Below are 57671 nucleotides of genomic sequence, written 5' to 3' on the forward strand. Positions count from 1 at the left end.
GGTTGGGGCGTATCTCAGATGGAAGAACGCCGATCCCAAACCCATCCGATGGCAGTTCGACAATTCCCAGGCCCGCGTGAAACTCAGATCACTATATCCGTCCGTTTAAGGTTTATGGGATACTAGGCCTCGAACCCGCTTCTTGATTTCCCAAGCTGCCAAGGCCCTGCCCGGCGGTCGATGCCCGCCGCCCCCGCGGCGGTAACACGACGACCCATCCGCGAAGGACTGCCCGGGCCTCGAACCCGCTTCATGATCCCCCAAGCCGTCAAGGCCCTGCCCGGCGTCGGCTTGGGGGCGGCGGGCATCGACCGCCGGGCAGGGGAGAGGAGAGGGTTAGTTCGGCGGGTCGCTTCGAGTTCCCGGTAGCCGGACTGCCCGGGCCTCGAACCCGCTTCATGATCTCCCACGCCGTCAAGGCCCTGCCCGGCGGTCGATGCCCGCCGCCCCCGCGGCGGTAACACGACGACCCATCCGCGAAGGACTGCCCGGGCCTCGAACCCGCTTCTTGATTTCCCACGCTGCCAAGGCCCTGCCCGGCGGTCGATGCCCGCCGCCCCGTTCAAGCTTCGGCAGGAAGAATGAGCTCGAACTCGTTCAGATTGCCGCCCGCCGAGTAGGCGAGCTCACCACCGTGGGCGCGGGCCAGCTCGCGGGCGATGTTGAGCCCCAGACCGTGGCCGCGGATGTTTTCACCTACCGCCTGGCCGCGACGGAAGCGCTCGAAGATGGTCTCGCGGTCCTCCTCGGAAATGAGCACTCCGCTGTTGGCGATCGTGACCGTGATGCCATCGCTCCGCCGCTCGGCGACGAGCCGGACGAGGCCGCGGGCCGGCGTGTACTTGGCCGCGTTCTCGATGAGGTTCTGCAGGATGAGCCGGATGCGGCGGGCATCGGCGCGGGTTTCCAGCGCGGGAGAAATGTCGGACTCGATCGTGATCCCGCGACCCTCGGTGAGAACCTCGAGGTCGTCCCGGGCGGCCTCCACGAGGGGGGAAAGGTCGAGAGTTTCCTCCTCCAGGGCGAGCCGTCCGGCATCGGCTTGGGCGAGAAGAAGCAGGTCCTCGATGAGCGCGGTGAGGCGCCTTGTCTGCTGCCGCAGGCTCTCGATTTCCGGCGCCAGCGCCGGGTCGGCATGCACGGCCAGTGTGTCGAGTCCCGCACGAAGCACGGCCACCGGCGTCTTGAGCTGGTGGGAGGCGTCGGCGGAAAAGCGGGTGGCGGCTTCGTAGGACGACTGGAGGCGGTCGAAGGTGAGGTTCAGCACCGAGGTGAGCCGCGCGATCTCGTCGCGCGCCTTCGGCATCGGCAGGCGCTCGCCGAGGTTTTCCGCGGTGATCCGCTCGGCGGCCGCGGTGATGATCGCGACAGGCTGCACGGCCCGGCGGCCGAGCCACCAGCCACCCACGAAGACGACGATGGCGACGAAGGGGACGCTGAGGCCGAAGCCACGCAGCAGGGAGCGCTGGAAATCCTCGATGGTGCCGAGCCGCGTGCCGATGCGGATCAAGTACGGCCCATCCCGTACCGTGACCAGCCGGCAGTGGCGGTTGAAGAGTTCGCGGGTCTCGCTGCCGGGTTCGGTGTCGAGCAGGATGCCGCGGAGATTCGGCGACTGGTAGAGAATCTGGCCTTCGGGGCCCTCGACGATGAGGTAGCGGCCCCGCAGGGAAAGGGGGATGAACTTGGCGCTCAGCGAGCGCCGGGGATCGACGGGTGCTCCGCGGAAATTCCGCAGGTCGCGCACCAGCTCGCGGGCATCGTTTTCCAGGGTCTCATCGAGCTGGCCGATCTGGTGGAGCCGCACGGCGGGGATCACCACGGCGGCTCCGGTGATGAGCGCGAGGATCGTCAGCAGGGCGGCGTAGAGGCCGACCTTCACCTTGAGCGATCCGCGCCTGGTCACGAGCCGGAGGATGTAGCGGAGGCCGGGTGCGATGCCAACCCTTCAGCTCCTCGCCTCCAGCTGATAGCCCACGCCACGCACCGTGGTGATGATGGAGGGCTCACCCTTGCGGTCGATTTTTTTGCGCAGCCGCATGATGAAGATCTCGACGGTGCGGGTGTCATACTCGTGCTCGCGCTCCCAGATGCGCTCGCAGATCTCGTCGCGGGAAAAGGTACGCCCCGGCTCTTGCAGCAGGATGTGCAGCACTTCGAGCTCGCGCGGGGAAAGGTCGATCCGCTCGCCGCCGCGGGTCAGGCGGCGCTTCGGGACATCGAGACAGAGGTCGCCGACCTGGATCACGGTGGATTGCTCGGCGGGTGCGCCGCGGCGGCCGAGCGCCTCGATGCGGGCCAGCAGCTCCTCCAGCGCGAAGGGCTTGGTGAGGTAATCGTCGGCACCGCCCTTGAGTCCGGCCACGCGGTCGCCGATCTCCGAGCGGGCGGTGAGCATGAGCACCCGCGTCGGCAGCCCGGCGGCACGGATCCGGGTGAGCACCTCGAAGCCGTCGAAGCCGGGCAGGTTCACATCGAGGATGACGAGATCGAAATGCCGGCTGCCGGCGGTCTCGACCGCGCCGGGGCCGTCGGCCACGTGCACCACCTGGTGGCCGGCCCGTTGCAGCGCGCGCTGCACGTGGCCGGCCAACTGCGGTTCGTCCTCGACCAGTAGCAGATCCATTCCGACCGGAATCTGACCATGCGAGGGAAAGCCGCCGCAAGGACGGGCTGCGGCAGGCTTGGTAACGGTTTGTTAGGAAACCTGGCTCAGAAGCCGGTGACCAGCCGCATGAAGAGCTTCGTGCCGCTGGCCGGAACACGCACGGTCACGCGGTCGATGCCGGTGCCGAAGGCGTCCTTTTCGACGGAGATGGTGACGTTGCCGACGCCATCGACCGGCGTCGTCCAATCGCCCAGTCCCGCCGAGAGCTCGGCATGCGGGCCGCTGGCCTCGGACACGGCCGTGCGGCGGAAGGTGAAGGTCGTCCAGTCGCCTTCGGTTTCGAAGTCCGGAAGCAAGCCGGCCGCGGCATCCGAGGGGCTGGCGGGGTCACCGCCGAGCACGAACTCGAGCGCGTTGCTCAGCCCGTTGCCGTCGGGGTCGGCGGTGGCCAGGCGGTCGGCTCCGGCGAGTCCCTTTGAATCCAGCCAGAAGGCGAAGCCGGGATCCAGGCTGATGGAATTCGGCGCGGTGCCGGGCACGGTTTCGCCGGGCAGCAGACGGGGATATTCGAGGAAGGTACCCTCGATGACGCGCCGATCGAAGCCGGGGCCGGCCCAGGCCACGGAAAGGTAGTCGCCGCCCACGCCTTCCTTGCCGAGAGCCTCGATGTAGCAGCGCTGCCCGGCGGCCAGCGTGATGGTGGCCGAGGTCTGGCTACTAAAGTTGTCGTAGTTCTCGTAGCCGGTCGCGCTGTCGGCCCAGGCGATGCGGGTCCTGGCCGCCGGGTCGCCGGTGGTGGAAAGCCAGAGCTCGCTGTCATCGTCGGAGGCGATCCAGAACGTGTAGTCACCGTCGCGCGGCGCGATCAGGTATCCATACACGCGCTGGCCGTAGTTCTCGCCCCAGTCCTGCGGCGTCTGGAAGGAGTCGAGAGACTCCACCAGGTCGGGGCTGTCGGGGTAGCCCGCATCGTTGGTCAGGTAGGAGATCTCGTTGCCGCCGATGCCGGTCCAGACCTCGCGGCGCAGGGCCGCCACCTCGGGCGGCGCGCCCGGGTAGGTGAGGAAGCGCCCGTCGAGGATCGTGCGCGCAAAGGACGGGCCCTCCCACGCGACCGACAGGTGGTCGCCGTGGAGGTCGTCCTTTTGCAGCGCCTCGATGTAGTAATCGGCGCCCGCGACAAGCGGCAGGACGCCCGAGGCCTGGCTCGGGAACTTGTCCCACTGCCGGAAATCGGTGAAGTCCGGCGTGCTGGCCAGCAGCAGACGGTGATCGCGTTCCTCGTCCGGGGAAAGCCACAGTTCGCTGCCGTCATCGGCGGCGATCCAGAAACGATAGTTGCCGGTTTCCGGAACCCGCAACAGGGCGGAAACACGCTGCCCGTAGTGGTCCGTGAAGCCGGAGGGCGCTTCGAAGGCGGTCAGGATGCCTCGCGTTTCCGGCACCCCGGACTGGTAGGCGGCGTTGCCGGTGAGGTTGGAAACGGCACCTCCGGCGATGCCGCTCCACGTCTCGCGGCGCAGCGACGGGATGCCGGGGATCGAGTCGAAGTGCTCGAGATACGGGTTTTGTAGTAGTTGTCGGGCGAAGCCGGGGCCCTGCCAGGCCACGGCCACGTAGTCGTTGCCGCCACCCTCCTTGTGCAGGACCTCGAGGTAGTAACGGTCTCCGGCGACCAGGGCCAGCGGCACCGACTTCTGGCCGGGCTGCACGTCCCAGGCTTGCTCGCCGGTGGCGCCGGTTGCTTGCGCGGCGAGCACGCGGTTGGCCGGGTTGTCGCTGGTGGAAATCCACAGCTGGCTCTGGTCATCCGAGGCGATCCAGAAGGTGTAGCGACCCGTTTCCGGAGCGACGAGGTAGCCGGAAATCCGTTGGCCGTAGTTGTCGCCAGCGGCGGTGTTGGCTTTCAGTCCGCTCTGGGCGGGAAGGGTGGTGGTTTCCGAAGGCGCGGCCGGAAACGCCGCCAGCGAGGTGAGGTCGCTGACGTTGTTCCCGGTGACGCCGGTCCAGCGCTCGAGCTTGAGCCGGGTGCGGTCGGCCGGTGCGTCGGGCGTCTCGAGGGATTCGTGGGTGATCAGCTTGCGCGCGAATCCGGGGCCTTGCCAGGCCACCGCCACGTGGTCGCCACCGATGCCATCATGGTGCCGGACTTCGAAATAGTAGCGCTGACCGGCGACCAGCCGGCGGGCGGCGGAACGCTGACTTGTCTGCGTGTCCCAGGCCTCGGGCTCGACGTAGCCCGTCAGGTAGGCGATCTGCACGAGATTGGCCGCAGTGTCATCGGTGGAGAGCGAAAGCGTGCTGTCGTCATCCGAGGCGATCCAGAAGCGGTAGGTCCCGGTGGCCGGCGGGACGAGGTAACCGCTGAGTTTTTGCAGGTAGTCATCGCCCACGTCGCTCGGTGCCTTGGCATCGACGATGGTGCCGCGGAAGTCGGCGGTGGAGGAATCCGGGAAGTTGTTCCAATCGCCGCCGAACCACAGCTCACGCCGCAGGCCGGGCCGGAACTGGTCCGGATAGTCGAGATAGGAGCCGCTGATGACCTGCCGGCCGAAGCCCGGACCCTGCCACGCGACCGCCAGGTGGTCACCGCCGACGCCTTCTTTCTGCAGGGCCTCGATGTAGTAGCGCTGGCCGGCTACGAGGGATATCGTCGAGGACTGCTGGCCGCTCTGGGCGGTCCAGTCGCGGGCGTTGACCGATCCGGTCACCTGGCAGAGCTTGCGGCGGTTGGCGGGGTTGGCATCGGTGGAAAGCCGCAGCTCGCCCCCGTCGTCCGAGGCGATCCAGAAGGTGTAGTCGCCGGTGGCGGGCGGGATCAAAAAGCCGCTCATCCGCTGGCCGTAGTTGTCGCCCCAGCCGCTCGGAGCTTCGAAGGAGGCGGTGTAGCCGGTGACCTGCGGGTTGCCGGGAAAATAGAGGGAGCTGGTGAGGTCGCCGAGCGACTGGCCGCCGGACAGGCCGGTCCAGACCTCACGCTTGAGGGCGGGGCGGGCGATCGTGACGGTGACCGTGGCGCTGTCCGACAGCGGCGTGGGCGAGTTGTCGGTGGCGGTGACCGTGAGCACCCGCGTGCCCGCGGGCAGCGGACCGGTGACCATGCGCAGCTCGCCGGTCAGCTCGTCGATCTCGAAGGCGCCGTCGGTATTTCCATCGGTGATCGAGTAGCGCACCGTGGTGCCGGGGTCGGCCCAGTCCGGGGCATCGAGCGTGGCCAGCGTGACGCCGACATCGCGGTCGAAGATGGTGACGGCGAGGTTGTCGAGCTGCGGAGCTCCATGGTTGTAGAACTCCTGCGTGACGTGCGGCGCGCCGAGCACGGTGCGGTCGAAGTTCGGGCCCTGCCAGGCGACCGAGAGGCTGTCACCGCCGACGCCCTCTTTTTGCAGCGCCTCGATGTAGTAGAACTTGCCCGACTCGAGGGTGATGGTGGCCGACTGCTGGGTGGCGTATTTTCCCCACTCGCGGAAGCCGGTGGCACCGGTGTGGTAGGCGATCCGCTGCTTGTTGGCCGGGTTCGTGTCGGTGGAAAGCCACAACTCACCGAAGTCGTCGGACGCGATCCAGAAGGTGTAATTGCCGGTGTCCGGCGCGCGCAGGTAGCCGGTCAGGCGCTGGCCGTAGTTGTCGGCCGAGTTTTCGGCGGTTTCAAAATGGGTCTCGTAGGTGACGAGGTCCGGATGGTTCGGATAATCGGGGTCGGAGGTCAGGTCGCTGATCGCGTTGCCGCCGATGTTCGACCAGTATTCGCGCTTCACGGCGAGGGGCTCCACTTCGATCGCGATCTGGGCTGCGGTGGCGAGGCCCCCGCTGTCGGTCACAGTGACATCGAGGTGGTAAACCGGCAGGGTGGCGAACGATAGCGCGCCATTGACCCTCAGCTCACCACTGCCGGCATCCAGGGCGAAGGCATTGCCCGTATTGCCGCCGGTGATGGTCCACCCGGAAAGCACCGACCCCGGCTCGTAGTCCGCGGCATCGAGGGTCGCGATGACCGTGCCGGCGGTGGCATTTTCGCGGACGCGGTAGGTGCGGCTGGCGATCCACGGCGCGCGGTTGGCGGGAGTGCCGGGGTATTCGAGGTTTTTGTTCGCGATCAGCTGGCGCGGCTGGGAGGGCGTTTGCCAGGCCGCGCTGGCGTGGTCGCCTCCCCAATTTTCCCGGCTGAGGAACTCGACATAATATCGCTGGCCGGCGACGAGCGGGATGTTGGCGGACGGCTGGCTCCACGAGCCGGCACCGGTGTCCGAGGAGTTGAAGGCCACGCGGACCTTGTTCGCGGGGTTGGCGTCGGTGGAAAGCCACAGCTCGCTGGCATCATCGGCCGAGGTCCAGAAGACATGGTTGCCCGTCTCGTCCGGAACCAGGTAGCCGCTCAGCTTCTGGCCGTAGTTGTCGGCCGGATAGACGGCTTGGAAAGTGGGCGCCCGGCCGGAAATCGTGGGCTGGTTGGGATAGCGCGCGTCACCGGTGAGTCCGCCGATCCCGCTGCCGCCGAGGTTGGTCCACAGCTCGTATTTCAGGCCGTAGGCCGGAGCCACATCAAGGTGCACCGTCTGGTTGGCGGAGGAGCCGTTTTTGGAATAGCGGACGGTGAGGTCGAACGCGGCGCCGGCGGTCAGTGCGGCCGCGTTGGCGACACGGATGAGGCCGGTCGAAGAACTGATGCTGAAGGCCGAGTCGGTGTTGCCGGCGCGGATCGAATAGGAGCTGTTGCCGGGATCCACGATGCCCACGGCGGCACCATTCAGCGAGGTGGGATCGACCTGGAAGGCCCACACGGCGGAGGCGATGCTGCCGGTGATGCGGTATTGGCCGATCGAGCCGTAGTCATCGTAGCCGTTCGAAGCCCAGCTGCCGTTGCCGACGCCATCGACGGTCACGGTGTAGGTGCCGGCCCCGAGCGTGGCGGAAAGATCGGCGGTCAGCCGGTCCGTCGGGCTGGAAGTGGCGATCACCGAGCCGGTGGAGCTGAACAGCTTGGCCTCGATATCGAGGTCCGGCAGGCGGTCGGCGTTTTCGAAATGCAAACTCACCGGGCCCCCGGTGGTGGTGAACGCGTAGCGATCGACATCGTAGCGGTTGATGATCACGCCGGACTGGTCGACCGAGCCGCCGCTGCCGAGGACGAACGGTTTCACGGGAGTGGAAGTATCCTGGCTTTCATCCGCCCGCTCCGGCACGGAGGTGCCGATGATGGCGATGTCGTCCTGGTGCTCGTTGGCGTCGTTGTAGTCGCCCTTGCTCCAGTGGTTGATGGGCTTTCCATACGGCGCGCCCATGATCGGGCCCCAATTACCATGACCGTCGTAGTATCCGGCGCTGCTGGTGCCGTCGTGGCTGAGGCCGAAGGTGTGGCCGGTTTCGTGGGAAATCACCAGCGAGGCGCCGCTGTTCGAGTCGAAGTTCCAGCACACCGGCGAGCCGGACTCGCGGAAGGTGTTGTTGAAGGCCACCCCGCCGGCACCGGCGAAATTGTTCGAGGTGGTGATGCAGTGGATCCGCAGCCCTTCCGGCGCGCGCAGGTAGGCTTGGAGGTCGGTCGTGACGTTGACTTCGAACGGGGCGTAATTTTCGGCCACTTCCTTCCAGATTTCCTCCACCCGCTCCGCGGTGAAACGATAGGCCGGCGCGACGATCCGGGCACCGCCTTCCCACGCGTGGCCTTCGATCACCTCGCCATCGAAGTCGAGATAGATGACACCCTTGGCTCGCGGCAGGCTGCTGAGGATCGGGATCGGTTCCGCCAGCACCCCGACCGAGCGGCCGTCGTTGTAGATGGGGATTTCCTGGGGCTCGGGAGCATCGTTCCGGGTCATCGGCTGCCAGTTCGGGTCCGGCTCGCAGATGACCTCGCCGAGCGGCCGGCGGGCGACGGTGAGCCGGCCGTCATCGGCGCTGCCGTAGACGTAGGCGATGCCCTCGTCACGACGGAGAATGAAGCCCCGGTAGCCCCAGGGCTCGCGGGCGATCTGGTAGATGTCGTCCCGCCCGGCAAGCCGGCCGCCGGCGATCGTGGCACCGTTGCCGACGGTGCGGACGTAGTTGACCCTGGCATCGACCACCGATCCATCCGCGAGGGGCAGCCGGATGATGGCATCCTTTTCCAAGGACCCGATGCGGTCGAAAAGGCCGGCCGCCTCGGTGGCGACGGCGGTGGGATCGGTCACTCCGCGGTCAATCCTGGCGGCAGGGGTGGGTTGCTCGACCGCGGCGGGTTCATGTTCCGCGTGCCGCGCTTGCGGCTGGGGACGCGTGCCAAAGAAGAGGGCGATGGAGCCGCCCCCGAGGGCGACCAGCAAAGGAAGGGTTTTCAATTTCATCCGACAGGTTTTGCGGGAGAGTGCGTCAAGCGCGACCGATTCCCGTGATTGTGGGTAACCGAGGCGTCCTTTCAATGTCAACTGCCGCGGCTCAAATGGAAGGGGAAAACGGGATTCGAATTGCGCAACATTCTGGAAGCCAGAGGCTTGGAGGGGTGCGGAACGAGACGGGAACCGATGCCTTTCGGGTTTAAAAAAATCTGTCAGCGGGTTCGAGAGGGGGGCAAGCGCCGGTCCGAGGGAAGGAATGGAAGGGGGTCGGATCCTTCAGTGGCAGCAGCTCGGCAGCTCTTCGACTTGCTGCGTTTCGCCCGCGGCGGCGGGCGGCTGGTTCCACTTCGGCAGGGTGCCGTGCAAGCGCCAGGCGAGGACCAGCGCGGTGACCAGCGCGAGGCCGCGCTGCAGGCGGGCGAGGCGGACCGGGGTGAGCCGCAGGCGCAGGCGGTGGAAGGAATGCTGGGCCAGCCACAGCAGCGGCACGGTGCCAAGGCCGAAGGCGAGCGCCGCCTCGGCCCCGCGGGCGGCGGAGCCGGAGGCCATCAGGGCGATGAAGACCGCGTAGAGCGGGCCGCAGGGGAGGAAGGGGGTGAGCAGCCCCATGGCCGCCGAGCCACCGATCACGGAGGCCTTGCCGACCTTGAAGCGGGCGCGGGCAACGAGCTGGCTGAGGATCTTCGGCCGCGGGATCTTTTTATCGAGTCCGCTGGCCAGCAGCAGCAGCGCGAGCACCAGCGCCCACGGCAGGATGACGGCCGGAGAATCGAAGAACCAGTGCAGCGGCTCCTTTCCGATCGCCCCGCAGATGGCGCCGATCACCCCGTAGGAAAACAGCCGCGTGCCGTGGTAGAGCGAGGCTGCGGTGAGGCGCTCGGTCTCCGACTTGGCCAGGGTGCCGACCCCGCAGGCGATGGGCCCGCACATGCCGGCGCAGTGAAGCGAGGTGGCCAGGCCGACCGCAAGCGCGCCGAAGGTGGTGGTGGGGTCCATGGTGGAAGGAGCGGGTGGCAAGTAGCGAGTCGCGGCGGAAATGGAGACGGGTCAGTGGTCGGCGGGTGCCGGGGTGGGGGATTCGAGTTCCTGCGGGGCGTGTTTTTTCGCGAGGGTGATCAGCGTGGCCCAGGCACCGATCAGGAGCAGAAAAGCGAGCACCACGAGAATCCAGGGATGTTTGCGGGGCATGGGGAAGTTATGGGTTAGGGATATGGGACCTCTTGCTAGCTGCCACTCGCTTCCTGCTACTTGAGCGAGTCCGGGCTGGGGCCGAGGAAGGTGACGGCCTGGTCGATGACGACATCGCCGGGCTCCGCCGACACGCGGAAGGTAAGGGTGGCGCGGCCTTGATACGAATCGATGGGCGAGATGGCAACGAACTGGCGCGTGATTTCGCCTTGGGCGGGCACCTTGACGGTCTGGTCGCCGCCGCTGAGGAGCATGCCCGCCGGCGGATCGACGAGGGTGACGGTGAAGCGGGCCTCCTGGTTGCGTTTGTTGAGGAAACGGAGCTCGTAGAAGTTCCGCACGCCGACCGCATCGGCCTGGAAGGGCTGGCCGGCCATGGCCACCTTTTTAAAAGCGGCCGTGTAGGGCTTGGCTTTCCGCGAGGCGGTGAAGGCGAAGGCGCCGAGGCCGAGCAGCAGTAACACGGTGTAGGCAATGATCCGCGGGCGGAGGATGCGGCGCTTCTGCCGGGTCAGGCCGTTGAGCGAATCGTAGCGGACGAGGCCGGTCGGGCGGCCGATCTTCGTCATGATGTCATCGCAGGCGTCGATGCAGGCGGCGCAGCCGATGCACTCCATCTGCAGGCCGTTGCGGATGTCGATGCCGGTCGGGCAGACGTTGACGCAGCGTTTGCAGTCGATGCAGTCGCCCTCGGCCTTGCCCTTGGCGCCGCGGGGCTCGCCGCGGGTTTCATCGTAGCCGATGATGACCGTGTCGTCATCGGTCAGCGCGCTCTGGATCCGGCCGTAGGGACACATGATGATGCAGAACTGCTCACGGAAATACCCGAAGCAGAACCACAGCACGAGCGTCAGAAAGGCGATGATGCCGAAGGAGGTGGCGTGAGCCATGGGACCCTGCCCCATGTAGGAGTACAGGCGCTCCAGCGAGACGAAGTAGGACAAAAACACGTGCGCGATGAGGGTGGCGCAGAAGGCGTAGAGCGCATGTTTGGAGACGCGCTTGATCACCTTCGAGGTGGTCCACGGGGCGGCATCGAGTTTTTTCCGAGCCTGCGCGTCGCCCTCGATCCAGCGCTCGATGCGACGGAAGATGTGGTCGAGGAACACGGTGTAGGGGCAGGCCCAGCCGCACCACAGGCGGCCGAGCAGGGCGGTCACGAAAAACAGCGAGAACCCGAGCCCGGTGATGCCGAAGAACATGACCCACAGATCCTGCGGCACGAGCGTGAGGCCGAAGACGTGGAAGCGGCGGTTTTCGACGTCGAAAAACAGGGCGGGCTCCCCGTTGATGCGGATCCACGGCAGGGCCACGTAGAGGACCAGCAGGGCGATGCCGAAAATCCGGCGGGCGACGCTCCATTTCCCATGCACGTCGGCGGGGTGGAGGAAATAGCGGGAGCCGTCGTCGTTGATCGTGGTGACCGAGTCGAGGTTGGGCTTCTTGGGCGAGGTGGTGGCCATGGGCGGGCAAAATATGCCGGCGTGAGAATAAAGACGCTCCGCATCCGGTGCCGGGTGCGGAGCGTATTTTACCACAAAATATGCGGAGCCGGCGCACGCCTTCCCCCGCATGGTCTTCCGTTTCTACGAGGCGTAGATTTTCTCGTAATACTCGGCCGCCATGCGGTCGGAGCCGAAGTAGGGAAGCACGTCATCCATGCTCTTCTTTGCCATCGCCCACCAGTCCGCCGGGGTGTCGTAGTAGAGCGGCAGGATGCGCTCGCGCAGCGCGCGGTGAAGACCGACCATGTCGTGGTGATCGCGGTCCTCGGGGGACAGGTTCGGGTCGGCCGGCGGGACGATGAAGGAGTTCACGCCATCTTTGGCGAATTCGCAGACCCAGCCATCGTAGGTGGAGAGGTTGAGCGAGGCGTTCATGGCGGAGGCCATGCCCGAGGTGCCGGAGGCCTCGCGGGTGACCACCGGGTTGTTCAGCCAGATGTCCGAGCCGAGTTTCAGCGCGCGGGAGAGCTCCAGCTCATAGCCGACGAGAACGGCGGCATTCGGCAGATCCGAGGTGAGGCGGATGAGGTGGTTGAAGGTCTCGATCGCGCCGTAGTCGAAGGGGAACGGCTTGCCGGCCCAGATGATCTGCACCGGGCGGTCCGAATCGCGGATCAGCGCCTGGAACAGCTTGGCGTCGCGCGTGATCAGCTCGGCGCGCTTGTAGCCGGCGAAACGGCGGGCCCAGACGACGGTGAGCACGTCGCGGCTGAACAGTTTGCCGGTCTGGTCGGCGACGATCCGGAACAGGTTGTCCTTCAGCTCGCGCTTGCGGTCGCGCAGGAAGTCGAGGTCGTTGCTTTCCCGCGCCCGCTCGAGCCCGCGGTCCTTCCAGTATTTCGCGTTCTGCGCGTTGGTGACGTGGACGATCGGGCAGATGCCGTCGTGGTGGCCCCACATTTGGCGGGAGACCTCGCCGTGCAGCTTGGACACCCCATTGGCCATGTGGCTGAGGCGCAGGGCGGCCAGCGAGTGGTTGAAGGTATCGTCCCGGAGATCGACCGCATCGCGGACCGTCTGCTCGTCGAGACCGCCGAAGAAGCTGGCGTGGAGCAGGTGCTGGAAGTTGTGCTTCTCGTTGCCCGCCTCCTCCGGCGTGTGGGTGGTGAAAACGAAGCGCTTTTTCACTTCGGCCACATCGCCGCCGTGCTTTTCCAGCACCCGGAAGGCGGCGGAAAGCGCGTGGGCCTCATTGAGGTGCCAGACCTCGGGATCGACTCCCAGTTCTTCGAGCAAGCGGGCACCGCCGGCCCCGAGCACAGTGTACTGGGCGACCCGGCGGCCGGGATCGTTGTCGTAGAGGCGCTGGGTGATCTGCCGGTCGTCGATGTCGTTCTCGTCGAGGTCGGTGGTCAGGAAAAACATCGGCACCGTGCCGAATACTTCCGAAGGCAGGAACTTCGCGCCGACCCATACCGGCTTGCCGTAAATCGGGATCTGGAAGCGGATGCCGGTATCCTGCAGGAAGGCGTACTGCTTCTTGCGGAACTGGACCGCCATTTCCCGGCCTTCGCCGCGGGTCTGGTTGTAGTAGCCGCAGGTCCACACGATGCCGATTCCGCACAGGTTCTGCTTCAGCGCCGCGGCCGAGCGCATGTGCGAGCCGGCCAGGAACCCGAGGCCGCCGGAGTAAATCTTGAATGACTGGTCGATCGCGAACTCGCAGCAGAAGTAGACGGCGCTTTTCGAGTACTTCGGATCGATCTCGTAGGGTGGAGCGTAGGTTTCGGGAAGAAAAGAGGTAGCCATAGTGGTGGGCGTTGGTGGGCGGGGTGCTTCGGCCCCGGGGCCGGTCAGTGATTTCATGGCGCCCGGCGGGGCCCGGCCATAGGGGTGGGCAATCCGGCGCGGCTTGTCGAGTCAGGGAGTCGGCATGCAGTCCCGATGCCGACTCCGTTCGAAATTCCGTCCTAACAAGGTGCCATATCTTGGGTTTGCGATTTTTTTTTGAGTCCCGGCTCGGAAGCCGGAATCGTTGTCAGCACCAAATGATCCAGCGCCCGATCCGGGTTCAACGTGTTTTCTCGTAGCACTACATCTGGTATGCCACGAATTACAGGTCCACAATATGTTTGATCTTAGGGGCATAAAATGCGGAAGTATGCGGCGCTGTGTCTGACACTCTTCGCTACGCCGCCGCCACCGTCGGGACTCTCGAGGTTCCGGATGAAGTCTCCCTCGTCTACACGATCTCCGGCTGTCCGCTGCGCTGTGCCGGCTGCCATTCCGCGGACCTGCGGAACCCCGCCGCCGGCGAAAAAATCGACGTCGAAAAACTTTCCGCCACCCTTCGCCGCTACCGCGGCCTGGCCAGCTGTGTGTGTTTCCTTGGCGGCGAGTGGCAGCCGGAGGCGCTCATCGCGCTGCTCCGGGCCGTCCGCCGCCAGGGTTTGGCCACCTGCCTCTACACCGGGCGCACCTCGATCGACGACCGGATCGCCGTCGAGCTCGACTACCTGAAGCTCGGCCCTTGGATCGCCGCCCTGGGCGGACTCGACAGCCCGACGACCAACCAGCGCTTCCTCGACCTCCGCACCGGCCGCGATTTGACCCACCGGTTCCGCCACTTCGAGGAACGGCGCGAGTCGCTCAGGCCCGCGGCCTGACCTTCTCCAGGCCTCCGGTTTTTTCCCAAACACCCGACACACCTACGTCCATGCAACGCCAACTCGACTTCATCGACCGCTACATCGCCGCCCGAAACTCGGCCGACGGCTCGCTCGTCGATGCCAATGCCAACGTCACCTCCAAGAACGCCGCCGTGCTCGCCGCGGAGATCCACAAGCAGGAAAACATCCGCATCCACCGCGCGCTGATGACCCGCAAGCTCGAGCAGAAGTTCGACCGCGAGACCGCCGCGGCCTACCTGCGCCAGCTCGAGAACCACGAGATTTACACCCACGACGAGACCGCGCCCTTCATGCCCTACTGCGCCAGCGTCAGCCTCTACCCGCTGCTGCGCGAGGGCCTGGTGCCGCTGGGCGGCGAAAGCAAGGCCCCGCAGCATCTGGCCTCCTTTTGCGGCAGCTTCATCAACTACGTCTTCGCCGTCTCCGCCAACCTCGCCGGCGCCTGCGCCACCGTCGAGTTCCTCAACTGCTTCGATCACTTCGCCCGCAAGGACTACGGCGAGAACTACCTCGAAGCGCACGAGTACGCGATCGCCAACCACCTCCAGCACGTCATCTACGCGCTCAACCAGCCCGCCGCCGCCCGCAGCTACCAGAGCGTCTTCTGGAACATCTCGATTTTCGACGAGAACTACTTCGAAGGCATGTTCGGCGACTTCGTTTTCCCGGACGGCGACCGCTCCAGCTGGTCCAGCGTGCAAAAGCTCCAAGCATTCTTCATGCGCTGGTTCAATGCCGAGCGCGAAAAGACGCTCCTCACCTTTCCGGTGGTCACCGCCGCCTTGGTCCACGACCACGAGGAGCCCCGCGACGCCGGCTTCGCCGAAATGCTGGCCGACGAGCTGTCGCGCGGAAACTCCTTCTTCATCTACTCCAGCGACAGCGTGGACTCGCTGTCCTCCTGCTGCCGGCTGCGCAATGCGCTCGACGGCGACAACGACTTCTCCTTCTCGCTCGGTGCTGGCGGCGTGATGACCGGTTCGATGCAGGTCATGACGATCAACTTCAACCGCCTCGTCCAGGACGGGCGCGACCTCGCCGGGCAGGTCGGACTTTTGCACCGCTACCTCGTCGCCCGGCGCGAGATTATCCTTGAGTTCGATGCCGCCGGCCTGCTGCCGATCTACTCCTCGAAGTGCATCACCCCGGAAAAGCAGTACCTCACCATCGGCGTCAACGGCATGGTCGAGGCCGCGGAATTCAGCGGCCTCGATCCTTCGAACAACGAGGCCTACATCCAGTGGGTTTCGGAAAAACTCAAGGTCATCAACCAGCTCAACCGAGCCGCGAGCCAGGAATTTGGCGCCCGTTTCAACACCGAATTCGTCCCCGCCGAGAATCTCGGCGTGAAGTTCGCGCGCTGGGACGAGGAAGCGGGATATGTCGTCCCGCGGCCATGTTATAACTCCTACTTTTATCCCGTGGAAAGGGACGACGTGAACGTGCTCGACAAGCTCATCCTCCACGGCGACCGCGTCACCCAATACCTCGATGGTGGCTCCGCCCTCCACCTCAACCTCGAGAGCTACGCCACCAAGGAGTCCTTCGCCAAACTCATCCGTGCGGCGATTCGGACCGGCTGCAATTACTTCTGCACGAACGTCCGCGTCACCTGCTGCAATGATTGCGGCAAGATCGACAAGCTGACCCGCAACCACTGCTTCGAATGCGGCTCGAAGAACATCGACCACGCCACCCGCATCATCGGCTACCTCAAGCGCGTCTCCAGCTGGTCCAGCGAGCGCCAGGACGAGCATGACCGGAGGGCCTACCACGTCAGCGGGTGATCCGCGTAGAGCCGCGGCCTCGGCCACGGCGCGGCGGACCAGGGGCGGCGGGCATCCATCAGGGGCGGCGGGCATCGACCGCCGAACAGGGTCCCGGCACGGGTCTCGCCGCCCAAGGATACTTCGAGTCCCCCGCAGCCCTCGCTTCCCCCTCCTCCAACCCACTCCCCGAACCGCCAAGCTGCGCCCGCCCCGCCCGGCGGTCGATGCCCGCCGCCCCCGGGCCAGCCCCATCGACGGGCGCTGATCAGGGGCGGCGGGCATTGACCGCCGGACAGGGCCCTGGCACGGGTCTCGCCGCCCAAGGACACTTCGAGCCCCCCGCAGCCCTCGCTTCCCCCTCCACCAACCCACTCCCCGAACCGCCAAGCTGCGCCCGCCCCGCCCGGCGGTCGATGCCCGCCGCCCCCGGGCCCGCCCCGTCGATGGGCACCGATCAGGGGCGGCGGGCATCGACCGCCGGACAGGGCCCTGGCACGGGTCTCGCCCCCAAGGACACTTCGAGTCCCCCGCAGCCCTCGCTTCCCCCTCCACCAACCCACTCCCCGAACCGCCAAGCTGCGGCCGCCCCGCCCGGCGGTCGATGCCCGCCGCCCCACCCGCGATCATGCCGTGTCGCTGGCTGCGGCCGGCTCGTCGATTCGTGAAACGGTCGCGGTCGCCCGGTTCCGCCATCGTTCCACCGGCACCTCGATGTATCTCCAGGAAAGCCAGCACACGCCCCACGAGGCGAGGCCGAACACCCCCATCATCAGCGCGCTGGTCGCGTGTCCCTCGGGGAGTTTCCACAGAAACGGAACCACCCACCCGAGCGCCAATGGCACCAGCGTGTGGAAGAGGTAGAGCGAATAGCTGATCTTCGCAATGTGCCGGGTGACCGGGTGTTCCAGCAGCCAGGCCAGCCAGCGCGGCAGGCCGGAAAGGCTGGCCGCAATCAGACCGCAGAGCGCGATGGTCAGGAAGGTCTGCTTGAAGTAGCGGATGCCCTCGATCGTGTGGCCCGCCTCCTCCAGTGAGTAAAGTACGGCATATATCGTAGCCGCAACCCAGGCCACCGCCTTCAGGCGCTTGTCGTCGGCCGCCATCCCGCGCTGGAGCAGCACGGCGAGCAGGGCGCCGAGGCCGAGGTAGTCGAGGCAGCAGCTCGTGATGGCTCCGGCCTGCGGCAGGTGGGAGAACTCCGTTTGCAGGATGTATCGGGAAAGCGGTGCCAGCAGGGCGGTGACGAGGCAGGCGGGGATCAGCGCCCGCCGCGGCAACATCAGAATGACCAGCGGCCACAGCAGGTAGAACTGGCTCTGGATGGCGAGCGTCCAGTAGTGGGAGGTGCCCGAAGGCCAGGCCGGCAGGCTGGCGATGTGGAAATTGGCGAGCTGGGCGAGATACCAGCCGGGGTTTTCGACGAAGTCAGGCGCGCGGACGATCCAGGCGAAGGCGAAGGCGGCGAAGCAGGGGATCATGATCCGCATCGCCCGGCGGCGGACCATCGTCTGGTAGAGTTTCGGTTTTCCCGCGGCCTTGTCGCGAAGCACCACCCGGGTCACGAAAAAGCCGGTGAGGGTGAGGAAAAAGTAGAGTCCGGTCTCGAAGGGCAGGGGCGTCTCCCACGCGTCGGGGATCCAGTGCAGCCACATCACCCCCAGCACGCCGAAGGCGCGCCAGCCGTCCAGTTGGGTGTTCCGCTTCGTGGCCACGCGCGCGGTTCTAGGGGGCGATTCCGCGCCTGGACAGGGGAAAGGCGGCTGGGGTGCTGATTGTGAAACATCGAAGCCTCGACCCGGGAGCGGGCGGCGACTCCGGCGCAGCCTCTTCGTGACGGGCGCTGTTTCAGAACCCGGGGGGCGGAGTTTCCACGCCCCAATCCTCCCGCGGCTGGGCCCCGAGAGTGAAACGGAGGGTGCCGCCCGCGGCCAGTTCGTCCCAGAAGAGCCAACACCGGTCGAGGGGCTCGCCGTCGAAGCTGGCGGACTGGACGTACACGTTCTCCGCGGAGTGGTTCGCGGTCTCGATCACCAGGGTCTTCTCTTTTCCGAGCTGGACGGTGGCCTTTTCGAAAAGCGGGCTTCCCAGCTCGACGATCGGGCGGCTGTCCGTGAGGCCTTTCACATCGAAGATCCCCAGCGAGGCCATGACGAACCACGCGCCGAGCTGCCCTTGGTCTTCGTCCTGGCCGCGACCGTAGCCGTGGACGGGATCGGTGCCGTAAAAACGGTCGCAGATCCGACGGGTCCACTTCTGGGTAAGCCACGGCTTGCCGGAAAAGTTGAACAGCCAGGAGATGTGCAGGCAGGGTTGGTTGCCGTGGTTGTAGAGCGATTGCACGCCGGCGAAGGCATCGATCGTCTGGCCTCCGCTGAAGTCATCCTTTTCGGAAACCTCGAAGATCCTGTTGAGACGCTGGTTGAATTCGTCCCGCCCGATCGCCTCGATCAGCGCGACGGGCTGATGCGGCACGAAGAACGAATACTGGACGGCATTTCCCTCCTGGAATCCACGCCAAGCCTCTTGCGGGTTGAAGCGATCAATGAAATTACCGTCCGCGGTCTTCGGCTGGATGTAGCGGTTCTCCGGGTTGAAAAGATGGCGCCATCCCTTGGCCAGCCGGCTCAGCTCGTCATGGTCGTCATTTTTTCCGAGATCGAGCGCCATCTGGGCGGCGGCGTGGGCACTGAAGCTATACTCCAGTGTGTGCGAGGAGGCGAAATTCGAGCCCTCGGGATCGGTGCGATCCTCGGGATGGAACGGCACGTATCCCCGCTCCACGAAGGCCTTCACGTCCGCCTTGCCAGCCCCCACGGGTCGATCCTTCCAGCCGAGTTCGTTCTTTCGCACTGCTTCATAGACCGGCTCCATGTCGCCCTCCAGGATGCCCGTCTGGTAAGCACCGGCGATGGCGAGGCCGACCATGTTGGTTCCGACACCGGACGCATAGGCGCTGTTGGCGAAGCCATCTGCGAACCACCCGCGGTCGCGGTAGATCGTCATCTGGGTGTGGACGAAACTGGAATACCATTCGGGATAACTCAGCGCCCACAGTTGTGTGAGATTCCAGTAGCCTCCCCAGATCGCATCGCTGTTGATGAACTGGCGCTTCGGATCGTCCGCGCCTTCCGGGAAATGCCCGGTGCTGCCGTCGAATTTCGGGTAATCGCCGCTTACATCGCACGCGACTCCCCGCCCGAGCAGGGCGTGAAACAGACCGGTATAGAACTTCGTCTTGTTGGAAACGCTTTCATCTTCGATGGCGATGCGCCCGAAGGCCTTCCGCCATTCGTTCTGAGCCGCGGCTTTCGCCTCATCGAAGGAAAGCGAAGCGGCCTCGGCCTGGAGGTTCGCCTTGGCCGCGGCGATGGAGGTGTAGGAGAGGCCGACCTTGATGCCGATCTTTTCGCCCTCCTTCGTCGCATAGTTCAGGGCGAGGCCGGCACCCTTCCCATCAATCGATTTTTTCCCCTCGAAGACGCCCTTATGATTGAAGGCCGTGACGCCCGCCGGTTTCTTGTCGAGCACGCCGTGGAAGTACATCGTCACGCTTCCCTGCGGATCGTAGCGCTCGACATACTTCGGATAGGTGCGGACGAAGCCTTCGAAATGGAGGTCGTCCACCATGCGCACCGATGCCGCGGTGACCTCGCTGCTTTCGCCCTGTTTGTTTCCGATATCCAGAAGGATGTGGGCCGAGTCTGAGGCCGGGAAGGTGTAGCGGTGAAAGCCCACGCGTTTCGTCGCCGTCAGCTCGGCGGTGATCCCGTAGTCATCGAGATGCACCTGATAAAACCCGGCCTGGGAGATCTGCTTTTCGCGCTTGAACCGGGACCGATAGCCGCTGGCCGGGTCACTGAGGTCGCCGGGACTTGTTTGCAGCTCGCCCGTGGTCGGCATGAAACACACGCCGCCGATCTGCCACTCGTGGGAATGCACGAATCCCGCGATGGACTCGTGACGCGCGTCGTAGCCGACCGCTTCCCATCCCGACGGGTTGCCTTCGTGGCCGTTGGTCGAAGGCGCCAGCTTCGCCATCCCGTAAGGCACGGCGGCCGGCGTGTAGAAAAACCAGCGGCTGTGCGCGGTTCCGATCTCGGGATCGACGTAGGCGAGCGGATCGTCGGCACCAGGGCCAGACTGAGCCAGCAGGAGCAGCGACAGACCCAGGAGCGGAGCGCGATGCATGGCCGAAGCCAAAGAAGGAACAAAACAAGCGTCAAGAAAGTTTGTCCGAACATTTGAGCTGGATTCTGAAAGAAGGTGTCGTTCTCGTTTGAAAGAGCGGTAATAAATGTCCGAACATTTGACTTCTCAACCACTCATTTTTGTTTCAGTCGTTTGGTCCATGACCCGATCCAACTACGACAAGTACCCCGAAGTGAAGGTGGGCGGCATGGACGACCAGTGCTGGAGCGGCTGGCCAGAGGTAGTGGAAGTGCTGGCCGACCAAAGCGGCGACGGCGTGATGGTCATTGAGTGCTACGTCGGGGTCGATGTCGGGGAAATCGTGGCGGCGGTCGGCAAGCATCTTCCCGCGGCCACGGTTTTCGAAACGCAGCGGGCTTTCCACCACCCGGAGGAGATCGAGCGGAAGGTGGAGCCCTTCCTCGGTCACGGCGATCCGCTTTTCGGCTCGCTCTCGGCGTTGCGGATGGAGGATTTCCTGTCGCCGGAAAAAACGGCCGTCCTCCGAAAAGAGATCGATGCTGTCAGCGGCGGACCCGCGGTGGTGATCGGCCCCGGAGCGAGCCTCGTGGCGACGGGAGACCTTGTCGTTTACGCCGAGATGCCACGCTGGGAAGCGCAGGGGCGCATGCGCCGCAACGAGATGTCGAACCTCGGTACCAACAACGGCGAACTGAAGTGGAACCTCCAGTACAAGCGCGCGTTCTTCAACGACTGGCCGGTGTGTGATCGCCTCAAGCTCGGCCTGCGGCAGATCGATTTCCTGCTTGATACCTGCGTGCGCGGCGAACCCAAGCTCATCACCCGCGAGGCCGCCGCGAAGGCCTGCGAGACCGCGCTCGCCCGGCCGTTTCGCGTGGTTCCCTTCTTCGATCCCGCACCGTGGGGAGGCCAGTGGATGAAGCGCGTCATGGCCTTGCCCGAGGACGCGCCGAACTACGGCTGGTGCTTTGACTGCGTGCTGGAGGAAAACAGCATCCTGTTCCGCTTTGGCGAAACGGTCGTCGAGCTGCCGTCGATGAACGTCGTGCTTCACGATCCCGTGAGGCTCCTCGGACCCCGCGTCCACTCGCGCTTCGGGCTGAGCTTTCCGATCCGCTTCGACCTGCTCGATACCGTCGGAGGCGGGAATCTGTCGTTCCAGGTCCATCCTTTCACCGACTACGTCCAGCGCCACTTCGGCATCTCCTACACGCAGGATGAATCGTACTATCTGCTCGCGGTGGAGGAGGGCTCGTCGATCTATCTCGGATTGAAGGAAGACGTCGTGCCGGAGGAAATGATCGCCGCTCTCGAAGCCGCGCAGTCGCAGGGCGTGCCATTCGACGACGAGAAATTCGTCTGCCAGTGGCCGGCGAAGACGCACGATCACTATCTCATCCCCGCCGGCACCTGCCATTGCTCCGGAGCCGGCACGCTGGTGCTGGAAATCAGCGCCACGCCGAACATCTTCACGTTCAAGCTCTGGGACTGGGGCCGCCTCGGGCTCGATGGCCAGCCGCGGCCGATCAATGTCGAACGCGGAAAAACCAACATCGCCTGGGAGCGGCGGGAGAAGTGGGTGGGGCGGGAACTGGTCAACGCCGTCACCGAGCTGGGCACCGGCGACGGATGGCGCGAGGAGCGGACGGGACTCCACGAACTCGAGTTCATCGAAACGCGTCGTCACTGGTTCACCGGCCCTGTCGAGCATCACACCGGCGGCGGGGTGAACGTCCTCAATCTCATCGAAGGCCGCGAGGCCGTGGTCGAGGGCCCGACCGGCGCGTTCGAGCCCTTCGTCGTTCATTACGCCGAGACCTTCATCGTGCCGGCCTGCGTGGGACCCTACACCATCCGTCCCTGCGGCGAGTCGGAGGGCTCCACCTGCGCCACGCTCAAGGCCTTCGTCCGCGCGTGACCCTTTCCTGAAAAAACCCATGTCCACTCCCTCATCGCACGGCGCACCCATGAGCCGCCTGTTGCTGACCAGCGCGTTGGCCTCGTCGATCGGCTCGTTCCTGTTCGGCTTCGATACCGCGGTCATCGCGGGCACGACCTCTTCGCTGCGGGAGGTGTTTTCGCTCAGCGAATCCCAGCTCGGCTTCGCGGTTTCGTCCGCGCTCTTCGGGGCCGTGGCCGGCGCGGCAGCGGTGGGAAAACCCTGCGAGCGCTTCGGTCGGGTGAAGACCCTGTTGGTCCTGGCGGTGCTCTATCTTGTGTCGGTGCTCGGCTGCGCCGCGGCGTGGGATCTCAGCTCGCTGATGGTGTTCCGTTTTATCGGCGGTCTGGCGGTTGGCGGATCGTCGGTGGTCTCGCCGATGTACATCACGGAAATCACGCCGCCCGCGCGCCGCGGACTGCTGGTGGCGGTGAGCCAGTTGAACATCGTGGCAGGCATCCTGGCGGCGCTGGTTTCCAATTACCTCATCGCCGGGTGGATCGGGCTCGCGCCCGAAGCCGCGGCGTGGCGCTGGATGTTCGGTGCCGAAGCCTTGCCCGCCGTGCTGTTCCTGCTGACCGTGTTGCCCATCCCCGAAAGCCCGCGCTGGCTGGCGCACCGAGGACGCCACGACGAAGCGCTCGCCACACTCAAACGGCTGGGGCATCCCGATGCCGAGGGCGAAGTCGCCCGCATCCGGGCTTCGTTCGAGGTCGGCAGGACGACTCGCGAATCCCTCTTCCAGCGTCGCTACCTCAAGCCCTTGCTCCTCGTTTTCGCGCTCGCCGCCTTCAACCAACTCGATGGCATCAACGCCATTCTCTACTACATCACCGATATCTTCCGCATGGCCGGCTTCGCTGAAACCGATGCCTTCAAGCAGTCGGCCGTTATTGGTGCGGTGAATCTCGTCTTCACCCTCCTTGGCATGGCGCTGATCGACCGCATCGGCCGTCGCCCGCTGCTGCTGATCGGCTCGGCCACCTTCATCCTCTCGCACTGCCTCGCCGCCTGGGTGTTCCTCACCGGCAGCGGCGGATGGCTGGCGGTGCTCGCCGCCGCCGGGATCGTGGGCTCCCATGCCTACTCCCAGGGAGCCGTGATCTGGGTGTGCATCAACGAGCTGCTGCCGAACGCGATCCGCGCCACCGGTTCCTCCGCCGCCTGCTTCGTCCTGTGGGGGCTGGCCATTCTGGTAAGTACGGCGTTTCCCGTGGTCATCTCGACCTGGGGCGGCTGCGTGTTTCTGATCTTCGGGGTGATGATGGCGATCCAGTTCCTCGTGGTCCTGGTTTTCATGCCGGAGCCCAAGGGTCGCTCGCTCGAAGAGATCGAGGGAGCGCTGGGCTCGTGAGTTTTTCATGAATCGACAGCGGATTTCACTCGGCGGACCCTGCTCCGTGTGAACTCATTCCTTCGATGAAAATTGATCACGGCAGCCCGGTTCCCCTGCATGCCCAGGTGGAAACCTTGCTGCGCGAGATGCTCAAACAGCCGAAGTATCGGGAGGGAGCGTTGCTTCCGCCGGAGGCGAGAATCGCCGAGCAACTCGAGGTGAGCCGCAACACCGTGCGTGCGGCGATTTCACGCATGGTGCAGGAGGGCGTGCTCGAAAGGAAGGCAGGCCACGGCACCCGCTATGTCAACCAGCCCTTGAGGACGAGTCTGAAAAGCTGGCCGAGCTTCAGCCGGGAGATGAAGCAAAAGGGCATCGAGGTCGTGGTGTTCTCCCTGACCGCCGAATTCCTGCCGGCGCCCGATGAGGTCGCCCGCGTGCTGCGGCTGACGAAGACCCAGCGTGAGGGCCGGGTGCTCAAAATGGAGCGGGTCCGGGGATATGATGACGTTCCCGCGGTGTATTCGATTTCCTGGTTTCATCCCCGGACCGGACTTCAAGCGGCTGACGACTTTTCCAAGCCGCTCTATCAGCTCGTGCATGCCCAATCCGGCCTGGCGGCGGACTCTTCGGAGGAGGAAATCTCGGCGGCCTTGGCGGACAAGGCTCTGGCAGGAAAGCTCGCCTGCGACCCCGGGAGCGCCGTTTTGGTCCGCCGCCGGATCGTGCGCGACCCCGCGAGGAAGGAGATCGAGTACAACCTGAACTTCTATCGCGCGGACCGATTCTCCTACGGCCTGACGCTTCAGAAGTAGGGAGAATGTCCCGCTCGCGGGGGTGACATTCGGAACATCAGAGCGGGCAGGCCGAGCTGGCGGGGCGGGCAGGAACGCCGATTGTGAAATCGGCTTCGCCTCGGCTGACGGGCTGGACGGGCTTTCGATAGGCGGCTTCGCAGGGGCTTTCGAGTGGGAGGGAGATGATCGGATGGAGCGTCGCCTGAGTGTCCCGCGAAGGAGAAGCTTGGCGGCTGTCTATCGAGGGTGATGCCACGAGGGTGAACAGGCGATGCCGATTTCACAATCGGCGCTCCAGCTTACCACGCCGGATTTCCGCGGTCGTCATACGGCAGCCATAGTAGCGCGATGCGGTCGACCTGAACGTTGGCGCGGGTGGGCTTGAGCGTTTCGGTGTCGAGATCGAGGGCGCTGGGGTCGTAGCCGCGGTCGAGCTCGGCGATGTCGGCTTCGAGGTCTTTTTTCAGCTCCTCCATGTCGGCCTCGACCGCCTCGACCTTGTCTTCGGCCAGGTTGACATCACGGTGCTGCTGGAAGGCACGGCCGGCGCGGGAAACGGAGGTGCGGGCGCTGCGACGGCGACCGCCGAGGATGCCGCCGAGCAGGGAGCCGACGATGCTCATGCCGGCCTCGAGCTTGGCCGAGGTGGCCTGGCCCTTTTCCCGCTCCAGGCTCGCTTCCGCGGTGCGCAGGCGGTTCTCCAGGGTCTTGAGCTTGGCCTCGGCCTTGTCGCGGAGTTTTTCCACGGCCTCATCGCGGGCCTCGCGGGCGGCGTGGGAAAGGCGGGCGCGGAAGTCGGCCTCGGACTCGCCGAGCTGCGAGTATTCCTTGAGCTCCTTGCAGCAAAAGATGTCGGCCCGCTCGTGGTCGTAGAGCCAGTCGGCGAACTCCTTGTCCACGGCCTTGTAGTTGTCGGCGTTCATCGCGAAGCCCGGCAGCTCGCCGAAGCCGGCACCCTCGGTCGGGGCGTTGCCGAGCTCCTCGGGCTTAAGCGGCGGCGGGACTTCGTGGTCCCAGTCGATGCCGGTGGCGGTGACCGGGTTGACCTTGCGCACGGTGCGGGAGGCGTCGATGCCGGCCTTGGTGGAGGAAAAACGGACGGTGCCGACGCGGAGAAGGTGCGGCTGGTAAGTGACGTCGCGGGTGGAGCCAGCGACCGGCGCGAAGTGCTCGAGCACGCCGGGGCCGACGATGGGTCGGGCGGACGGCGGAGGGACGGAAGTCGGCGGGCCCATGGACATGGGGTTGGAAGAGGGGGACCGGGCCGGCCCCGCGACGGCCTGCGCCGGGCCGGCGCAGCCACTCCCGTTTCCGAAGGTGTCGCGCTTCGGGTCCATGAGCTTTTTGATCGAGCCGCGGGTCAGCGGGCCGGCGAGGTAGCTCATGACCCAGCGCACGTGGAACAGCACAGGGCCATCCTCGTGGACGTTGTTGAGCAGGAAAACGCGGTTGCCGAGGCCGGAGAGGAGCGTCTCCATCGCGGCGCGGTTGAACTTCGAGTTCTGTGACGCGGCGGCACCCTCGAGGCCGTCGAGCACGCGCAGCTTGTCGCGCTCGGTCTGCAGGCGGCCGAGGAACCAGGTGCCGATGTTCGACAGCGCCTTGTAGTCGAGGTCGACCGGGTTCTGCGTGGCGAGCAGGCAGCCGAGGCCGAAGGCGCGGGCCTGCTTGAGCATCGTCATCATCGGCTTCTTGCTCGGCGGGTTGGCCGTCGGCGGCAGGTAGCCGTAGATTTCATCCATGTAGAGCAGCGCGCGCAGCGAGGTGGTGCCGCTCTGCTGGCGCATCCAGCCGAGCATCTGGTTGAGCAGCAGGCTCACGAAAAACATCCGCTCGCTGTCCGAGAGGTGCGCGATGCTGAAGATCGAGATGCGCGGCTTGCCGTCGGGCGCGTGCATCATTTTCGCGATGTCGAGCGCCGGCCCCTCGAGCCAGGTCTGGAAGCCGGGCGAGGCGAGCATGGCGTTGAATTTCAGCGCCAGCTCCTGCCGGTCCTTGGTGGAAATGAAGCTCTCCAGATCGAGCACGCCGATCTTGTCGAAGGGCGGCTTCTGCAGGTGGCGGATCAGCGTTTCCAGCGAGAGGTCGCGACCGGCCTTCCACTCGTGGCTGAAAACGTTCGCCAGCAGGATGGCCTCGGGCGACTGGATCGGGTCGGCATCGACGCCCACCAGCGACAGCAGCGAGGCGACGGTCGACTCGATGCGCTCGCCGAAGAGTTCGCCGTCATCGACCACCTCGAAAGGCGGCGCGGCCAGCGAGGCGAGGATCGAGACCGGGATGCCGGCGTTCGAGCCGGGGGTGAAAATGTTCACGTCCACGCTGTCGCGCAGCGTCTTCACGCGCTCGGGCGACTGCCCCCAATCAGCCAGGCCGTTCTTCCACATGCCGGCGGTTTTTTCCGCGAACTCATCGGGCGTGACGCCCTTGCGGGTGGCGTCGTCCTCGTTGATCCACGGGCGGAAATCCGAGCCCTTGAGGTCGGGGAAGTTGAGCAGGAGGTTGGCGATGTCGCCCTTGGGATCGATGACGATCGCCGGGATGTGGTCGAGCGCGGCTTCCTCCAGCAGCGCCATGCAAAGGCCGGTCTTGCCCGAGCCCGTCATGCCGAGGACGACGCCGTGGGTGACGAGGTCCTTCGAGTCATAGAGCACGAGTTCGTCGGTCGGCTTGGCCGCGTCGAGGTCGTAGGTTTTCCCGAGGTAGAACGAGCCGAGCTTTTCGTAGGTGGAGGCGTCCATTTGCCGGGAGGATGGATGGTTAGAGGGCGGTCTGCGAAGCAGAAATGCGCAGCCGCTTCCGCCTGCGGCGGGGATCGTAGATGGCAGATGATGGATGGGAGATCGCCGGAGGCGAAGGAGCGCCGATGATGAAATCGGCATGGGCATGCCCCACGAGCCCAGGCCCTCCCTCCCGTCCCGTTTCGGCAATTCAAGCTTGCCGTGAGCATCCCTCGATTCCGAGGTCGCACGGCAGCGCTCCTGCAGGTATCGTCAGCGACTTCGCCGGCTCGGACTCTCCCGGTGTCCGGGCGATCCCACCGGCAGAAGCTCTCCACCTGATGAAGATGAGGCTGAAGAAGGTGACGCCGATCCCAACGGCGAAGACGGCGGTGCCGAGGGCCTGGCGCATTCTGGCGATCGGATGGGGTGGGTCATCGTAAACGGAGTCGAGGGCTGCCTGTCTCTTCGAGTGGTCCGTCAAGAGATCATCGTGATCGGTGGGCGGTGACGGAAATGGCAGGCCCTTCCTCAGGCGCACTTGCGAAAGGAACATCCGGATCGCTTCGGTGGTCGTGAGGCCGGGATCTTCGAGGATGTCTTTCGCTTCTTTCTTAAGGTCCGAGGGGAATGGCACGAGGTGAAGCTCCGATCGGGCTTCTCCCGTCCGGAGGGATTTGGGAAATGAGCCGGTGGTGACAACCAGCGGGCTCCGATGCCCAAGGGGATTCAGCCCCGGCAGGGGCATCGGAAAGGGGTGTATTGGCCACGGTTTCCGCCACCGCTTCCGGGCTTGGTTGATGATGGGACGCTTTCCTTACGCCCCCGCCTAAGGTCCAGAGCCCCGGGGTCATGAAAAACCACCGAAATCGCTTGAGTCCCGTGCCATTCAGGTCCGAGGGGATTCGCGCTCTGACGACGGCATCATTCAGCGAGCAGGTGTGGCACGGGTGGGCGGGTGCCAGCGTGAAATCAGGGTTGGACTGGAGGTCGCTGGGTCGCGGGTCGTGAGGGCCTCGGAGCATCCGGAAGGAGGAGGTGGACTGCGGTGGCCCTGCCCGGCGGTCGATGCCCGCCGCCCCGATGCCGCCGTGCCCGCATTTTCCTTACTCTTCCTCGCTCCAAACAACCGGATGAAGACATCGAACGCCAGGTGAAGATGAGGCCGAAGAAGGTGACGCCGATCATGCCGGCGAAGACGGCGGTGCCGAGGGCCTGCCCATTTAGGCCCTCGGCCGGAGACACGATCGGTACGGCCGGAGACGCGATCGGTACGGTCGGAGAAGCGGTCGGTACGGCCGGAGATGCGGTCGGTACGGTCGGAGACGCGATAGGTACGGTCGGAGAAGCGGTCGGTACGGTCGGAGACGCGGTCGGTACGGTCGCAGATTCGATCGGTACGCCCGGAGACGCGATCGGTACGGCCGGAGAAACGATCGGTACGGCCGGAGACGCGATCGGTACGGCCGGGGGGCGGGATGTCGCACAGCTGGGCCACGGAGCCCAAATTCTAAAATACCATCCCATCCATCCCCCCATCCAATCCATCCTGCTCCGAAATTCCCGGCAGCGCTCGTCGCCCCGGGACCCCCGGTCAGGTCGCTTCGGATGGCCGAAATCAAAGCGTGACACTCCCTCCTACAGCTCCATCGCTGCCTGTCTCATCGCCCCGCCGACCAGCAGGTCGTCATTGTCGGTGGGAAGGGTGACGGGAAAAGGCAGGCCCCTCCTCAAACGTATCTGAGTGAGGAGCATCCGAATCGCGTCAGCGGAGGTCAGACCGAGACCGTCAAGAATGTCTTCCGCTTCCTTTTTCAGGTCCGAGGCTACCCTCGCTCTCACCACGGCATCTTTCATGGCGGAAATGTAGCACAGTTGGGCCACGGAGCCCAAATTCTAAAACACCATCCCATCCATCCAATCCATCCTGCTCCCTAATTCCCGGCAGCGCTCGTCGCCCCGGGACCCCCGGTCAGGTCGCTTCGGACGATTTCTTCGCCCCAAATGCCCGGATGAAGACATAGAACACCGGGGTGAAGATGAGGCCGAAGAAGGTGACGCCGATCATGCCGGCGAAGACGGCGGTGCCGAGAGCCTGACGCATTTCCGCCCCCGGGCCGGTGGCAATGACCAGAGGCAGCACGCCGAGGATGAAGGCGAAGGAGGTCATGAGGATGGGGCGAAGGCGGAGTTTGCAGGCTTCGACGGCGGCTTCGAAGCGGTCCATGCCTTCGTCCTCCTTCTGGCGGGCGAACTCGACGATCAGGATGGCGTTCTTGGCCGCCAGGCCGATCAGCACGACGAAGCCGATCTGGGTGAGGATGTTGTTGTCCATGTCCCGCAGCATCACGCCGGCGATGGCGCCGAAAAGACACATCGGCACGATCAGGATGACGGCCAGCGGCAGGCCCCAGCTTTCATACTGGGCGGCGAGCAGCAGGAACACGAACACCACCGCCAGGGCGAAGACGATCGCCGCGGTGTTGCCGGCCGCCTTTTCCTGATAGGCGATGTCGATCCACTCGAAGCTGTAGCCCTCGGGCAGGTCCTTGGCGAGTTCCTCGACGACCTTGAGGCCCTCGCCCGAGCTGATGCCGGGCGCGGTCTGGCCGGTGATGTCGGCGGAGGGATAGAGGTTGTGCCGCACCACGCGGTCGGGCCCGACGGTGCGCTGCATGTCGACCAGCGATCCCAGAGGTACGATGTTTCCCGTAGTGCTGCGGGTGGTGAGCAGACGGACGTCGCTGGCATCGTCACGATACTCCGACTCGGCCTGGGCGATGACCCGGTAGGTGCGGCCGAACTGGTTGAAGTCGTTCACATACGACGAGCCGAGGAAGACCTGCAGGGTCTGGAAGATGTTCGACATGGGCACGTCGAGCATCTTGGCCTTGGTGCGGTCGATATCCGCGAAGAACTGCGGCGACGAGGCGCGGAAGGTCGAGAAGGCGCGGGCGATGCGCGGGTCCTGGTTCATCTTGCCGACGAACTCGGTGGTCACCCGTTGGAGGTCCTGATAGTCGCCGCCGGCCCGGTTCTGGAGCATCAGGCTGAAACCCCCGCCGGTGCCGATGCCGCGGACGGGCGGGGGCTGGATGACGACGTTGGTGGCGCCGGTGATGGAGCCCACCGCGCGCTGGATTTCCCCGCTGATGGTTTCCGCGGAGCGTCCGAGGTCGGCGCGCTGCTCGAAGGGATCGAGGATGATGAACACGGCGCCGGCATTTGAGGCGATGGCGCGGGTGGCACCGGAGAAGCCGGCGATTTCCACCGTGTGGGCCACGCCATCGACCTCCCGCGCGGCGGCGGCGGCGCGGGTGACGATGTCCCGGGTGCGGGAAATCGAGGCCGATTCCGGGAGCTGGACCGAGAGGATGAGGTAGCCCTGGTCCTGCTGCGGGATGAAGCCGCCGGGCACCTTCTTGAAGGCCAGCACGCCCAGGCCGACGAGCCCGAGGTAAAGGATCAGCATCACGGTGATCACGCGGGTCAGCCTCTTGATCAAGCCGCCGTAGCCATTCGACATGCGACCGAAGACCCGGTTGAAGCCGCGGAAAAACCAGCCGAACAGGAAGTCGACGCCGCGCTGGAACCAGTCCTTTTTCGCCTCCGGGCCGCGCAGCAGGATGCCGCACAGGGCCGGACTCAGGGTCAGGGACACGAAGGCCGAGATGATGGTGGCAGCGGCGATGGTGATCGCAAACTGCTGGTAGAACTGGCCCGAGATGCCGGTGATGAAGGCCGTGGGGATGAACACCGCACTGAGCACCAGGGCGATGGACACGAGCGCCGTGCTGACCTCCGCCATCGCCTTGCGGGTCGCCTGTTTCGGGCCCATGCCCTCCTCCAGGTGCCGCTCGACGCCCTCGACCACGACGATGGCGTCATCGACCACGATGCCGATCGCCAGCACCAGGCCGAAGAGGGTGAGGTTGTTGAGGGAGAAGCCCAGGGCGGCCATGACGGCGAGGGCGCCGATGAGCGAGACCGGGATGGCAACCAGCGGGATGATCGAGGCGCGCCAGCTCTGCAGGAAGACGAGCACCACCAGCACCACCAGCAGGATGGCCTCGGCGAGGGTGTGGTAAACGGAGTTGATCGACTCCTCCACGAACACCGTGGGGTTGTAGATGATGGTGTGGGTGAGGCCGGCGGGGAAGTTCTTCGACAGTTCATCGAGCTTCCGTTTCACCGCCTCAGCGGTTTCGAGCGCGTTCGAGCCCGGCTTCTGGGTGATGCCGATGCCGATGGCGGGCTTGCCGTCGAGATAGCTCTCGCGGGCGTACTCCTGGGAGCCGAGCTCGATGCGGGCGACATCGCCCAGGCGCACGACCTGACCTTCGGTGCCGGTCTTGACGATGATCTGGCCGAACTCTTTTTCGGTCTTGAGGCGGCCTTGGGCGCGGACGCTCATTTCAAAGGCGGCGGGTTCGTCGAGGGGCTGCTGGCCGATGGTGCCGGCGGCGACCTGGACGTTCTGCTCGCCAAGGGCGTTGAGCACATCGCCGGCGGTCAGGTCGCGGGCGGCCAGCTTCTGGGGATCGAGCCAGACGCGCATGCTGTATTCGCTGGCGCCGAAGACCGTGACGTTGCCGACGCCGTTGAGCCGCAGCAGCTCGTCGCGCACGCGGAGGAAGGCGTAGTTGCCGACGAAGAGCTGGCTGAGGTTGTCGTCCTCGGCGATGAGGTGGGCGACGAGCAGCAGGTCGGGGCTGGCCTTTTCCGTGACCACCCCGGTGCGCCGGACCAGCTCGGGGAGCTTGGGCTCGGCGCGGGCGACGCGGTTTTGCACCAGCACCTGGGCCTGGTCGACATCGGTGCCCTGGGCGAAGGTGACGGTGATCTGGACGGCGCCGTTGCTGGTGGACGACGAGGTCATGTAGAGCATGCCCTCGACGCCGTTGATTTCCTGCTCGAGTGGCGTGGCGACCGTGTCGGCGAGGATGTCCGGGCTGGCCCCGGGGTAGGAGGCGGTGACCTGGATGGTCGGCGGGGCGATCTCCGGATACTGGGCGACGGGAAGGGTCGTGTAGGAGATCGCGCCGACGATCATGATCACGATCGAAAGCACGGCGGCGAAGATCGGCCGATCGATGAAGAACTGGGGAAATTTCATATCGCGTGGCGCGCGGGATCAGCGTTCCTGCCGGGTGTCGGCGGCTTCGCTTTCCTTGGATTCAGCGGGCTTCGGGTTCACCTTCCCGCCGGGGCGGGCCATGGTCAGGCCGGAGACGATGACGCGGGTCTCGGTCGGCAGGTCGCTTTCGATGACGCGCATGTCGCCGTGCTTCGGTCCGAGCGTGACCGGCTGGGCGCGGACGGTGTTTTCGCCGTCGACGGTGAGCACCGTCGTCAGGTCCTGCTGGGTCTGGATGGCGACTTCCGGCACGAGGGTGGCGGTGTATTCGCCGCGCCCGGGCAGGCGGAGCTTGGCGAACATGCCGGGCAGCAGGAAGCCGTCCTCATTGGGAAAAGTCGCCCGCGCGCGGAGGGTGGCGGTGGAGGGGTCGAAGGCGTTGTTGACGAAGTCGACCTTGCCGTTGCGGGGAAAGCCCTCATCGCCATCGAGCGCCATTTCCACCGGCACCTGCCGGGTGCGGGCGGACTCGCGCTTGCCCTCCTGGTCGAGGCGCAGGTACTTGAGCACGGTCGATTCGTCGGCATCGATGCGGCAGTAGATCGGCTGCAGGGAAACGATCGAGGTGAGCAGCGTCGACTGCGCGGTGCCGCCGCTGATCAGGTTGCCGACGGACACGTAGCGGTCGGAGATCTGGCCGGTGATCGGCGAGCGCACCTCGGTGTAGCCGAGGTTGAGCTGGGCGGTCTCCACCTGCGCCTCGGCGGCCTGCACGCTGGCTGCGGCCTCGGCCAGCGTGCCCTGGCGGATGTCGACCTCCTCCTTGGCGATCGCGTTCCGCTCGAGCAACTTCTGGGCACGGGTGAAATTCGACTGGGCGAGTTTTTCCGACGCGCGCGCCTGCTCGAGCTGGGCCTCGGCGGCCTTCAGCGCGGCTTCGAACGGGGCGCGGTCGAGCGTGAACAGCAGGTCGCCCTCCTCGACCTTCTGGCCGTCGGTGAAATGGATCTGCTCCAGCATGCCGCTGACCCGCGCGCGGACCTCGACGCTGTCGATGGCCTCGAGGCGGCCGTTGTATTCGTCCCAGGAAATGATGTCCTTCCTCACGGGATGTACGAACTCCACCGTAGGTGGCGGGGGTGCCGACTTCTGCGGGTCATCCTTTTTCGAACAGGATGCCACGAAGAGGGCGAGCAGCAGGGAGGAAACGACAGGAGATGAGGACATGGTACGAGTGAGGAAAAGGTGGGGAAAGCAGGCCTCACCAGCGGCCGCCGAGGGCACGGATGAGGTTGACCGTGTTGATGTAGTCGGAGCCGCGCAGAAGGGCCTGCTGGCGTTCGGAATCGAGCGCCGTGCGTTCGGCATCGAGCACGTTGAGGTAGCTGGTGGTGCCGCCCTTGTATTGCTCGCGCGCGGTGGAGAGGGCCTGGGCGGAGGCCTTCACGGCGCGGGCCTGGGCGGCGTTCTGGGTATCGAGCAGACGGGTGGCGGAGAGCCGGGTCTCGACCTCGGCCAGCGCGTCGAGGATGGTCTGCTGGTAGGTCTCCAACACCTCCTCGTAGCGCGCCTGGGATTGGGCGAGGTTCGCCTTGTTGCGGCCGCCTTGGAAAACCGGCACGTAGACCTGCGGGCTGATCCCCCAGAAGCGGGCGCCGTGGTTGAAGAGGTTTTCAAAGTCCGCCGCCTGGAATCCGAGCGAGCCGGTGATGCTGACGGAGGGGTAAAAGGCGGCGGTGGCCACGCCGACCCGTTCGTTGGCCGCGGCGAGCTGGCGTTCGACGCCGCGGATGTCCGGGCGCGCCCGAAGCAGCTCGGCCGGCAGGCCGGCGGGGACCGAGGGCGGGGTGCCGTCGAGCGGATCAGCCGCGATGTGATAAGTCGAGGCGGCCCGCCCGGCGAGCGCGGCCAGCGCGGCCTCCTGCGCGGTGCGCTGGCGCCGGAGCCCGGCGAGGTCGGCCTCGCTGGAGGCCAGCAGGGCTTCGGCCTGGGAGACGTCGAGCGAACTCACCGCGCCCAGCTCGTTGCGGTCCTTCACCAGCTGCAGCGAGCCCTGGCGGCTGTCCACGCCGCTCTGGACGATCTGGATCTGGCGGTCGAGCGCGCGCAGGTTGAAGTAGCCGGAAGCGGCCTCCGCCTCGAGTGACAGGCGCAGGGCGTTGAGGCTTTCCTCCGAGGCCTGGGCATCGGCGGCGGCGGCCTGGACCCCGCGGCGGATGCGGCCGAAAAGGTCGATTTCCCAACTGGCGCTGAGCGGAGCCGAGAAAAGATTGCCGGTGCCCCCGCCCATGGCGATTTCATCCGAACTCCGGTTGCGGCTGATGGAGGGCGAGGCCGAGAGCTGCGGATAGGCATCGGCCGCGGCCAGGCGGACGATCGCCCGCGCCTGCTCGACCCGCTTCACGCCGGCCTTCAGGTCGTGGTTCGAGCTGCGGACGTCGGAAATCAGGCGGTTGAGTCCGCCGTCGTGGAAAACCTTCCACCAATCGTCCCGCCGGGCGGCCTCGCGACCGTTCTTGCGGGAATCGTAGCGGTAGGAGGCCGGCATTTCGGTCAGCGGCGTCTCGTAGTCGGGGCCAACCATGCAGCTGGTCATCACGCCGCCACCGACAAGGAGGAGCCCGGCCAGGGCGGTCCGGGAAAGCGAGGGAGAGGTCATAAAGAGGTCGTCGCGGCAGAGCCGTTACACCGGCGAGTTTACTTTTCGAAATTAGGATGTAAACTGGAGAGTTTACTTTTTTGCGATTTGGGAACAGGGTCCACCACCGGAGACGGTTTGGCAAATGAGTCGGAGTGATGAAAAACGGGCGGCGATCCTGGACGCGGCGGTGCGCGAGTTCAGCGAGGCCGGGTATGCGGCGGCGAAAATGGACGCGATCGCCGCGCGGGCGGAGGTTTCCAAGCGGACGGTTTACAACCACTTCGAGAGCAAGGAGGCGCTGTTTCAGAAAATCAGCGAGCGGCTGTGCAGCCAGCTGGCGGGGGCGACCGAGATGCCCTACGACCCGGAGCGCGGCATCCGCGACCAGCTGTTCGAGCTGGCGATGCGGCACCTGGAGCTGGTGAGTTCGGAGGATTTCATGGACATGACGCGGGTGATCCTGCCCGAGCGCGTGCGCAATCCGGAGCTGGCGAAGGGCGAGTTCGACCGACTGCGGCGCGGCGAAACCGGCCTGGGTCGCTGGGTTCAGCAGGCCATGGCGGCCGGTGCGGTGCGCGAGGGTGATTGGCGATCCGTGGCGCGGAAGTTCGGCGCGATGCTGAGCGAGTTCGGTTTCTGGCCGCAGCTGCTCGGCAAGGAGGACACGCTCGACCCCGCCGCGCGTGAGGCGGTGGCGCGCAAGGTGGTGGAGCTTTTCATGCGCGGCGCGATCGAGGGCGCGGCGACGCCGCGGGATTAGGCGGGCCATCCGGTGATGGCTCTCGGGAAGCGCCTCGAAGCACCCCGCCACGGCCGCCCCTCTCCGCGGGGGCCGAATGACGGCTCCCAGGCGGTGCCGCGCGCGGGAGGTGCCTATTCCGCGCCCCAGTCGAGGACGAGGTTGTAGCGGAAAACCCGCTGGTCCGGCAGCGTGGGGGTCAGGTCGTTGTCGATGGCCTCGTAGACGTTCGCCGGCGGGGTGATGGTACTGTCTTTGCCGTAGATGAAGTCCTGGTCTTCGACGATGCAGCGGTAGGCCTTGTTCAGCGCGAGGGCGCGCTCGCGGGAGGGCGTGATGAGATCGTAGACGTCCTCGGCCCCGGCGAGCTTCTGGCGATCGAGTCGGCCGCTGGTGAACCAACGGCGCTCCATCTCGTCGTTGTTGCGGAACTCGCTGCCGCCACCGACGCGGGCCAGGTAGGTGGCGATCTCACCGGTTTTTTCGCCCTTGCTGGGGGCGTCGGGCATGCCCTTGAGGTCGATGTATCCCCAACCGCGCGCGCCATCGACCTTGCGGGGGAAGGCGAAGGTCTTGTCGATGGTCGAGCCGATCGAGTTGTGGCAGCTCATGCACGAGAAGTTTTCCTCGAAGGTCAGCGCGCGCAGCCGGCCTTCGGCGTTCTCGATGAAGCCCTGCACGGCCCAGCCGCTGTGGTTGTCGATGCCGGAATCTCCCAAGCCCACGTAGTTCGGCAGGTTGCCGGCGTCCTTTTCATACCCCTCCTCCTGGTAGCGGCGGGCATAGACCGCTTTGACCGCGGCGCGCGCCTTGCGCAGGTAGCGGACCTCCTTCATGCGGGTGGAGACGCCGATGCCGCCGTCGTTTCCGATGCCGACGTAGCGCACGGTGTGGAGAAACTCGGTGCCCTGCGGGTAAAGGTGGGTGTCGATGAACTCGCCGGCCGCCGCGCCGGTCCAGGAGTCGAGACGGGTGATGCGGACGGCGGTGCCGAGCACGCCGTCGCCATCGAGGTCGGTGCCGAGGGAGCGCTCGTCGACCGGCAGGCAGGAAATGTGGTCGAGGCCCTTGATCTTCGCCTCGAGGATGGCGAGGTTGCTACGGTAGACGTCGTAGCTGGGCTTTCCGCCGGCGTCGGTGCGGTAGGCGGCGGGGAGCCGGATCATGACGTCGTCGGTCGAGCCGTTGGTCGGCCAGAAGGTGGAGGGCAGGGGTTTGTAGTTGAATGCCACCCAGCCCGACCCATCGCGGGCGAAGCCGTGCTCGTCGAAGGCGGCCGCTCCGGACTCGAGCCCGTCGAGGTCGGGAATCCAGCCCCGGAATCCGGCTTCGCGCAGGCGGCCGGGAAGCTCGGAGTAGTTGTCCTGACGGATGTAGCGGAGGATTTCCTCATCGCTGGCGGCGGCGACGCGCTCGGAGCGGTCCTCGAAGAGGTTCCGCCAGTGATTGGTCAGGCCGGTGTCGCTGAAGGCGTAGTCGCGCTGCAGGTCGCCATCGGCCAGGACGTTCTCGCGACCCTCGATCGGATCCTGGTGGCAGACGTAGCACGGATTGTAGCGGGCCTCGGTGCGGGTGTAGCATTGCGGCGGCACGACCGCCTCGGCGTTGAACATGACGCGCTTCGGGTGGACGTCGGGCACGGGGGGGAGCACGCCCCGCGATTCCCTGAGGGCGGCGATCATGCGTTCCGGCGTGGCATGCTCGACCACCGCGCGTGCCTGCGTTTCGCCGGAGGCGGTGGAGACGAAAACGGAGAGGAGGAGGGTGAAAAGCAGCGAGGATTTCATCGGGAACGGGCGGAAATCGAAGAAGAGGGGGACGGACCCTTCGGCCCGTCCCCCCGGGTTTGCACCTGCCAGGAACAAAGGGCTTATTCGCCGAAGGTCGTGCGGGCGCGGTTCAGGCGTTGCACGTAGCGTTGGTCTTCGATGTTGGTGACGTTGAACATCCACACGGCGTCGCCGAGTCCTTCAGGCACCGTGGCGAGGTCGGTGCTATCCGGGTGCTGGACGCAAACGGAGAACTCGGTGGGGATGGTGGGATTCCAGATCATGCCGGTCGCCTCGGAGCCATCGACGCGGATGCTCATGAAGTGGTCGAGCGATTCGCCGACGCCGTCGCCGTTGACGTCGCGGATCATCCAGATGTCGCCGCCGGTGGCAGAGGAGTTCGGGGCGTCCTCGACGACGTAGACGTTGCCGAGGGCGTCCATCGACAGGTTGTCCGGGGAGTTGAGGGTGGCCGTGGTGGCCGGGAAGCCGAGGTTTTTCGGAGTGTCGGTATCGCTGGCGAAGAGTCGCACCACCGCCTTGTTGGCGCGGGCGCCGCTGCGGCCGAAGCCCACCATTTCCACCGAGTAGACGGCATTCTCCGAAGTGGCGGTGAAGTAGATCACCTCACGGGCACCGCGGATGCGTCCCACGGCCATGTCCTCCGGACGGCCGAAGGGCGTGCCGCCCGCATCATCGGCCGCAGTGCGCCCGGCGCGGTCGGCGGCCTGGATCCCGGTGAGCGAGAAGTCATCGGTGAAGGGGTTGGTGATGCCTGGAAGCGGCGTGCCGCTGGCATCGGTGAGGGGCACCCAGGTGGCGTTGCCGGTGCGGGAGGCGGCGGTGTTGCTGGTGGAATTCCAGTTTTCCGAAGCGACGCCATCATAGGCATCGACGGAGAGCACGAAAGTCTGGCCGGCGGTGTAGTCACCGGGCGTGGACATCACGAACTTGTAGATCGAGCCCGAGTTGTTCTCATCGACGAAGTAGATGGTGTCGTTGAAGCGCTTCGAGAAGTTGATGCCTTCGTGGGACACGTTGGCGATGCTTTCCAGCACGCGGGTCTGGACCTGGTCGATCGGGGCGAAGGGATTCAGCACCTCCAGCACGCGGCCGGTGCCCGACCATTCCTCGGCGAGGAAAAGCGTGCCGTTGGGAGTGAAGCGGCAGGGGTCGAATGCGCCGAAATCGTTCGAGAAGTCGCCTTGCTCGCCCATGCCGTCGCCTTGGAAAATCACTTCCGCGTGGTTGTCGTAGACGCTGTAGCGGGTGACCCCGGCACCCCATTGGGTTTCATGGGGAATGAACAGGAACTCGCCGCTCGGATCGTAGGCCATCATGTCGAACATCGAGGCGCTGCTGCCCAGGTTGGCGGCGCGGCCGATCGACTGGCCGTAGCTGAGGACCTGGTCCTCGACTTCCCGCAGGCTCACCGCGTTTTTCTGGCTGATGCCGGCGGGCACCACCCAGGGGGAGGTCAGTTCCTCCATCGAGTTCGGCGAGGACACGGGAGCGGATTCGGTCAGCGGCGTGAACCAGGTGGGCGTGCCGGCATGCAGGGTGCCGCAGCCGGCGGTAAGGGCGGCCAGCAGCAGCTGGCGACGGGTGGCGAGACGATTCATGTTGGTTGGGATGCTGTGTTAGTGAAGTAGGAGCCCGACTCCGGCATGAGTGCCGATGCACGGGCTCGCGGCATGTCCTCGATTCCCGGCCTTTCGGCAGGTCCAATCGCGTGCCGTTGTTTTCACATGGCGATTTCGTCTCTTTCCCCCAAGCAGCGGGTATGTTTTCATAGAGCTGGGAAGTTCGAGCTTTTAGGGCCGTCACAAGCTCTGATGGCAAGGGTGACGGAAGCGTCACATGGGGCGGCTTCATCGATCGCGGCCGGGCGGCTACGCCCTTGCCGCTTTCCGCCCGATGCAATCACTCCGCACCTCCATTCGCATGACGATCGATGGGATTCCCGGTCGCTGGAGCCTTGCGGTTCGCGCGCTGCTTTTGGGATTGCTTGCGGTGACGATCGCCCACGCGGCGGAGACCGCGCTGCCGGATGATGAGGGTGTCTACGACATGGACGCGATCGCCGCCTTGCTGCCGCAGATGGACGGCGTGGAAGAGTCCCGCGGGTGGGGCATGCGCGTCCGTTTTCCCACGGCCTCCGCAGGACTGCCCTGGGCCGTCGTGGCGATGGCTGCCGAAGCTCCGGAGCCGCCCGGTTGGACTTATCTGAAATGGACGACTCCACCGGGTCCTTGGCGGGACGCCGGTTCCAACAGGACCTCGGAAGCCCTGTCCTTGGAGGAAGATCTGGAAGGACCCTGGGCACCGGGCGAGGTGCCTGAGGGTGAGAACCCGATGCCCGAAAACGACCTGACCGGGAATCCGCTGCCGATCGAGCAACGCGTCGGCACCGCGATCCTGGAAGGCGAGGTGTCCGACGTGACGACGCTCGAACCCATCGCCGGCGCCATCGTTTCCGTAAGCGGCACCGGCCGTGAGGACGAGACCGACTCCCAGGGGAAATTCCGCATCACCCACCTGCCGGAAGGCAACGTGACGGTCGAGGCGCTCAAGCTCGGCTACTCGTCCGGAACCGCCGCCGCCACCCTGCGCAACGGCACCACGGCCGACATTCGCATCGCGCTGCGGGTGAAACCCCAGGACTCCGAGGAAGGGGAATACCTGCTCGCGGAAGAGTCGATCGTGGGGGAATACACGGAGTCGAGCCAAGGGGACTTTAATCTGGATCTCAACCTTTCGAACACGCTCTCTTCTGGGATTTCAAAGGACGATTTCACCAAGACCGGGGTCAGCGATGCCGCGGGGGCGGTAGGCAAGGTTGCCGGCGCGAATATCGTTGGCGGGAAGTTTGCCGTGGTGCGTGGCCTCGCCGACCGATACGTCACCACTCTTTTCAATGGAGCCGCCATCTCGTCGGCGGACCCGTCGAGGAAAGCGGTGCAGCTCGACATTTTCCCGACCACCGCCATCCAGAGCATCGATGTCAACAAGACCTACTGGCCGCAGCTGCCGGGCGACTTCGGAGGCGGCACCATCCAGATCAACTCGCTGAATATTCCGACCGAGCGGGTGGGGGAATTCAAATACAAGATCGGCACCAACTCCAACCATGGCGACCGGATGCTGGTCCACCCGAACCGGGATCTCGGGTTCTGGGGAGATGTCGATCAGTCGATCCCCGACGGCCTGCTTTGGAATCTCGACGCCAATGGCGATCCGGCATCGTTCAAGGCAGGGGGACGCCGGGTGGTCCCCGGCAACACTACCAACGCTACTTTGCAGCAGCGCCAGCTTGAGGCGGCCCTGGCGCAACAGGCACTGGCGGATCAACATGCCGGCAACATGCAGGCGCTGGATCGCAGTCAGTCGTTCATGCCGGCGGTGGAAAAACCACAGGAGTCGCAGTCGTTTTCGCTCGTCTACGGGGATCGCAAGAAGTTTGACAACGGAGTCGAGCTCGGAGTTATCGCCGCCTTCCAGCATTCACTGCATGATGAAGTGAATGCCGTGGGGCAGGAAAACCGAGTTACTGAGCCCGCCCGAAGTTGGGACGAGGAGAGTTATACTCGTGAGCTGGATTGGTCCGTCTATCTCGGAACAGGAATCCGCTTGGGCGAGAATCATGAGATCTCGGCGACCTACTTCAAAAAGCATATCGTCGATGACAATATCACTCATGGTACGAACTACCGGGTGGAGGGCGATGGGGTTTTTGGTGCCTTCGCCAAAAACGATGCGGTGATCGATCGATACGGTGCGTCGGCGATCTACACCAAGGAGTTCTGGACGATTGATCCGGTCATCCGGGACACCGAGCTCAAGCAGCTCCGCGGCACTCATAAGAACGACACCGGCACGAAGCTCTCGTGGTCGATCACCGACTCTCTGGCCCGCGAGTCGAGGCCGCATTCCAGCACGTTTCAAAATGGGATGCTGGATTTCACGGATCCGGCCATCGCCGCTGCCGCGGCCATCGATCCGAACATCATCTACAACCCGGCGCTGGGCAGGATCTCCACGCTCCAGTATTCCACCTATGTCAACGACGGCATTGGTAGCTTGGATTCCTCGCGTGAAACGCAGACCACCGAGGAAAAGGCTTTGGAAGCCTCGCTCGACCTGACCCAGAGTCTTTACCTCACTGATGAGGAGGAGGATGGCCGCAGGATTGATTTCTCGATCGGGGGCAGCCATCTCCAGAAGGAACGGGAGCAATCCGGGCGGGTTTACCTGCTGCGCACCTCGAGCTGGGAAAAATGGATCGAGCGCAGCCTGCGCTCATGGTGGACCGAGCATCCCGAGATCGCTCCTTTCTCCGAGGGTTCTCCGATGGATGCGACTACCCTTTTCGATGGCAGCCCCCTTCCGGAGGGTTATGCGAATCTCGGCCAGTACCTAGCCGATCACCCGGATGCGCTGATCAACTACTACAATGGCTATGCAAGCGAGCAGACCGGCGCGGTTCCGGGAACCGGCAGCGGCTCCTCGCGGGCATTTTATGTGCTGCCGGACGCGCCGTTCTATTTGAATGGGTCCGGGCTCGAGGTCCGCAACGTGGATTCCGACCTGACGCTGGTGGGTGCCCACGCGTCCGTCACCTATTTCGACGAATGGTGGCGGGCGGGGTTCGGTGCGCGATGGGAGCAGGAAACCAAAAGTTACGTCGTAGCTGCCGATCCCTTGACCCGGCTTCCCGAAGACAACCCCTCCCGCTTCGGGTCGATTACGACCAACGCGCTCATGCCCGCGGTGATGGCCGGCATCGACATCGTGCCAGACAAATACACGGTCAATCTCGCCTGGTCGCGAACGGTGGCCCGACCGACTTTTCATGAATTCCTGCCGATCGAATCGATTGCGCAGGACACCGGAATCGTCCGTCGCGGCAACGCCGACCTGACGGAAACGGGGATTTCCAACTTCGACGTGTCGGCCGATCTGCGCTTTAATGATCATTGGTCCGGGAGGGTCTCCGCTTTCCACAAGGATCTCACCGATCCGATTGTGGTGGTGCAGCGGGTCGATCTGGGGATCAACAGCAACACCTATGTCAACGGGGATTCAGGTTCGATCAGCGGCTTCGAGGTCGAAGGTTCGTGGAGCCAGGGGCCCTTCTCTCTGACGGGAAACTATGCATTCATCAATTCGGTGCTCAACTACAAGGTGAACCAGGGCCTCGTCGTCACGCCGCTGGAGACCCGGTTCCCGTTCCAGCCGAGCCAGATCCTCAATCTCACACTTGGATGGGCACCCGAAGATTCGCCGTGGGCGGTTTATTTGACGGGAAATTTCACCGATGAATACCCCACCATCCTCCGCAGCGATCCAGAGGAATATGATGTCTGGGTTCTGCCTCAACTCACCCTCGACCTCACCGTCGCCCGGAAGTTCGAATTCGATGCCTTCACCGGCACCGTCACCTTCGGGGTCAGAAACCTGACCGACGTAGAGCGCCATTTCGAATATCGTGGCGGACCGCCGGGCGGCAGCGCCGCCTACGATGGTCTTACCTACACCACCGAGAGCCCGGGGCGGGAAACCTATATCGAATTCAAGGGCAAGTTTTGATCGCCCCGGAGCCCTGCCAGCCAGTGCAGTAAACTAACCGAAATTGTGTAGTCGGGGTTCAGAAGGTGTCGAGATCGACACATGAAAACCTTGGTTGCCCCGGGGATCGCCGGAGCAATTTCACCCGCGCCACAGGCAGGGTAGCCCACGACTCCCTGGCACCTGGTTCGATTCGCAATCAGACAGCAAACCAATGAAACACGCATTCAAACTTAGAACGCGCCATTCGCTACTTCTCGCCGCGGCCGCCATGCCGTGCGTGATGCAGGCCGCGCAAATCGACGTGATCGCGACCCAGACGGTGACCAACACCGCCTACGGCACGCTCGTCCACGCCATCAACACCAACACCACCTGGACCAAGAACAACGTCTACGTTCTCACCGACAAGGTATTCGTGACGGGTGGTGCCACGCTCACCATCGAGCCCGGGACCAAGGTTTATTCAGTCCTCGACGATCAAGAGACTCCGATCAAGGACGACGATGCCTTCGGCGCCATCGTGGTGACTCGTGGTTCAAAGATCGATGCCCAGGGGACGGCCGATGAGCCGATTCTTTTCACCACCTCCGACGAACTCGAAGCCGAGCTTCAGACCGATGTCGATGGCGACGGCAATGTGGCCGACGCCCCGACTTCCACCACCTACGCCCGCTGGGGAGGCGTGGTGCTTCTGGGCTCCGCGCCGATCACCATCGGCGGGGTGGGCGACGGCACCGCTGAGAACAGCATCGAAGGATTCCAGCCGGGTGCTTCGGCCGACCTTGATACCGACGGTCGCGCGGACGTGATCGAATACGGCGGCAACAACGCGGCCGACAACAGTGGGGTGATGACCTACTGCGTCATCCGCCACGGTGGCTACGTTTACAATGCCGCCGCGGGTCACGAGATCAACGGACTGACCCTGGGTGGTGTCGGCAACGGCACCACGCTCAGCCACATCGAGGTGTTCGCCAACGCAGACGACGGCGTCGAGTTCTTCGGCGGCACGGTCAACACCGACCACTTCGTGATGGCGTTCAATCAGGACGACTCGTTCGACATCGACGAAGGTCACAAGGGGACCCACCAGTTCTGGTTCGCGGTCCAGACGCCGTTCGCCGAAGACGGAGCGTCCAGCGGCCACGACAACGGCGGCGAGTGGGACGGCACGACCGGTTCGATCGTCGACAGCACGGCGAACTCGAGCCCGACCATTTACAATGCGACCTTCATCGGAGCCGGCACGACGGCCCCCGTGGGGAACGACAAGGGTAACAACGGCGTTTACATTGACGACCGATTTGCGGGCAAGGTGTATAACTCGGTGTTCGACGACTACCGTGAGCACCTGATCGAGTCCTCCTCGGACGGGCCGGGCACCGGTCTGACTTTCGCCCACAATACAGTGGGTCGATTCGGCGGCGGCACGCCGGGCAGCAATCTGACCTACCTGAATGGGACGGGGGCTGCCAATACGTTCTACGACGCTTCCGGCAACCCGATCAATGGCAACTCGAATGCCAACACCGACCCTGGCTACACTGCCTATGCCCGCGACGTCAATGACGTGCTGGAATACGTTGATCCCCGCCCGTCTGCGACCTCACCGCTCCTCGTTTCGAATGGTGCGACCCTTCAATCGGGCGCCCCGACCGCGACCGACTACCGCGGGGCATTCGGCGCGGAAAACTGGATGGCCGGTTGGACCACCTTCGATGCCCGCTCGCTCGACACCGTCAAGGTGGATGTGATCGCGGAGCAAACCGTGACCAACACCCCCTACGGCACGCTCGTTCACGCCATCAACACCAACACCACCTGGACGAAGGATAAGATCTACATCCTGACCGACAAGGTGTTCGTGACGGGCGGTGCCACGCTCACCATCGAGCCCGGCACCAAGGTCTATTCAGTCCTCAACGATCAAGGAAATCCGAACAAGGACGACGATGCCTTCGGCGCCATCGTGGTGACTCGCGGCTCGAAGATCGATGCCCAGGGGACGGCCGATGAGCCGATCATCTTCACGACGACCGACGAGCTCGAAGCGAGCAGCCTGGTCGATATCGACGGTGATGGCTTCATCGCGGCAGCGCCGACTTCCACCACCTACGCCCGCTGGGGAGGCGTGGTGCTTCTGGGCTCCGCGCCGATCACCATCGGCGGGGTGGGCGACGGCACCGCTGAGAACAGCATCGAAGGATTCCAGCCGGGTGCTTCGGCCGACCTTGATACCGACGGTCGCGCGGACGTGATCGAATACGGCGGCAACAACGCGGCCGACAACAGTGGGGTGATGACCTACTGCGTCATCCGCCACGGTGGCTACGTTTACAATGCCGCCGCGGGTCACGAGATCAACGGACTGACCCTGGGTGGTGTCGGCAACGGCACCACGCTCAGCCACATCGAGGTGTTCGCCAACGCAGACGACGGCGTCGAGTTCTTCGGCGGCACGGTCAACACCGACCACTTCGTGATGGCGTTCAATCAGGACGACTCGTTCGACATCGACGAAGGTCACAAGGGGACCCACCAGTTCTGGTTCGCGGTCCAGACGCCGTTCGCCGAAGACGGAGCGTCCAGCGGCCACGACAACGGCGGCGAGTGGGACGGCACGACCGGTTCGATCGTCGACAGCACGGCGAACTCGAGCCCGACCATTTACAATGCGACCTTCATCGGAGCCGGCACGACGGCCCCCGTGGGGAACGACAAGGGTAACAACGGCGTTTACATTGACGACCGATTTGCGGGCAAGGTGTATAACTCGGTGTTCGACGACTACCGTGAGCACCTGATCGAGTCCTCCTCGGACGGGCCGGGCACCGGTCTGACCTTCGCCCACAACACGGTGGGTCGATTTGGAGCAGGCACCTACACCGGCAGCAACGCCAGCAACCTGAGCTTCCTCAACGGCACTGGTGCGGCCAACACGTTCTTCGACGCTTCCGGCTCGCCGATCAACGGCAACTCGAACGGCGGAACGGATCCGATGTATCGCAGCTACTCAAGGGATGTGGACAACGTGTTGCTCGCCCTCGATCCGCGTCCGGCCTCGGGCTCCCCGCTGTGGACTACCAGCCTGCAAGCGGGTGCTCCAATCGCCACCACCTTCCGGGGTGCGTTCGGTTCGGAAAACTGGGCAGCCGGTTGGACGACTTTCAGCAATTCGGGCATCCTGCTCGGTGAAGCTCCGGCCATGGGTGGCGGCGAACCTCCGTTCGCCGATACCGACAACGACGGAATTTCGGACACGCTGGAAATGACTGCCGAACTTCAAGCCCTCGGTTTTACCGTCGGTGCGAACGATAGCGCCCTGTTCAGCTCGATCTTCACGCAAGCGCAGATCCTCGATCTGACTACCGCCGGTCAGGTGATCGTCCAAGGCGGCGGCAATGGCCAACCGGTCACCCTCAGCCTCCCGCTGTATCGCTCCGGAGATCTCAGCACCTTCACTCCGGCACCGGCTCTCGAAGCCACCTTCACCGGCACGGGAGAGGCGGAGTTCTACCGCATCGAAGTCAGCGGCGCCGAGTAAACCCGCTTTGTTTTTCGGTAAGCATCATCCCAGCCGCCCGGGTCCCAAGGCCCGGGCGGCTTTTCTTTTTCCCGCGAGCTTTCCCGGGTGACGATCCTGTTTGTTAGGTGGCCGCGGTGTCTGACGAAAGCGTCACATCGAACCCATGGGCAAGGCTGCGAACGGGAGGTTTGATTCGCCCGCTTTGCACCGAGCCATGCGTGTTCCCATCCTTTTCACCGTCCTCGTGTCGCTGCTGGCGGCGCGGGTTTACAGCCAGGAAGCCGAGGTTTCGCCCACGGAAGAACTCAAGGAATCGGTCCGGAAATGGATCGAAACCATGCGCGAGATCCAGACCGAGGAAACGAGCTGGGAGCGCGATAAGGAACTGCTCGAAGGCCAGCGCGAGTCGTTGGACAGCGAGATCTCCGATCTGGAAGCGCGACTCAAGTCGGCCCGCGAGGAAAAGGCGACCGCCGATCAGGAATCGGTCGAGGAGGTGGCGAAGCGCGATGCGCTGGTGAAGGCCGACGAGGAGCTGGCCGGCAAGGTGCGCGAGCTGGAATCCGCATTGGTCGGGCAGCTGCCGGGCTTTCCACCGCCACTGGCCGAAGATCCGCGGGTGGCGGAGCTCATCGAGCAGGTCCGCAAGGACGCGGCGCTGACCGGCGAGGAGGCGCAGAAGGGCCAGACGAAGCGGCTCAACAACGTGCTGAACCTGCTGACCGAGGCCGAGAAGTGGCAGCAGGCGGTGCATTTGCGCGAAGAGCTCCACAGCACCGATGACGGCCGCAAGTTCAACATGCAGGTGGTGTATTTCGGGCTCGGCTGCGCCTACGCGGTGAACGAGGCCGGCGACTACGCCCTGGTCGGCACGCCGGGCGAGGCGGGCTGGCATTTCGATCCCCACAACGAACTCGCACCGAAGATCCAGGAAATGGTCGATGTGCTCAATGGCGACGCCGAGGCCAAGTTCGTGACCCTCCCGATCCAGCTTCCATGAAACGCCCGCTTTTCCTCCTCACCCTGGGCCTGACCGGCGTCGTCGCGGCCCAGTCGGCATCCGAGCAGCAGCAGCTCGACGAGGCCCGCTCGGAACTCAAGAAGACGCGCGCGGAATACACCGCGATGCGGACCGACCTCTACCGCCAGATCAACAAGCTCGACGACCACGCCATCGAGCTGGGCCGCGAGTTGCGGACGCTCGAGCGCGAGGCCGAGCTGCGCCACAACCGACGCGAGTCGTTGAAGCGCGAGATCGAGGGCCGCGAGGCCGGCTTCAACTACACCGTGGGCATCCTCAATCAGTACGGCGATGCCTTCCTGACCCGCATCCATCCGGCGGAAAACCAGCTCTACAAGAAGCGGCTCGACGATGCCGCCGCCAAGGCGACCGCCGCCGGCGACGACCTGCAGGCGGAGCTCGACGAGCGACTCGTCGCGGCCCGCGCGGGCATCGAGCGCCTGACCGCGGTGACCGGGGGTCATCGATTCGAAGGCGAAGGCCTGCGGAACGGAAGCGAGGCGATCTCCGGCAAGTTCCTCATCCTCGGCCCGTCCGTCTACATGACGGAAAGCGGCGGCGATTTCGAAGGCGTGGCGACCTTTGCCGCCGGCGGCACGGCCTTGCCGACCGTGGTGGCGCTGGAAGACGTGCCGAAAGGCGCCGTGACCGAAGTGATCCGGAACGGCGCCGGTGACCTCCCGCTGGACCCGACCATGGGCAAGGCGATCGAGGTGCAGGCCGCCGAGGAATCCATCGGCGAGACCGTGGAAAAGGGCGGCATCGTCGGCCACGCGATTCTGGCATTGGGTTTCGTGGCGCTCGCCCTGACCGTGTTCAAGGTTTGGGAAATCACCCGCTTCCCCGTGCCGTCCCGCCGTCTGGTCAACGAGATCATCGACGACCTGCTCGCCCACCGCCACGACGCGGCGGCGAAAAAGGCGGCCTCCGTCCGCGGGCTGGCGGGCGAGCTGGTCCGCACCGGCGTCGAGCGCTTCTATGAGAAGCGCCGCGTGCTGGAAGAGGCCCTTTTCGAAAAGCTGATCTCGGTGAAACCGAAGCTCGAGCGCTTCCTGCCCTTCCTCGGCCTCACCGCCGCGGCCGCTCCGCTGATGGGCCTGCTGGGCACCGTGCTCGGCATCATCAAGACCTTCAAGGCGATGGCCCTCTACGGTTCCGGCAACCAGAAGGCCTTCACCCAGGGCATCTCCGAGGCGCTCATCACCACCGCGGAAGGCCTGGTGGTCGCCATCCCGGTGCTGGTCCTCCATGGACTCATGAAAAGCCTGGCCCGCGGCAAGTTCAGCGAGGTCGAGGGCGTCGCCATCTCGATGATGAACGGCACCACCGAGCTCGAGCGCAAGGCCGAAGCCAAGCCGTCCAAGGAAGCCGAGGACGAGGGCGATGACGACCCGGAGCTGGTGCCGAACCCCGTTTGAGCCATGTGGTCGATCTTCCGTGAAGCCCTGCAGACCTTCCTGACCGGCGGGGGCATCATGTACATGCTCGGCAGCGTCGCCTTCATCCTCTACGCCACCGCGTTTGCCGCCCTGGCCTATGTTTCCCGCGGCAATCTGAACGACAAGCAGTCCGCCGATTGGCCGCAGTGGCTGAAGGATCCGGAGCACGCGCCCGGCCGCCTCGGCGAGGCGCTGCGCTACGTCGTCCACGGCGAGCGGCTCACCATCAAGACCGTCCAGCGCCGCATGAACGAGGTGCGCGCAAACGTCGTCTCCGCCATCGATCGCCGCCTGTTGGTCGTCAACACGCTCACCGCCGCCGCGCCGCTGGCCGGGCTGCTGGGCACCGTGATGGGCATGCTCGCGATGTTCGCCGGCCTCGCCCAGGGCAAGGGCCAGCAAGGCATGCAGGCCGTCGCGCAGGGCATGCAGGAGGCGCTGATCACCACCCAGACCGGCCTTACCATCGCCCTGCCCGGCCTGTTCATCGCGCTCATCGTGAAGAGCAAGCGCGACGCCGTGTCGGCCGCGCTCGCCCGGCTCGAATCGCTCATTCTCACCACCCGCTTCCACCGCGAACCCTGATTCCATTATGTTCGGAAAATCCCTTGGCGACGAAGGCGACGACGAGGTCCACATCGACCTCTCGCCGATGATCGACTGCATTTTCATCCTGCTCATCTTCTTCATCGTTTCCACCGTGTTCGTGGAGGAAACGGGTGTGAAGGTGAACAAGCCGGACGTCGGGGCCGCCGCCAGCGCGCTGGACAGCAACTCGATCCTGCTGGCCGTGACCAAGGACGACAAGGTGTTCTACGGCGGCGAAAGCATCGGCATCCAGGGCATCATCGGGAAGATCAAGCCGCTGCTGGCGGAGAACCCCGACATGCCGGTCATCATCCAGGGCGACAAGGAGGCGACGCACGGCACCGTCCAGCGCGTCCATGGCCAGGCGATGCTGGCCGGTGCCCAGAAGGACAAGATCTCCGTTTCTACTAAATAGATCGTAGATGGCGAGGAAGCTCCACGTTTACCGGCCCCCGCGCGGGCGCTTCACCGGGATCTTCGCGATCCTCGGGGGCGTCATCGCGACCCTCGCCGTGTTCGTGGCCATCCCGCTTTCCCAGCACCTTTCGGAAACGCTCTCCCCTCCCGTGGCGCCGATGCCCGAGGTGGCGGTGGAGCCGCCGGAGGACTTTTCGGTGGAGCTTGAAGAGCCGCCCGAGGAGGTCGAGGAGACTCCGCCCGAGGAACCGCTCGACGAGCCGGCCAACCTCGACCTCGGGCTCGACCTCGGCGACCTCACGGTCGGCACCGGCGGCGGCTTCGTGGTGGAGATCCCGAAGTTCGCGCTCGGCGGGGGCGACGATCCTTTCGGCAGCGGCGATCTCGACAGTCCGCCGCAGCCGGTGACCAAGTCCCAGCCCGTCTACCCCAGCCGCCTGCTCAGCAAGGGCATCGGCGGCAAGGTGATCGTGGCCGTCACGGTGACCGCCGATGGCAGGGTGGCCGGAGCCAAGGTGCGGACTTCCTCCGGCAACCGCGAGCTCGACGACGCCGCGCTCAAGGCGGTGCGCAAATGGAAATTCCGTCCCGCCGTCAGCGGCGGCCGCAAGACCCAGGCCACGGCCCTGGTGCCGTTCAACTTTGAAGTGAAGCGATGAAGAGTTTGAAACCGCAGATGAACGCAGATGGACGCAGATGGTGGCTGGGCGTGCTTGCCTTGATCGGGGTGGCGATGCCTGCCTTCGGCGAAAAGATCATCCCGCCCTCGAATCTTTTCCGCGACCCGCAGTTCGTGCGCGAGTTCGTGGGCAGTTATGGATTTAACTCCGAGATCGAGCCCAAGGTCACCGCCGATGAGAGCCGCGTGCTGGTGAAAATCCAGGAGCTGTTCGAGAAATCGAAGTTCAACGAGGCCGAGGACGAGCTGGTCCGTTTCATCAAGGAAACCGAAGCCCCGACCGACCCCGAGAAGCAGCCGCGCGAGATCAGCGCCGCGATGGTGTTCGTGCTCGGAAACCTCTACTTCTCCGCCGACCGCGCCGATGAGGCACGGCGGGCCTTTCTCGAGGCCCTGCGGCGATTCCCGAACTTCCGCCGCGCCCACGTCAACCTCGGCTATCTCTACATTTCCAAGGAGGACTATGACAAGGCGATGAACCACTTCCAGGAGGCGATCTCGCTGGGCGAGGGCAACCCGCGCGTCTTCGGCCTGCTCGGCTACTGCTACCTGCTCAAGCAGAAGCCGCTGGCCGCCGAGAACGCGTATCGCCAGGCCTATCTCCTCGATCCCGCCTCGAAGGACTGGAAGCTGGGCCTCGCCCAGGCGCTGCTGCAGCAGGAGAAGTACGAGGAGGCCACCACGCTGCTCGGCAACCTCGTCGAGGAGTTCCCGGAAGACCCGCAGCTGTGGCTGCAGCAGACCAACGCGCTGCTCGCCCAGGAGCGGAAGATGGATGCCGCGGTGAACCTCGAGATCCTGCGCATGAAGGGCCTCGCCGGGGAAAGTGAACTCAACCTGCTCGGCAACCTTTACATGGACCAGAACGAGCCGCAGCTGGCGCTGTTCGCTTATCTCGCGGCCTTGGAAAAATCCAGCAGCCTTAACATCGAGACCGCCCTGAAGTCGGCGAAGATCCTCAACGACTACGGCTATCCGGAAAAGGCCGCGTCCTATGTCGACCGCGTGCGTGCCAAGGCCGGATCGGAGCTCTCGGCCGAGGAGCGGGTGAAGGTGGATCTCATCGAAGTCCAGATCGCCCGCGCCGCTGGCAACCTGGAACGCGTCGGCGCGCTGCTGGAGGACCTCCTTGCCCGCGATCCCGCCAACGGCGAGGTGTTGCTGGAGCTCGGCAAGCACTACGACACGCTCGCCAAGAACGCCGACGACGAGGACAAGAAGCGCGAATACCTCAGCGAGGCCAAGACCCGCCTTCAGATCGCCGCAGGGCGCGAGGGCGATGTCGGCTACGGGGCCAACCTCGCGCTGGGCCAGCTCCTGACGCGCGAGCTGCAGTACACCGACGCCTTGCCTTATCTCGAAAAGGCCGGGGAGATGAAGCCGAGCGACAACTTGAAGTCCTACGTCAGCAAGGTCCGCCGCGCCGCCGACCGCGAGCGCCAGCGTGAGGAGCGCGAAGCCGCCGACCGCGAGGCCAAAGAGAAGGCCAAGCAATAAAATACAATCTTTACCGCAGATGAACGCCGATGGACGCAGAAGAAAGGCAATCAGAAATCATGATCTGCGTTCATCCGCGTCCATCTGCGGTTTTAAACCTCAACCTTTGTTTTTCATGAAACTCCCGCTCATCCTCGCCTGTGTTACGGCATGCATCGTAGTTGCTTCCGCCAACGACGCGCTCGACATCCTCGAGGGCAACAAGAAGGTCGACGACGTGGCGCTGCCACCGCTCGCGGAGGGTGAGCAGGCTGCGGCCGAGGAGGAAAAGCCCGCCGTGTTCGTGGAGAAGGAGTGGACGCCGAACCCGGTGCTCGACCCGATCTGGTCCCGCGCCGTGCTCTACGACAACGAGGCCAACCCGTGGATCCAACAGCTCGCGATCATGGGCTTCTTCGAATACGGCGCCGCGTGGGGCGAGGCCGAGGTCGAGGGCGCCGGCAACTACGACCTCGACACCAACCGCGTCCGCCGCGCCCGCCTCGGGACCCGCATGAAGATCTTCGGCAACACCGAGATCGAGGCCGTGGGCGAGTTCGCCGGCGATTCCGAGTTCCAACGCATCGAGCGCCTCAAGGGTCGCACCGAGCTGCCGCGCGACTTCGCGGTGGACTATGGAAAGTTCCGCCCGCACTTCGGGATTGAAGGCTCGAAAGACCCGCAGGAGCTGCTCACGCCGGATCGTTCGCTGCTGACTTCGATGCTGATGCCGGCCAGCACGCTGGGCGCTTCCGTTTCCCAGAAAATCGATGCCTGGGAATGGCACCTCGGCTGGTTCTCGGGCGACAACGACCGCTACCTCCCCGGCTTCCAGGGCAACGGCTTCATCGCCGCCGGGTTGGCCTACACCGCGGACGAGCGGATCGAAGGCGGCGGGGTGATGCGCACCCGCTGGCACGCCGACTACATCAACAACATGGACCACCGGAAGAGCAGTTCATTGCCGCGCTACGATGTGGGCGGGCTGACGGCGGTCAACGGTCCACAAGGGCCGGTGTCGAACCCCGCCTTCCGGCACCTGTTCTCCACGGGCGTCGAGCTGGAGGGCGACCGTTTCGGCTTCGAAGGCGACTTCCTGCTGGCCAACGGCGACCTCAACGCGTGGGGCATGACCCTGCTGCCGAGCTACTGGATCCTGCCCGAGCGCCTGCAACTCGTCGGCCGCTACCATTACGCGGACACCGACGCGCCCGGCGGCCTGGTGGGCACGCTCGGCGTCGGCGGCGACCCGCTCTACGATACCAGCCCGTTGTTCGTCGGCGACGAGTTCCACTCCTTTTACCTCGGTGCCAACGCCCACTTCTACCAGGACAAGCTGGTGTGGCTGAACGGTCTCGAATACGCGATCATGAAGGACCAGGGCGGGGCCGGCTTCGACACCGATGCCTGGATCTGGCACTCGGCGGCGCGCATTTCCTTCTGAGGAAAATCCCGCCGGCAAAGAAAGGGGCGGCCCTCAAGTTCCCCCCGGAACTCATGGGCCACCCATTTCCTGTGGGACGGTGTGTGTGATGTGCTTCCGCGCGATGGCCTTCGCCCGCTCCCGGCGGGCTTCAGCATTCGCGCTGCTGACCTTGGGAGACTGCCATCAGGCGGATCGGGGAAACATCACGCGATGACAGGGGGCGGGAAAGCGCCTCCGAGCAGACGTAAAAAGGGGCGGCCCTGGGAGGGCCGCCCGTTTTTTCCCTAGTGTGTGTGCTGTGCTAGAAGCGCGGCGTGATCGTTTTCGGCCGGCCGGGCGGCGGGCCTTTGGCGATCTCGCTGCTGACGGTTGAGAGCATGGCAGCCGCTTGCTTGATGCGCCATCACGCGATGACCGCAGGCGCGATCGCGGAGTGAGCCGGCTTGCGCGCGCGGATGCGGGCGCTGGCGATCTTGCCGACCAGTCGCGGGGCCCAGGTCCGGGCGAGCTGGGTTTCATCGCCGCCGCAGGCGGCGGGATCGACGAGTTCGTGGCCGATGAAGGCCTCGATCTGGGCTTGGTCGTAAACAAGCCGATCGAGCACTTCGACCTCGACCAGCCCGGCCGCGCGCAGGCCCTCCAGGTAGGCGTTTTCCGGGATGGCGCCGGCGAGGCAGCAGGAGTGGAGCCGCGCGTTTCCGGACAGCTCGGCGGGGAGTTGTTCGGCCACGATGTCGGAGACGAGCATGTGGCCGCCGGGCCTGAGCACGCGGGCGATCTCGGCGAACACCTGGTGCTTCTCGGGCGAAAGGTTGATCACGCAGTTCGAGATGACCCAGTCGACGCTGGCGTCCTCGACCGGCAGCGCCTCGATGAGGCCCTGCCGGACCTCGGCGTTGATCAGGCCGGCTTCGGCGATGTTTTCGCGGGCCTTGGAAATCATGGCCTCGGTCATGTCGACGCCGATCACGCGGCCGCTCGGACCGACTTTCTTCGCCGCCAACAGCAGATCGATGCCGGCTCCGGAGCCGAGGTCGAGCACGACCTGGCCTTCGGCGACCGACGAGAAGGCGAGGGGGTTGCCGCAGCCGAACGAGTTGGCGACGGCCTCGGCGGGCAGCCCGGCCATGTCGCGGAAATCGTAGTCGGCCAGCTTGGCCACCACGCCCTTCGGCACGGGCGGCTGGCCGCAGCACGAGTGGGGAGGCCGCCGCACGGCCGAGGCGTAGTCGAGCGACACGCGCTTGCGGCGCTCCTGGGGATCTTCGCGGTTCATGGGGAAGAAAAATGCCACGAATCCGGGATGGCGGATAGGCCCGGCTTGGGAAAATCCGCGCTTATCCGAGCGACCAGCCGGTATTGATCGAGATGGCTCTTGCCATTTGGGGCTAATGTTAGAAAGTGCGTTGAAATGTCGATGAAGAGAGCCTTTCTTTCAGCCGGGCTGGGTGTGGTCGCCAGCGTGTTCCCGAGCTGCGTGCAGTACTATCAGCTCCCCAAGAACTACTCGGGGCCCACGGCGACCATCGTCAACACCGGGAAGGCGCACGATGCCTTCAAGTCATCGGTCTACCAGGTGGCGAAGATCGATGGCAAAGTGGTGCTGACCTCGCCGATGCAGACACCGTATGGCGGCGGCCCGGTGGTGATGATGGGGGACTCGGCGGTGACCGTGCCGGCAGGCAGCCCGCTGGAGGTCGAGCTCAGTGGCGGTGATCGCTTCGCGGCGGACGGGCCGGCCCTGCTCTACAGCCTGGGCGGCAATGTTTCCAAGCACGCCACGGCGAAGTTCCATTTCACCCCGAAGGCGAACGCGACCTACGTGGTCCGCGGCCAGCTGGGGAAGAAGGAATCCACGGTGTGGATGGAGGACAAGGCGACGGCAAAACGTTTTCCCTGAGCGGGACGGACGCATCACCACCCCGAGCCGCCATCGCGGCCGGTGAGGAAACCGATGGCCTGCCGGATGGCGTCCGCACCGGCAGGAGGACCGTGGATTTGCAGGACTTCGAAGTTCGCGGGCAGCGGCTGCGGCAGGAGGCCGGCGAAGTGGCGGAGGAGAAAGGGAGCCAAACCTGCCGGGGCACGGTGCTCGGCGAGGAAAGAGCCCGCGTTTTCCGGCAGGACGAGCAGCAGCCGGTAGGAGTGGATCGGCGGCAACGCGGCGACGGCAAGAGTCGGGATTACCTGGATGCATTCCGCGTTCGCCGCCAGGTCCTCGGCAGAAGGTGAGGGATCCGGACGGTGGGCGGCTTGGAGGCCGGCGGTTTCCAGAGCGGATCGCCAGCCATCGCGGAGGTGGCCGGGAGGGGCGACCAAAGCCCGGACGAGCCGCGGGGGGCATTGGCAATCGGCGGGGCGCCAGGTGGGAGCCTCCGGCCCCGACGGTGCCGGGTGGGGAGGGGGCTCGGGGTGGCGGGCCATCATTCGCGGACGGCGGACATCGGGCTTCAAGGCCGGATCGCGGAGGAGCCGGAAAAGCCGGACACGGGCGGTGTGGCGGGCGGGCTCGAGGTGGATGGCGTTCCGCAGGGCCGCGGCGGCTTCCGTGGTCCGCGCCTGGCGGGTGAGGGCGATGCCGAGCAGCTCGTGGGAAAGCGCGTGGAAGGGATCGTGCGCGAGTGCTTCGCGGGCCATCGATTCCGCGCCGGGGAAGTCGCGCAGGCCGAGCAGGGCGCGGGCCTGCATCCAGGGTTGGACGCCCTCGCAGGAAATCACCTGGGCCCACCGGCCGAGGCGGAGCAGGGTGAGCAGCGCATGCTTTTCCGGACGGGGCGGAAGTTCACCGAGGAGGGACAGCGCTTCGTCGCGGCGGCCGGTTTCCGCCCACAGCCGGGCGAGCAGGGTCTTTGGCAGCTCGCTGCCCGGCAGCAGCAGGTCGGCCAGCCGCAGGTGCTCCTCGGCTCGCTGATGCCAGCCGAGGTGGAACTCGACCTCGACGAGTTCCAGCAACAGGCCGGGCTGTTCGGGCTGCCGCCGGAAGAGATCGGAGAGGTCGCGGTGGGCGCCCGGCAGGTCGCCGGAAAGCTTGAGCGCAAGGCCGCGGCGGTGCTGCCATTCGTCGGTGGCCGGTGCGTCGGGAGCGGGCAGGCCTTCGAGCGCACGGAGCAGCCCGAGGGTGCGGTCGCGGCCGGTGAAGGTCGCGACCGGGCGGGTGGTGGCGGCGGGCGGGCTCGGCGCGCTTTGGCGGGGCAGAGCCGGCGGCACCAGACCGCGAATCAGTTGGCCGTCCGAGGCCAGCGGCGCCAGGCCAAACCGGGTGAGCAGGCTCGGCGCGAGATCGAGCACGCCGGCCAGGGGCAGCAGGCCATCGGCCGCGATTCCCGGTCCGCGGGCGAGCAGGAAACCGTGGCCGTCCGCGCCGGGCGGAGGTGTGGCGGCAATGACCAGCGTCCAGTTTCCGCCGGCCAATTCTTGGAGCCGGGCGAGCAGGAGATCGAGGTAGTCCCAGGTTTTTTCCGCGGCCACCCCGCACCTCGCGGCGGCGGCCGGGAACGGCTCGTGGAGCGCGATCCCGCGGAACCCGCCCGACTCGAGCGCCGAGGTGACGACGGCGTGGCGGCTGGCCTGGGCGGCCAGCTCGGAAGCCAGCACCAAGGGCTGCGGAGGGTGCGGGAGAAAATGGCCCAGGGAGGCGGCGTCGATCTCGTCGGGCCGGACGATCAGCTCGTGCCAGCGGGCGGCCAAGTCCGCGGGCGGCTGGACGAACCGGGCGTCGGCGAAGTCCGGCGGGATCGCGTCCAGCCCCGGCTGGCGGGCCGAGGCCGGCCAGTTGACGGCCAGTACGGGCACCCCGGCGGCGGCCAGGATTTCCCAAAAATAGGGGCAGCGGCGGTCGTGCCGCCCGGCCAGCCGTGGGTAGGGCAGGGTGGGATCCGGGACCATCGAGCCCATCACGCCGTGGACGCCGGCATGGCGACCGGTGCCGAGCGAGACCGCGGTCGCCGCGGCAGCCGGCTCGCCGGCACGACGCAGCGGCCCGGCCGCGCCGGCCCCGACGAGCCGCGTGAACGCAGCAAGCCCGCCTGAGTCCAGGCGGGCGCTGAGGTCGGCCCCGGTGAGGCCGGAAAGGTGGATGAACAGCAGCTGCTCCACTTACGCAGGCTCGCGGCGGCGGCGGCGCGACACCAGCCCCGCCGATCCGAGCGCCAGCAGGGCGAGGCCCGAAGGCTCCGGCACGACCTGGATTGCGGTGTTGGGCGTGGTTTCCAAGGCGGCGCTGAGGACGGACACATCGCCATTGGCGCCGATTTCAAAGCCGACCCAGCCGTAGTAGGAGTCCGCCCCATCCTCGATCTCGACGCCCAGATACCGTGGCGTGCCGGT

At 65.3% G+C, this 57671-nt stretch carries 36 protein-coding genes (1 of these 36 running past the window's edge); 16 read left to right on the top strand and 20 right to left on the bottom strand.

The genetic code is table 11. The annotated features are described in order from the left end of the window. Window positions 1-562: 562 nt before the first annotated feature. From ABXH26_RS17050 to glgP, 7 genes are all read right to left on the bottom strand, one after another. Window positions 563-1906, bottom strand: a complete 1344-nt coding sequence (locus ABXH26_RS17050; protein ID WP_353568306.1) for a HAMP domain-containing sensor histidine kinase — start codon at window positions 1904-1906, stop codon at window positions 563-565. 42 nt (window positions 1907-1948) lie between these two features. Beyond that, a complete protein-coding gene (locus tag ABXH26_RS17055) occupies window positions 1949-2626 on the bottom strand; it encodes a response regulator transcription factor (protein ID WP_353568307.1) in 678 nt (225 codons plus the stop codon). 86 nt (window positions 2627-2712) lie between these two features. After that, window positions 2713-8931: a PA14 domain-containing protein gene (locus tag ABXH26_RS17060; RefSeq protein WP_353568308.1), complete on the bottom strand. Its 6219-nt coding sequence runs from the start codon at window positions 8929-8931 to the stop codon at window positions 2713-2715. A gap of 267 nt (window positions 8932-9198) precedes the next feature. Continuing rightward, window positions 9199-9918 (bottom strand): sulfite exporter TauE/SafE family protein, encoded by a 720-nt coding sequence (locus tag ABXH26_RS17065; RefSeq protein ID WP_353568309.1) that lies wholly within the window; start codon window positions 9916-9918, stop codon window positions 9199-9201. A 51-nt stretch (window positions 9919-9969) separates the two neighbouring features. Beyond that, the gene (locus ABXH26_RS17070) at window positions 9970-10110 is read right to left on the bottom strand and encodes a hypothetical protein (protein WP_353568310.1); all 141 of its coding nucleotides are present in this window, start codon (window positions 10108-10110) and stop codon (window positions 9970-9972) included. Between the two features lie 56 nt (window positions 10111-10166). Next, window positions 10167-11573 carry a cytochrome c oxidase accessory protein CcoG gene (gene ccoG / locus ABXH26_RS17075; RefSeq protein ID WP_353568311.1) on the bottom strand — a complete coding sequence of 469 codons (1407 nt, stop codon included), beginning with the start codon at window positions 11571-11573 and terminating at the stop codon, window positions 10167-10169. A gap of 123 nt (window positions 11574-11696) precedes the next feature. Continuing rightward, complete coding sequence (glgP, locus tag ABXH26_RS17080) at window positions 11697-13364, bottom strand: alpha-glucan family phosphorylase (RefSeq protein WP_353568312.1); 1668 nt, start codon at window positions 13362-13364, stop codon at window positions 11697-11699. Between the two features lie 362 nt (window positions 13365-13726). On the opposite strand from glgP, the gene nrdG reads away from it, so the two are divergent. Together nrdG and nrdD are read left to right on the top strand one after the other, a co-directional pair. After that, window positions 13727-14221: an anaerobic ribonucleoside-triphosphate reductase activating protein gene (nrdG, locus tag ABXH26_RS17085; protein ID WP_353568313.1), complete on the top strand. Its 495-nt coding sequence runs from the start codon at window positions 13727-13729 to the stop codon at window positions 14219-14221. Window positions 14222-14271: 50 nt separating this feature from the next. Next, window positions 14272-16032: an anaerobic ribonucleoside-triphosphate reductase gene (gene nrdD, locus ABXH26_RS17090; RefSeq protein ID WP_353568314.1), complete on the top strand. Its 1761-nt coding sequence runs from the start codon at window positions 14272-14274 to the stop codon at window positions 16030-16032. A gap of 605 nt (window positions 16033-16637) precedes the next feature. On the opposite strand, the gene ABXH26_RS17095 is transcribed toward nrdD, so the two are convergent. Both ABXH26_RS17095 and ABXH26_RS17100 read right to left on the bottom strand, forming a co-directional pair. Next, complete coding sequence (locus tag ABXH26_RS17095; protein WP_353568315.1) at window positions 16638-17726, bottom strand: acyltransferase family protein; 1089 nt, start codon at window positions 17724-17726, stop codon at window positions 16638-16640. 133 nt (window positions 17727-17859) lie between these two features. Continuing rightward, window positions 17860-20202 (bottom strand): GH92 family glycosyl hydrolase, encoded by a 2343-nt coding sequence (locus ABXH26_RS17100; protein ID WP_353568316.1) that lies wholly within the window; start codon window positions 20200-20202, stop codon window positions 17860-17862. A 160-nt stretch (window positions 20203-20362) separates the two neighbouring features. Here ABXH26_RS17100 and ABXH26_RS17105 point away from each other — a divergent pair, with 160 nt between their 5' ends. From ABXH26_RS17105 to ABXH26_RS17115, 3 genes are all read left to right on the top strand, one after another. Beyond that, window positions 20363-22102, top strand: coding sequence for a class I mannose-6-phosphate isomerase (locus ABXH26_RS17105; RefSeq protein WP_353568317.1), 1740 nt, complete (start codon window positions 20363-20365; stop codon window positions 22100-22102). Window positions 22103-22151: 49 nt separating this feature from the next. Beyond that, window positions 22152-23477, top strand: a complete 1326-nt coding sequence (locus ABXH26_RS17110) for a sugar porter family MFS transporter (protein WP_353568318.1) — start codon at window positions 22152-22154, stop codon at window positions 23475-23477. 65 nt (window positions 23478-23542) lie between these two features. Beyond that, a complete protein-coding gene (locus ABXH26_RS17115) occupies window positions 23543-24274 on the top strand; it encodes a GntR family transcriptional regulator (protein WP_353568319.1) in 732 nt (243 codons plus the stop codon). Between the two features lie 281 nt (window positions 24275-24555). On the opposite strand, the gene ABXH26_RS17120 is transcribed toward ABXH26_RS17115, so the two are convergent. The 6 genes from ABXH26_RS17120 to ABXH26_RS17145 all read right to left on the bottom strand — a co-directional run bounded on the left by ABXH26_RS17120 (window position 24556) and on the right by ABXH26_RS17145 (window position 34712). Then, entirely contained in the window at window positions 24556-26997 is a 2442-nt protein-coding gene (locus tag ABXH26_RS17120; RefSeq protein ID WP_353568320.1) for an ATP-binding protein, read from the bottom strand. Between the two features lie 190 nt (window positions 26998-27187). Next, complete coding sequence (locus tag ABXH26_RS17125; protein ID WP_353568321.1) at window positions 27188-27613, bottom strand: type II toxin-antitoxin system RelB/DinJ family antitoxin; 426 nt, start codon at window positions 27611-27613, stop codon at window positions 27188-27190. A 1001-nt stretch (window positions 27614-28614) separates the two neighbouring features. Then, complete coding sequence (locus ABXH26_RS17130; protein WP_353568322.1) at window positions 28615-28833, bottom strand: type II toxin-antitoxin system RelB/DinJ family antitoxin; 219 nt, start codon at window positions 28831-28833, stop codon at window positions 28615-28617. A 115-nt stretch (window positions 28834-28948) separates the two neighbouring features. Next, window positions 28949-32092 carry an efflux RND transporter permease subunit gene (locus ABXH26_RS17135; RefSeq protein ID WP_353568323.1) on the bottom strand — a complete coding sequence of 1048 codons (3144 nt, stop codon included), beginning with the start codon at window positions 32090-32092 and terminating at the stop codon, window positions 28949-28951. Window positions 32093-32110: 18 nt separating this feature from the next. Further along, a complete protein-coding gene (locus tag ABXH26_RS17140) occupies window positions 32111-33280 on the bottom strand; it encodes an efflux RND transporter periplasmic adaptor subunit (protein WP_353568324.1) in 1170 nt (389 codons plus the stop codon). A 34-nt stretch (window positions 33281-33314) separates the two neighbouring features. Further along, complete coding sequence (locus ABXH26_RS17145; RefSeq protein WP_353568325.1) at window positions 33315-34712, bottom strand: efflux transporter outer membrane subunit; 1398 nt, start codon at window positions 34710-34712, stop codon at window positions 33315-33317. A gap of 124 nt (window positions 34713-34836) precedes the next feature. Between ABXH26_RS17145 and ABXH26_RS17150 the strand changes: the two genes are divergently transcribed. Next, the gene (locus tag ABXH26_RS17150; protein ID WP_353568326.1) at window positions 34837-35454 is read left to right on the top strand and encodes a TetR/AcrR family transcriptional regulator; all 618 of its coding nucleotides are present in this window, start codon (window positions 34837-34839) and stop codon (window positions 35452-35454) included. Between the two features lie 113 nt (window positions 35455-35567). Here ABXH26_RS17150 and ABXH26_RS17155 read toward each other — a convergent pair whose 3' ends face one another. Together ABXH26_RS17155 and ABXH26_RS17160 are read right to left on the bottom strand one after the other, a co-directional pair. Then, on the bottom strand, window positions 35568-37220 hold the full coding sequence (locus ABXH26_RS17155; protein WP_353568327.1) for an Aq_1262 family (lipo)protein: 1653 nt from the start codon (window positions 37218-37220) through the stop codon (window positions 35568-35570). Window positions 37221-37303: 83 nt separating this feature from the next. Next, window positions 37304-38824, bottom strand: coding sequence for an alkaline phosphatase PhoX (locus ABXH26_RS17160; protein ID WP_353568328.1), 1521 nt, complete (start codon window positions 38822-38824; stop codon window positions 37304-37306). Window positions 38825-39119: 295 nt separating this feature from the next. Here ABXH26_RS17160 and ABXH26_RS17165 point away from each other — a divergent pair, with 295 nt between their 5' ends. The 9 genes from ABXH26_RS17165 (at window position 39120) to ABXH26_RS17205 (ending at window position 53363) form a co-directional block, all read left to right on the top strand. Beyond that, window positions 39120-42791: a carboxypeptidase regulatory-like domain-containing protein gene (locus ABXH26_RS17165; RefSeq protein WP_353568329.1), complete on the top strand. Its 3672-nt coding sequence runs from the start codon at window positions 39120-39122 to the stop codon at window positions 42789-42791. Window positions 42792-43041: 250 nt separating this feature from the next. Further along, window positions 43042-46317: a beta-helix domain-containing protein gene (locus tag ABXH26_RS17170; RefSeq protein ID WP_353568330.1), complete on the top strand. Its 3276-nt coding sequence runs from the start codon at window positions 43042-43044 to the stop codon at window positions 46315-46317. Between the two features lie 196 nt (window positions 46318-46513). After that, a complete protein-coding gene (locus tag ABXH26_RS17175; RefSeq protein WP_353568331.1) occupies window positions 46514-47299 on the top strand; it encodes a DUF3450 family protein in 786 nt (261 codons plus the stop codon). Next, window positions 47296-48738 (top strand): MotA/TolQ/ExbB proton channel family protein, encoded by a 1443-nt coding sequence (locus ABXH26_RS17180; RefSeq protein ID WP_353568332.1) that lies wholly within the window; start codon window positions 47296-47298, stop codon window positions 48736-48738. Before ABXH26_RS17175 ends, ABXH26_RS17180 begins: the two co-directional genes overlap by 4 nt. Window positions 48739-48741: 3 nt before the next feature. Further along, window positions 48742-49344, top strand: a complete 603-nt coding sequence (locus ABXH26_RS17185) for a MotA/TolQ/ExbB proton channel family protein (RefSeq protein ID WP_353568333.1) — start codon at window positions 48742-48744, stop codon at window positions 49342-49344. Window positions 49345-49351: 7 nt separating this feature from the next. Continuing rightward, complete coding sequence (locus ABXH26_RS17190) at window positions 49352-49762, top strand: ExbD/TolR family protein (RefSeq protein ID WP_353568334.1); 411 nt, start codon at window positions 49352-49354, stop codon at window positions 49760-49762. Window positions 49763-49769: 7 nt separating this feature from the next. After that, window positions 49770-50423, top strand: a complete 654-nt coding sequence (locus ABXH26_RS17195; protein WP_353568335.1) for an energy transducer TonB — start codon at window positions 49770-49772, stop codon at window positions 50421-50423. Continuing rightward, the gene (locus tag ABXH26_RS17200; protein WP_353568336.1) at window positions 50420-51940 is read left to right on the top strand and encodes a tetratricopeptide repeat protein; all 1521 of its coding nucleotides are present in this window, start codon (window positions 50420-50422) and stop codon (window positions 51938-51940) included. The genes ABXH26_RS17195 and ABXH26_RS17200 overlap by 4 nt, the downstream gene beginning before the upstream one ends. A 115-nt stretch (window positions 51941-52055) precedes the next feature. Further along, a complete protein-coding gene (locus ABXH26_RS17205) occupies window positions 52056-53363 on the top strand; it encodes a porin (protein WP_353568337.1) in 1308 nt (435 codons plus the stop codon). A gap of 385 nt (window positions 53364-53748) precedes the next feature. On the opposite strand, the gene arsM is transcribed toward ABXH26_RS17205, so the two are convergent. Further along, a complete protein-coding gene (arsM, locus tag ABXH26_RS17210; protein ID WP_353568338.1) occupies window positions 53749-54621 on the bottom strand; it encodes an arsenite methyltransferase in 873 nt (290 codons plus the stop codon). Window positions 54622-54762: 141 nt separating this feature from the next. Here arsM and ABXH26_RS17215 point away from each other — a divergent pair, with 141 nt between their 5' ends. Then, window positions 54763-55245 carry a hypothetical protein gene (locus ABXH26_RS17215; protein WP_353568339.1) on the top strand — a complete coding sequence of 161 codons (483 nt, stop codon included), beginning with the start codon at window positions 54763-54765 and terminating at the stop codon, window positions 55243-55245. A gap of 14 nt (window positions 55246-55259) precedes the next feature. Here ABXH26_RS17215 and ABXH26_RS17220 read toward each other — a convergent pair whose 3' ends face one another. After that, window positions 55260-57440, bottom strand: coding sequence for a tetratricopeptide repeat protein (locus ABXH26_RS17220; protein ID WP_353568340.1), 2181 nt, complete (start codon window positions 57438-57440; stop codon window positions 55260-55262). Beyond that, window positions 57441-57671: the end of a PEP-CTERM sorting domain-containing protein gene (locus tag ABXH26_RS17225; protein ID WP_353568341.1), read on the bottom strand. 393 nt of this gene lie beyond the right edge of the window; the window shows 231 of its 624 coding nt (coding positions 394-624); the start codon falls outside the window, past its right edge; the stop codon is at window positions 57441-57443. It abuts the gene before it with no gap.

This window comes from Haloferula sargassicola (assembly GCF_040362925.1).
GTDB classification, from domain to species: domain Bacteria; phylum Verrucomicrobiota; class Verrucomicrobiia; order Verrucomicrobiales; family Akkermansiaceae; genus Haloferula; species Haloferula sargassicola.

Excerpts from the sequence above, each read along its gene's own strand:
- ABXH26_RS17055 (WP_353568307.1), bottom strand. The coding sequence starts at position 2,626 with ATGGATCTGCTACTGGTCGAGGACGAACCGCAGTTGGCCGGCCACGTG.
- ABXH26_RS17060 (WP_353568308.1), bottom strand. The coding sequence starts at position 8,931 with ATGAAATTGAAAACCCTTCCTTTGCTGGTCGCCCTCGGGGGCGGCTCC.
- ABXH26_RS17065 (WP_353568309.1), bottom strand. The coding sequence starts at position 9,918 with ATGGACCCCACCACCACCTTCGGCGCGCTTGCGGTCGGCCTGGCCACC.
- ABXH26_RS17070 (WP_353568310.1), bottom strand. The coding sequence starts at position 10,110 with ATGCCCCGCAAACATCCCTGGATTCTCGTGGTGCTCGCTTTTCTGCTC.
- ccoG (WP_353568311.1), bottom strand. The coding sequence starts at position 11,573 with ATGGCCACCACCTCGCCCAAGAAGCCCAACCTCGACTCGGTCACCACG.
- glgP (WP_353568312.1), bottom strand. The coding sequence starts at position 13,364 with ATGGCTACCTCTTTTCTTCCCGAAACCTACGCTCCACCCTACGAGATC.
- nrdD (WP_353568314.1), top strand. The coding sequence starts at position 14,272 with ATGCAACGCCAACTCGACTTCATCGACCGCTACATCGCCGCCCGAAAC.
- ABXH26_RS17100 (WP_353568316.1), bottom strand. The coding sequence starts at position 20,202 with ATGCATCGCGCTCCGCTCCTGGGTCTGTCGCTGCTCCTGCTGGCTCAG.
- ABXH26_RS17105 (WP_353568317.1), top strand. The coding sequence starts at position 20,363 with ATGACCCGATCCAACTACGACAAGTACCCCGAAGTGAAGGTGGGCGGC.
- ABXH26_RS17110 (WP_353568318.1), top strand. The coding sequence starts at position 22,152 with ATGAGCCGCCTGTTGCTGACCAGCGCGTTGGCCTCGTCGATCGGCTCG.
- ABXH26_RS17115 (WP_353568319.1), top strand. The coding sequence starts at position 23,543 with ATGAAAATTGATCACGGCAGCCCGGTTCCCCTGCATGCCCAGGTGGAA.
- ABXH26_RS17120 (WP_353568320.1), bottom strand. The coding sequence starts at position 26,997 with ATGGACGCCTCCACCTACGAAAAGCTCGGCTCGTTCTACCTCGGGAAA.
- ABXH26_RS17130 (WP_353568322.1), bottom strand. The coding sequence starts at position 28,833 with ATGAAAGATGCCGTGGTGAGAGCGAGGGTAGCCTCGGACCTGAAAAAG.
- ABXH26_RS17135 (WP_353568323.1), bottom strand. The coding sequence starts at position 32,092 with ATGAAATTTCCCCAGTTCTTCATCGATCGGCCGATCTTCGCCGCCGTG.
- ABXH26_RS17140 (WP_353568324.1), bottom strand. The coding sequence starts at position 33,280 with ATGTCCTCATCTCCTGTCGTTTCCTCCCTGCTGCTCGCCCTCTTCGTG.
- ABXH26_RS17145 (WP_353568325.1), bottom strand. The coding sequence starts at position 34,712 with ATGACCTCTCCCTCGCTTTCCCGGACCGCCCTGGCCGGGCTCCTCCTT.
- ABXH26_RS17150 (WP_353568326.1), top strand. The coding sequence starts at position 34,837 with ATGAGTCGGAGTGATGAAAAACGGGCGGCGATCCTGGACGCGGCGGTG.
- ABXH26_RS17155 (WP_353568327.1), bottom strand. The coding sequence starts at position 37,220 with ATGAAATCCTCGCTGCTTTTCACCCTCCTCCTCTCCGTTTTCGTCTCC.
- ABXH26_RS17160 (WP_353568328.1), bottom strand. The coding sequence starts at position 38,824 with ATGAATCGTCTCGCCACCCGTCGCCAGCTGCTGCTGGCCGCCCTTACC.
- ABXH26_RS17165 (WP_353568329.1), top strand. The coding sequence starts at position 39,120 with ATGCAATCACTCCGCACCTCCATTCGCATGACGATCGATGGGATTCCC.
- ABXH26_RS17170 (WP_353568330.1), top strand. The coding sequence starts at position 43,042 with ATGCCGTGCGTGATGCAGGCCGCGCAAATCGACGTGATCGCGACCCAG.
- ABXH26_RS17175 (WP_353568331.1), top strand. The coding sequence starts at position 46,514 with ATGCGTGTTCCCATCCTTTTCACCGTCCTCGTGTCGCTGCTGGCGGCG.
- ABXH26_RS17180 (WP_353568332.1), top strand. The coding sequence starts at position 47,296 with ATGAAACGCCCGCTTTTCCTCCTCACCCTGGGCCTGACCGGCGTCGTC.
- ABXH26_RS17185 (WP_353568333.1), top strand. The coding sequence starts at position 48,742 with ATGTGGTCGATCTTCCGTGAAGCCCTGCAGACCTTCCTGACCGGCGGG.
- ABXH26_RS17190 (WP_353568334.1), top strand. The coding sequence starts at position 49,352 with ATGTTCGGAAAATCCCTTGGCGACGAAGGCGACGACGAGGTCCACATC.
- ABXH26_RS17195 (WP_353568335.1), top strand. The coding sequence starts at position 49,770 with ATGGCGAGGAAGCTCCACGTTTACCGGCCCCCGCGCGGGCGCTTCACC.
- ABXH26_RS17200 (WP_353568336.1), top strand. The coding sequence starts at position 50,420 with ATGAAGAGTTTGAAACCGCAGATGAACGCAGATGGACGCAGATGGTGG.
- ABXH26_RS17205 (WP_353568337.1), top strand. The coding sequence starts at position 52,056 with ATGAAACTCCCGCTCATCCTCGCCTGTGTTACGGCATGCATCGTAGTT.
- arsM (WP_353568338.1), bottom strand. The coding sequence starts at position 54,621 with ATGAACCGCGAAGATCCCCAGGAGCGCCGCAAGCGCGTGTCGCTCGAC.
- ABXH26_RS17215 (WP_353568339.1), top strand. The coding sequence starts at position 54,763 with ATGAAGAGAGCCTTTCTTTCAGCCGGGCTGGGTGTGGTCGCCAGCGTG.